Origin of the sequence: Acinetobacter sichuanensis (assembly GCF_003024515.2) — a bacterium.
Taxonomy (GTDB): domain Bacteria; phylum Pseudomonadota; class Gammaproteobacteria; order Pseudomonadales; family Moraxellaceae; genus Acinetobacter; species Acinetobacter sichuanensis.
Genome location: NZ_PYIX02000007.1, coordinates 57672 through 115342 on the forward strand (window position 1 = coordinate 57672; position 57671 = coordinate 115342).

Here is a 57671-nt window from a genome sequence, read left to right on the forward strand (position 1 = left end):
TCACCAACCAATCCTGTATTGCTTAGCGAAGCTCAGCCTGTACAAGCTGTAGCACCTCAAATTGCTAAACCGACTATAGTATCTAGTGTTGTTACAGATGAAACGGAAACTCGTATTTTAGGTTTAAAATATGCAGAAGGTGCTAAACCATTTGTTGTGTTTGCAGAAGCAGGAATTCTTGGTTTAGGTTTTGGTGCAGGTTTTTCAATTAATTCATATCTTGATCTGGTCGCAGGATATAATGGCGGAAAATACAAAGCTGATGCGCTAGATTTTGAATTAATGAGTGGAATGAAAGTCGATAAAGTGGATTTTGACAGTAAAGTTCAATATGTTGCTGCTAATATTCGACCATTCGCTGGTTCATTTCATTTAACATTAGGTTTATTTAATCAAGATATTAAATTTAAAGGACAATATTCTCCAAGTGACTTTTATCTTGATGAAGGAGAGCTTCCTGAATATACCTTTAACCATGCAACTTTTGATGCAAATCAAGTTGGAAATGTACACCTAGATGTTGATTTTAATCAGAAAGTATTGCCGTATGTGGGCATTGGTTGGAGTCCGAAAATTAGTCAACGTTGGGGTTTAGCAACACAGTTTGGCGCAATGTATGCAGGTAAACCTCAAGTCAGTTATTATCCTGAAAATGGAAATTTAACCATCCAAGATCAAGATAAAACCACAACATTGGGTGAAGCTTTAAAAGTAGAGGAAGATAATTTTAGCACATGGCTAAAATGGATCCCTGTTGCCAAAATTGGTCTTTGGGTACGTTTTTAATCTTTCAAATTTTGCTTGATTTCAGATATTCGCTACAATTTTTGTAGCGAATATCATCTGATTAAAATTTAAAAATAAAACTAAAAAGGAAGTTGCATTAACTGATTAAAAAAATGCGGAACAACACGTGGCTCAATAATAATTGTCATAATCACACCGTATGCTGCTCCCCATAGATGTGCACTGTGATTAATGTTTGAATTACCTTTTTTACCTGACCAAATACTGTAAGCGACATATAACACCGCAAAAATAATTGCAGGAACGGGAATAAAGAAAACAAAAATCAATTTCCATGGTTGAAATAAGATATATGCAAATAACACCGCAGAAACAGCACCAGATGCACCTAAACTTGCCCAACGTGTGTCATTTTTATGTTTTAGATAACTCGGTAAAATTGCAAAAATTAAACCACCCAAATAAAATAAGACAAAGCCTAAGTCATATAGATATTGACGATAAAAACTTTCGATAATGCTACCAAAGAAAAATAAGGTAAACATATTAAATAACAGATGCATACCATCAGCATGAATAAAACCATGAGTAATAAAACGGTCATATTGCGATTTTTGCTGAATTGCAGGTGGCCAAAAAATAAAACGATCAAGGACTTGCCGATTTGAAAAGGCGATAAGGGAGATAATCACCGTAATAAGGATGATCGTAATCGTATGATTAAAAGGTAAATGCAGCATAAGCGTTCACAAAAAAAGAAGAAGATCAATTTAACAGCAATCATGCCATTAAATTGTATGAAATCATGTTGTTTTTCATCAAATCCGACAATTTTAGTTGATTTTTATTCATTCAGCCTCATCTTCAGTTAAAATAACAACTTCAGCTTGAGGATAGAGTTATGTCGACTGAGAACACCAATACTGCAGTTGCAGAAGAAATTCCAAATTTATTGATTACTCCAAATGCGCAAGAGTATTTAAAGGATCTGTTGGATAAGCAAAATACTCCAGGAATTGGCGTTCGTGTGTTTGTAGAAAATGCAGGTACTCCACGTGCAGAATGCTGTATGGCATATAGCGCGCCTGAAGAGGTTGTACCAACAGATTACAAACAAGATTATGCAGATTTTCCTGCATTTATTGATGCATCATCCATTCCATATTTGAAAGATGCTGTGATTGACTACAATAAAGATCGTTTTGGTGGTCAACTCACTTTCCGTGCTCCAAACTCTAAAGTGCCACGTGTTGGACCAGATGCTTCTATTGAAGAGCGCATTACTTATGTACTTCAAGCAGAAATCAACCCAGGTCTTTCAGGTCATGGTGGTAACTGTGCTTTGGTTGAAGTTGTTGAAGATGCAGAGCATGGCTTAACGGCTGTATTGAAGTTTGGTGGTGGTTGCCAAGGTTGTTCAGCGATTGATGTGACTTTAAAACAAGGCGTTGAAACAACACTGAAAGAGCATGTGCCTGAGTTAGCACGTGTTGTTGACCAAACAGATCATAGCCAATCAGAAGGTGCATATTTCAAATAATTTTTGAAATTTTGTGCAAAAAAACCTCCATTTTTTTGGAGGTTTTTTTATGGGTCATTACTTCTATGTTTAAAATAAAAACAATATAAAACTTAAATTAAGCTTAATTTATTGAAATTATCGTGTGATAAATAATCAAAAAAGTGTAAATTCTTTAATTACTAATGATAATAGTTATCAATATCTATTGTAATTAGATTATCTTTTGTTACACTACGCAACGAAAACTGCATCTTTTATTCTTTTTCTATCATTTTTAGCCGCTCTGGAATACTTTTTATGCCAAACCGTATTATCCAATCTGTATTATCTCTTTCGGTATTATCATTGATGATGGGAAGTGCATACGCAAAAGATTCACAAGAAAATTCCCGTGAAGTTCAGGCTAAAAATTCAGAACCTGTACAATTAGAAACGGTGGTTTTAACAGCGTCTGGCTATAAACAAGATAAAACAAAAGCACCAGCCTCTATGACGGTGATTACACGTCAAGAATTAGAAAATCGACAATATAGTGATATTACAGATGTACTTAGAAATACCCCGGGTGTTGTAATTTCAGGTGCAGGTTCAGCGCAAACGGTCAGTATTCGTGGTATGGGCTCAAGTTATACATTATTTTTAGTCAACGGAAAGCGCCAATTTTCTAAAGATGTGAACCCAAATGGCGATGATAATGGTTTTGAAAAAAACATCTTACCGCCAGTTGCTGAAATTGAACGTATTGAAGTCATACGTGGTCCTGCATCTACTTTATATGGTACAGATGCCATGGGTGGTGTGGTAAATATCATTACCAAAAAGGTCAGTACAGATTGGTCAGGAACAGCAGAATTAGGTGCTGTGCTACAAGATCATCACCAATCTGGAGACATTAAAAACGGTTCTGCATATTTATCAGGTCCGCTTATTGCCAATAAATTAGGCATGCAATTGGGTGTAAGTAAGTCTAAACGTGATGAAGATCGTTATGTGGGTGGCTTTAGAAGTACTGATGTTGAAAGCTTAAATTCAAGATTTACATATTTACTCAATGATAATCATGATCTTGAATTTGAAGCAAATTTCATGAAACAAGAATCTGAGTCAACTGCGGGTAAGACCATTGTAAGTACAGGTGCAGATTCTTATGGACGTAATTATCGTCAAGTCTATGGCTTAACCCATAATGGTCATTATGGCGATAATTTAAGTAGTAATTCTTATATTCAATATGAAAATTCAAAAAATCCAGATCGTAGTAACAGTTCAACAGGTTTAAGTGGGATTGAACTGGAAACTTGGTTGGCAAATAGTCAGTGGCATTGGAAATTAAGTGATCATAACTTAATTGGTGGGCTATATTTTAAAAATGAATCTTTAGTCGATAAAGCAACCAATCAAAATGCCGACATGCCTGTAACAGAGTTAGAGCGTTGGGCATTTGCTGTATTTGCTGAAGATACCTGGGCGATTACTGACACATTTAATTTGACGACTGGATTACGTTATGATCATGATGAAAATTATGATGGTAATTTTTCGCCACGTTTATATGGTGTCTACACCCCTACAGATGCTTGGACATTTAAAGGTGGGGTATCAACAGGTTATAAACAACCTGATTTAAAACAGTCTTCAAGTGATGTGCATTCTGTTACAGGTAAAGGCAGTGCCTTTATTATGGGGAATGATAATTTAAAACCAGAAAAATCTGTCAGTTATGAGTTTGGTACAGCATGGCAAGGTGATCAATCTAAAGCCTCTGTGACCGCATTTTATACTGAATTTAAAGATAAAATTACTGAAATTCGTGAATGTTCTTCGCCAAATGGCAGCAATACAAATGCTGCGACTTGGGCATGTAAAGACCCATTTGGTCGTTTAGATGCTGTAACGGGTGATGTTCGTTTATGGAACTTCATTAGTTCACGTATCAATGTTGATGAAGCAACTATGCAAGGTGTAGAAGCAACTTTTGATACTGAACTTGCTGATGGTGTTAATTTAAGTACAAACTATACTTATACTGAAACAGAGCAAAAGTCTGGCGATTTAAAAGGGCAGCCTTTAAATCAAGTGCCTAAACATATGTTTAATGCGACAGTTGATTATACTATTAATGATGCTTTAGACATTTGGACACGTTTACATCATCGTAGTGAAACTTCATCATATTTAGGTCGAGCTTCTATGTCAGCACCGACACCAGCATATCAGTTTTTAGATGTTGGTTTTAACTATCAATTTACAGCAAACTTAAAAGGTAAATTTGGTGTTTATAATATTTTAGATGAAAAAGCTGAAGATGCTGATGGTGATCAAGTTCTTGATGGTCGTCGTTATGGGATTAGCTTTTTAGCAAAATTCTAATAATATGATGAAAAGAAAAAGGCGCTTAAGCGCCTTTTTCGATATTTAAAATCGCTAAAGTTTCATCAGCATAATAAAACTTTTCTAAATGAATACGCGCACGAGCTTTTAAATGCTCAGAAGAAATCATTTTTTGAATGATAGGTTCAAGTAATGCTTGTAGTTCATTTTGAATCAATGCTTCATCAATATTTAAATCACGCAGCAATAAATCAAAAGGGCGCTCTTCATTACGGACATACCAAGCAAAAACACCATCATGAACTTGTTGTTGTAAATATTCAGTTTGGCGAATATATTCCCAAATTTCGTGCCCTAAACCAACCGTTTGTGGTAAGTCCTCAATTTCAATATAGTTGCGTAAAGTGTTTAGAGGCACTTTTTTAATCTTATGCCAAAGATTTGCTTGGAAATGATAAAGCTTATGATCATCAAACTGTTGATTTAAAACTTGTTCGCTTAACTGACTAATCTTAATAATATTTTTTTGTAAATAATGCTTTACGGTATCATCCAAATTGGTATCAGTCACAGATTCCAAAACAGATTTTCCCATTTTCATAAAACGACCAACACCAGGCACTTTTTTATTCATGACTGAGTTATCAATGTAGTCTTGAATAGAATGATGAATGAGTTGAGTGAGCATCTGAGAAAATGAAGCATTATTGACAATACGTTTGATCAAAGCTTGGCGATGACTAGATTTACTTGCAACATATTGAGCTGCTTTATCAATCGTCGTAACAGGAATAATATCCTCAATTAAGGTTTGATCATTACTTGGATGAATGAGTGCAATACGAATATGTTCAGCAATTTGTTCAATTAAGAAGGAACTTGCTGGCGTTGCTAGAATTTGCTTTTGTAGCAAATCATTGATTTGTTGAAAAGTCCAAATATCTTTGAGATTTTGCTTTCTAAACCACTGATAAAATTCGGTAAATTCTATTTTAATGGTTTCAGATTGAGCAAACTCTTGATCTAAAAATGCCAATTGAGCATCAATCAATTGTTCAATCATGGGATGAGTCATGATAAATAAGCCTTAATTATAAAATTTTCTGTTCAAGTAACGGATTCTTTTGTGATTGAATCTTAGTGAGAAAAGAAAGATAAGCATCTACCACTTTATCAGGTGCTTCTAACAGCGGCATATGACCGATATGATCTAATATAATCGGTTTTTCACTGCGTTTGATCATTGATTTCAACTCTTGCGCAACTTCAACATTGACAATCTGATCTTGTTTACCCCATAAAATTAGCGTAGGTGCTTCAATATTTCTAACCATGGTGGCAAATGAAGTTGTGGTATATAACTTATTTAATGCATCAATTTGATCAATGACCTTTTTAGTATCTTGTGCTTTAAGAATTAATAATTTTTCACGTTCAGCATTGATAATGGCAGGTGTAAAAGGTGGATTATACATGACTTTTTTCAGTACAAAGTTCAGATCACCCGCTTGAGCAACAAGTAATTGTTTGAGATATACAGGATTTTTTAAATAATTGGTATTGTTACTTTTAAATACACCGCCTGAGCTGAGTAAAAATAAACTTTTTGTATCAAATGGATATTGCGAAGCATAAAACATCGCAATTGAACCACCTAAAGAATGTCCAACGACATTTAAGTTATTTTGAATATGTGCAGCCTCAATGAAGCGTCGCAATTGTTCAGTGACATTTGGAACAGAAATATCAAAATTTGTTGGAACCTGCGTTGTGCCTGCAAAAGGTAAATCAGGAATAATCACATGATAATGTTGTGTTAATTGATGAGCTACATCATTCCATGTATCGCGGCTACCACCTAAACCATGAATCAATAAAAGTGTAGGTTTACTGCGATCACCACCTTCACTATATGACCAAACAACATCACCTACACGTAAGGTTTTACTCGATAAACCTGCCCAAGCTCTTTCTTCTTGTAATACTTTTTGATAGTCAACAAATTCAGTTGTGGCATATGCATTTGTCAAACTTAGACCAGAAACTCCTATTGCCATACTACTAAAGATGAGCGCTGCTCTACAAAATTGGAGAAAAGTTTTTGAGGGCATTTGAGGCATTTAACGGGTTCCTTCTTAACAATCCACTATTATATAAAGCAAATGCAATTTATTGATGACCTAATTTCAGCAATCAATTGGCATCTTTTGCATAAAGTGTTATTTTTTATAAAGTACTGTCTGTTTAATAAGCGATTCTATAATCTAAAGTGTTAAATCATTCAAATTATGTGCTTATTATGTAGATTTGTTAAACAATTACCTTGTATTTGAATGAAAAAATAGCATTTAACTTAATTTGTAACAGAGTTTATTTTTAGTCAGTGACATTCAAATTTGACAGTATTAAAATTCAATATCATCTCCACACAATGGAACAATACACACATGCTAACCGCTCAAGAAGCTTTAGAACGATTGAAACAAGGCAATGAACGCTTTGCACATGGTGAAACAAATCATAATAAGTTTTTGACACACCAACAGCGAACAGAGATGGTTGGAAGTCAGGAGCCATTTGCAATTATTTTAGGATGTTCAGACTCGCGTGTACCTGCGGAGATGGTATTTGATCAAGGTTTTGGTGATTTATTTGTGATCCGTGTAGCAGGGAACATTGTCGCACCATCACAAGTGGGTAGTGTCGAGTTTGCAGCAGACAGTTTTGGCTGTCCGTTGGTTGTGGTGTTAGGGCATAGTCATTGTGGCGCGATTCATTCTACAATTGAAGCATTAAAAAACCCAAATACACCGCCTTCAGCAAACTTAATGTCAATTGTTAACCGTGTGCGTCCTTCAGTTGAAATTTTAATGCAAACTGAATTAAAAGATGATTTGGAAAAATTGTCTATGCATGCAGTAAAATCAAATGTATTTGCTTCGGTGAATCAGTTACGTCATGGTTCGGCTGTATTAGAAAGTTTAATTGCTAAAGGTCAGCTCAAAGTGGTTGGTGCAGAATACTCACTTGAAACAGGTGAAGTGTCATTTTATGACTTTTAAATCATCATTTAAACGTTAAAAAATAATTGTAAGCTTTGATAAAAAATCCCACATGATGTGGGATTTTTTTAGATATAAATTTTTAGAATTTATAACCGATTTTTAAACCATAAGCGATGGCATTGTTATCACTGAAGTCTGCAACATAATCGCTACCACCTGCTTGTGCGCCAGTTTGTGCTTTAGCATCACCTAACCAGAAGTATTTTACGCCACCTGCAATGAAGTAATTTGCAGCAGGGCTATATTGAACACCCAAGCCAACGTTCCAATAACCTTCTGTTGGACCTAATGTTGATACTGGATTACCTGCACCTGAGTCCCAACCAACAGAAACGTTACCTGCCCATTGGTCATTCAGTTTACGACCTACACCTGCGTTAACAGACCATTGATCATCAGAGTATTCAACAAGGTTAAAGCCATTTGGACGATTGACTAATCCACCAATTGCTTGTGAAACTTGTCCAAATTTATGTGGCTGAATCGAGAAATTAGACCAATCAACCCAACGAATATTAGCAAAGGCAACAGTATTTTCCATAATACCTGTTTGCAAATCTAAGTTAACTGATTGAGGTGTCGTAATCTTAGTTTTACCTGAGCTTTTCATTGCAGCGATTTGTGCTTCAGTAACACCTAAGCCTGCAAGAACAGCAGGATTACGATCTAATGCCGCTTCTACAGATAAACTTTCTGTAGCATCAACATCATGTTCAATTTCAGAACGATAAGTGACAGATGCTTTTAACGCAATTTCTGGAATTTGGTATGCAGCACCTGCTAACCAGCCTACATCACCTGTTTCTTTAATTTCAGCATCGTAGCCATTATATAGGCTATATGCTGTACCACGTAAACTTACACTTCCTTTAATCGTCTGATAAACACCGCCTGCATAGAAGTTTAAATTTTTAATGGGTTGAAAACCAAAAATCATAGAAAGATTTTGAGTATCAACTTCAACTTTAGTATTTCCTTGACCTAAGTTTGCATTTGCATCTGCTAAGCCTTTACCTAAAGCAACCAGAGGTTCGCTTGCTTTATTTAATACAGCTTTTGTTGCAGCTTCTTGGCTTAAACCTTGTTTCATTAAGCCACCAATAGCAGCAGCAGCTTCAGGAGATTTCATAAAAGCTTCAACTTTAGCTTTACCAGCAGCAGCAAGAGCATCTAGTTTTGCTTGTGGTAAAACAGTATCTGCTGCTGAAGAAACAAAAACATTTTCGCCATGGTATTTTGCATCAGCACCAAAAGGTTGGTCGTAAAGTAGACCAAATGATATTTTGTCAGTGAGCTGTAATTTAAGAGCTGCAGAAGGGAAGTAGTAGTCTTCACCCATGTCATCAATATTACGGCGAGTTTCACTTGTTCCTGCTTCACGTCCTTCTACAGTTGGATCTAGAACAGAAAGACCAGCCTCAAAATAGTTATCTGGTTGTAAAAATGCAGAAATCGATTGACCAGATCGATCTAATGCAGCAGCAAAAACAGGGGTTGCTGGTAAGGTTGCAAATAACATTGCAGTTGTTAACGCTTTTACTTTCATTTTCGCTTTTTCCCTAGACCGTAAAATGAATAACTTGAAGCATTTGTAAATAAAAAATTAGAATATTTATGATTTACAAATAATGTTCGAAATTTACTTCTTTTTACAAAATAACATATAAAAAATAAGAGTAAATACTCTAAGAATTGAAAATATAAAAAAAGTGTAAACGCTGTAGTTTATTATTTGTACTGGAATTATTTAATTTAAAATGAATCAAATGTTTAGATGTTTTTTATTGATTGAAAATTCAAATGAATGATTTAATGTCTATTGCATAAGAACTAGACTTTTAAATGCATTAGAAAACGTTAAAAATAAAAGATTAAACATAATGGAGAAAAGATTTTGTTGTGATGATTAATTTTTTGATAGGGGTTGTAATGGTACGCTCTGCGGGACTCGAACCCACGTCGGTCGCTTAGGAGGCAACTGCTCTATCCGGTTAAGCTAAGGGCGTCTAAAGTTCAGTGATTAATGTAATATAATTATATTTAAATATAAAGTTGAATTTTATATATAAATTAAGTATTAAATAAAATTTATTTTAAAAATAACTAACCTCTTTAAAGCATAATATAAATTAAAATAATCATACTGACTTTAAAGAGGTTTTAGATTATAAAAAATTAAAATTTATAACCAATTTTTAAACCATAAGCGATTGCATTATTATCACTAAAATCTGCTACATAATCATTGCCCGCATTTTGAGAGGATACTTGACCTTTTGCATCTCCAAGCCAAAAGTATTTTACTCCTCCAGCAATAAAGTAGTTCGGTGCTGGACTAAACTGTAAGCCCACGCCCACATTCCAATAACCTTCTGTTGGACCAAGTGCAGTGACAGGATTACCTGCACCAGAGTCCCATCCAGCAGAAACATTACCTGACCATTGTTCATTGAGTTTGCGACCAACACCGACAGTTGCATTCCATTGGTCTTTAGAGTATTGCAATAAATTAAAGCCACCTGGACGATTAATTGAAGGAAGTTGTCCTACAACCTCTGAAACCATGCCAAATTTAACAGGGCGCAGTTCAAAATCTTTCCAATTTACCCAACGAATATTTGCAAATGCGACAGTATCTTTCATCACACCTGATTGTAAGTCGATATTGACAGACTGTGGCGTACTAATTTTGGTATCGCCTGTTGCTGTAGCGATTTGTGTAGCGGCAGCAGCAGCTTGTTCACCGAGTAAACCGAGTGCGGATATAGTTGGTAAATTTTCTTGTGTTTCAATATCATGATCAACTTTGGAGCGATACGTCACAGATGCTTTTAGTGCAATTTCAGGAATCTGATATGCTGCACCAACGAGCCAACCATAACCATCTGTTTCTTTTAGGGTTGCATCATAACCATTATAAACGCTAGTCGCTTGCCCACGAAGGCTGACCTGTCCTTTAATCGTTTGGTAAACACCACCTGCATAAAAGTTTAAATTTTTATTGGGTTGAAAACCAAAAATCATAGCGAGGTTGTTAGAGTCAACTTCAGCACGAGTTGCACCTTGTCCTACTAGACCATTGACTTGGGCAATGCCTGCATCAACCTGCGCAGCAACATTGGCATCAATAAGATCTTTGGTATTGCCCAAAGGTGTTGGTGTATTATTGTTATACATGCCTTGTGCTTGAGCAACTGAAAAGCCTGCTTTTTGTGCAAATGCTTCAATAGCTAAGGGTGTACTACTCGCAATTTTGGAGCTACGTAGCGCACTCATTGTTGCTGAAGATAAAATAGTCGTGTTTGCATCTGTTACAAAAACATTACTGCCAGTGTATTGAACATCTGCACCAAAGGGCTGATCGTATAAAAGACCAAATGATATATGATCGGTGACTTGAAGCTTTAGGGCTGCTGAGGGAAAGTAATAGTCATTGCCCATATCCTCAATATTTCGATGCGTTTCACTTGTGCCAGCATCTCGTCCTTCAACGGTTGGGTCTAATACAGAAAGACCTGCTTCGAAATAATTATTGGGCTGTAAAAATGCTGAAATAGATTGTCCAGAGCGATCCATTGCGGCAGCAAATACACTGCTAGTCGGTAATAAACTGAGTAAAACAGCTGAGTAAAGAGCATTTATCTTCATCGACCTATTCCTTGATATTATTTTAAATTTCTTTTCTTTTGCTTTTTGTACAGGTCTTAATAGAATTGTTTTGATTAATCACTGCACTTTTTGAAGATAGCATGTTTCTAAATAAGCACAATATATTTTTTGGCAGAAGTGACAGGCTTATTTGTCAAAATAATCAATAAATTAAGTGAATGTGCATTTTTTAAAAATAATTGAAATAATAAGAAAAATGATATTTTTCATAATATTAGGTCATATTTTAATCAAAAAAAGAGATATTGGTCATGATCCAATATCTCTTTTTAGTCGGTCTATCAAGCTTTTGATATGAGTATTGTCTGTATTTTTGATTGATTATTACAGCAATATATTTTTTCCAAAACTTTGATTCAGTACCAATATTTTTCTATTGTTGTCGATTTAACATTTTATATAGCCCAAACATCAGTACAATCCATATAGGAATCATTAAAACTGATTCTTTAAAGCCTTGAGTCCACATAATGTAAAGCACAGTTGCAATAAAAATCAGCACCAGATAATTACTAATTGGTGCCCAAAGTGCAGGAAATTTAGTTTTTGTTCCTTCACGTTGCATTGCTTGTTTGAACTTTAAGTGCGTTAAGCTGATCATTGCCCAGTTTAAAACCAGTGCGCCTACAACAATATAAATTAAATGGCTAAGTGCTTCTTCAGGTGCTTTATAATTTAAAATCACACAACCAAAAATTAACAAAGCGGACATCAAAACCGCAGCAATTGGTACACCTTGCTTATTCACTTTCAATAAAAACTTAGGCGCATTACCTTGTAAGGCTAAACCGTAAAGCATACGACTGTTGGCATACATTCCGCTGTTATAAACTGAAAGTGCAGCAGATAAAATGATGAAATTAACAAGGTTTGCAGCCCAACCGATCCCGATCAGTGTAAAGACCATAACAAATGGGCTTTTATCTAAACTACCACCATCAAATAAATTCCAAGGCACCAACGACAATAAAATAATGATTGAACCAATATAGAAAATAAGAATACGTGGAATAATTTGGTTAATTGCTTTAGGAATTGTTTTTTCTGGATCTTTTGCTTCTGCTGCTGCCATACCAATTAATTCGATACCGCCAAAGGCAAACATAAGAAAGGCAAGCATATAAAATAAGCCTTCAAAACCATGTGGAAAAAATCCACCATGTTCCCAAAGATTACTAAAACTATAGCCTGCTGTTGGATCTGCGGTAAAAATCAAATAAATACCGAAAATAATCATCGCAATAATGGCTGTAACTTTAATAATAGAAAGCCAAAATTCTGATTCACCATAAAACTTAACATTTGCTAAGTTAATTGCAGTAATCGCAACGAAAAAGACTAAAACAGTGACCCACGCAGGAATGTGAGGCCACCAATAGTTAATATATTTTGCAGCAGCAGTTAACTCTGACATTGCCACCAAAATATATAAAATCCAATAATTCCAACCTGCTAAGAAACCTGCAAATTTACCCCAATATTTATTGGCAAAATGGCTAAAAGAACCCGCAACAGGTTCATGTACAATCATTTCACCTAATTGGCGCATGATTAAAAATGCAATTAAACCACCAATGGCATAACCTAAAATGATCGATGGTCCAGCAGATTGTATGACTTGAGCGGAACCTAAGAATAAGCCAGTACCAATTGCACCACCCATAGCGATGAGTTGGATATGACGGTTCTTTAAGCCACGCTGAAGGGTAGTTGACTCTTTATTCAAAATGATCAGCCCAACAATGGAGAAGAAAACAGATTGTAATTCATTGATTTGAGATATCCTAGTATCCCCAGTTCATCTCTGATTGTTTAGAATATGTATACTTTATTATTATTGTGAAAATTTATGTAAAATCAAAGAAATACTTTTTTGGGCTGATATGAAAAATTCTTATTTATTTTCTTTGGGTTATTATATTTTTAGACTTAAGTCATGTAATGAATGATTTTTATTGAAAAAACAGAGTAATATAAAATTGAACTACGATTCAATATTTGCAACAACAACGATAAGCTGAAGGAATAAGACCAATGAGTTTTGCACCGCAAATTAAAATACCTGCAACTTACATGCGTGGTGGTACGAGTAAAGGTGTTTTTTTTAAACTTGATGATTTACCTGAACGTGCACAAAGTGCAGGTCAAGCACGTGATCAATTGTTATTACGTGTGATTGGTAGCCCAGATCCGTATGCAAAACAAATTGATGGAATGGGTGGCGCAACTTCAAGTACCAGTAAAACAGTGATTTTGTCTAAAAGTCAGCAAGCAGAACATGATGTGGATTATCTGTTTGGACAAGTTTCAATTGATAAAGCATTTGTCGATTGGAGTGGTAATTGTGGCAACTTGACAGCAGCAGTAGGCTCTTTTGCAATTAGTAATGGTTTAGTCGAAGCATCACGTATTCCTGAAAATGGCATTTGTACTGTGCGTATTTGGCAAGCCAATATTCAAAAAACGATTATTGCTCATGTACCTATAAGCAATGGTCAAGTGCAAGAAACAGGAGATTTTGAACTTGATGGCGTCACTTTTCCTGCTGCTGAAGTTCAAATTGAATTTTTAGACCCTGCGGATGATGGCGAAGAGGGTGGCGCAATGTTTCCAACAGGAAATGTTGTAGATACTTTGGAAGTGCCTGAAGTTGGTACTTTTCAAGTTACTTTGATCAATGCAGGCATTCCAACAATCTTTTTAAATGCTGAAGAGATTGGTTATCAAGGTACAGAGCTGCAAGAAGCAATAAATAGTGATACAGCAGCGTTGGCACGTTTTGAGAAAATTCGTGCATATGGTGCAGTAAAAATGGGCTTAATCTCAGATGTAAGTGAAGCTGCAAATCGTCAGCATACACCTAAAGTGGCTTTTGTTGCTCAGCCAAAAACTTATACTTCTTCAAGTGGTAAGGTTGTTACAGAGGCAGATACAGATCTTTTGGTTCGTGCTTTATCAATGGGTAAGCTACATCATGCCATGATGGGAACCGCAGCCGTTGCAATTGGAACTGCGGCAGCAATTCCTGATACTTTAGTGAATTTAGCTGCTGGTGGTGGTGAGCGTGAAGCTGTACGCTTTGGGCATCCATCAGGAACTTTACGTGTCGGTGCACAAGCATTACAAGAAAATGGTCAATGGGTAGTAAAAAAAGCGATCATGAGTCGTAGTGCACGTGTGTTGATGGAAGGTTGGGTGCGTATCCCTGCTGATAGCTTCTAAATTTTAAAATCACTTTTAAATTATTTATCATGAATGAGATCTCTAATTGTTATCATGCAGTTAGGGATTTTTCATTTTAATATAAAAGATGATAGTGATTATTTTTTAATCTTTTCTTAAATTAGATATATTTTTAAAGTATAAAAAATTATAATGAGCCGCATTCAAAATCACATGACTTTTCAGAAAGATATTTAAAGCTATTTCTTACGCATTTTTTTGTGCTTTAAGTCAAGATCATAGAAGACCAATAGGCATGCAACGAAGTCTAATGTATTTGAATATAAATAGAGAATAGTTGGATGAATCCTCATACTGAAGGGGTAATGTATGGAACACGAACAACCACAGATTAATCAGATTTTGTCTGATATTGATTTTATACAAGCTTTAAAAAATCTAGAAAAATTGATTTAGTTTCGTTTATTTCAAGATTACCTTTACCGATCGCAATTTTAGAAATGGATTCGCGTTTAATTGGTGTAAATCAGCAATTTGCAGATATTTTCCAAAGTGATGCATTATATTTAAGTGGCAAATTGCTGAATAATTTTTCGAATATTATTTATTCGCATTTCATCGCGGCGATTGAAAAATTTCAAGATGGTGAAGAACAAGCAAATTTTGAGTTTTATTCTAAAGGACATTTTTATTTATCTTATTTTAAGATATTGCATGATATTGAACAAAATATTAATGCAGTGATTTTAATTTGTGCCGATGTCACGCGTTTAAAGCGCCGTGAAAAAGTTTTAATTTTAAATAATCAAAAGTTACATGATCATTTATTTATTGATGATCTTACAGGTTTGCCAAATAAAATGGCTTTTGATCGTTTTATTCAAGAAAAAGTTGTAAAAAATAAGCAAACTTTATATGCATTTATGAAAATTGATTTAGATCATTTTAAAAAGTTTAATCAAGTGCATAGTTATACCTATGGTGATGAAATTTTAACGGAAATTGGACGGTTATTAAATGATGAGTTAAACGCAGATTATGCACATATATTTCGTTTAAATTCAGCAAGTTTTGTAATCGTTGTACAGGGAATGACACCGTGGGCTGTATTAACTTTAGCAGAGCGTTTAAAAATTAAAATTATGCAGGAAAATATCGTTTTAGATACATTAAAAAACGAAATTTTAACAGCTTCAATCGGCATTTATCATCTGAGTGCTGAACAAGATCATGATATTTTACAACAGTTAGATCTTGCTGTGCGTCAGGCAAAAGCACAAGGTCAAAACTCGATTCATGTTTTAAGTACATAAGTGAAATAGGTTAACTAAAATAACCATAAATAGATTTGAAGATGATCAATCTAAAGCCTAAGAATGCGTTGCATCTTTATACGATAAAAGCGCAGAAACATAACAAGAGGAATTGTTTTGAAATAGATGTCTAGTCAGGCATTTCAGGGTAGAATGAGCAAGGCTAAAATATTGAGTTAAATGACTCACCATTTGAATTTCGAGGCAAAAGTGACCGCAATTTCTAATGTGAATGCAGATGTATTAAAGCAAGCGCAACAGCGTATTCAGCAGGATTTACAAACAGCATTAGAGGCTTTTTCTCTTCCTGAACCTTTAAAGTCGGCAGTACATCATGCTGTAATGTTAGGCGGGAAGCGTGTTCGTCCTGCTCTATGTTATGCAACTTCACAATTACAGGAAAATAATCCTAACTTTGCAGCAGTGCGCCGTGCGGCTATTGCGATTGAATTAATACATTGTTATTCGTTGGCACATGATGATTTGCCTTGTATGGATAATGATTTATTACGTCGAGGACAACCGACATGTCATGCTGCTTTTGGTGAGGATACCGCTTTATTGGCGGGTGATATTTTACAATCAATGGCTTTTGAGGTGTTGGGAAGCCGATTATTTGATCAGATTCAAGCAGTGGATGCTGAAATTGTATTAAAGCAAATGCAAATTTTAGCGACAGCATCTTCAAAAATGGTTTGTGGTCAAGTCCTTGATTTACAGGCTGAAGGTAAGCATGTAGATCAGGCTCAGCTAGAAAATATTCATCGTAATAAAACAGGTGCTTTAATTCAGGCAGCAATTATGATGGCTGCAGTTACTATTTTTAAAGGTACAGATCAGGCAATTCCTCAATTAAGACAATTTGGGCAAAGCATAGGTCTTGCATTTCAGGTGCAAGATGACATTTTGGACATCATTTCAGATACTGAGTCTTTAGGAAAAACAGCAGGTAAAGATGAACAAGTTGATAAATCAACATATCCTGCATTAATGGGTTTGGAACAAGCAAAAATCTATGCTCAGAGTCTGCATAATCAAGCCTTTGAAGCACTTTCTTATTTTGGTGAAAATGCCTTAGAGCTCAATCAAATTTCTCAATTTTTGCTTTCACGTAAAAGTTAAAGCTGAGTTTTAATTTAAAAAAGTTGAAATCTAAAACCGATTTAGATTTCAACTTTTATTTTTTCTAAGACTCGATTTATTTGTGATTTTCTATAAAACTCGTCAATGTTTGATAACATGATGCAGCATCTAAGTGTTTAACAGTCTGGACAATTTTTTGAATTTCTCCCTTTGTCCATTGTTCTTTTTTTGCAATAAAAACGAAAGAAGCAAGCCAAATAAAAGGTGGGTCTTGTGGTCTAAGATATAAATGTTTAAGTTTTTTCAATTTTATTTTCCAACGTATGTTTATGATTATATTTTAAGAAATTCAAGTTGTTTGAATTAAAAATAGGGCTCTTTTGAACCCTATTTTCAATAACTTATAGAATACGCTTTTATTTTGATTCTTGGTAGAGTTGATCTGCTTTTTCAAAACGCTCAATAATTGCAGTATTTGGTTTTTTACTCGCTAAACTCACCACAATAATGGCAATCATAGAAGCCATAAAGCCCGGAATAATCGAATAAAGATCTGTCTGAATGAGTTGAGGAACAGTGACCCAAAGAATCACAACCACAGCACCCACGACCATACCCGCAATTGCACCTGACAACGTCATACGTTTCCAGAACAAAGATAAAATAATCAGTGGACCAAACGCTGCACCAAAGCCTGCCCAAGCATTTGCAACTAAGCCCAAAACTTCTGAATCAGGATCATGTGCCAGTACAATCGCTAAAATTGCGATCAGTAAAACCATTAATCGACCGATCCAAACCAACTCTTTTTGTGAGGCATTTTTACGAATAAAAGCTTTATAAAAATCTTCAGTCAAAGTGCTTGAGCAGACCAACAACTGACAGCTTAATGTACTCATAACAGCAGCCAAAATTGCAGCAAGTACAATACCTGCAATCCATGGATTAAATAAAATCTTGGTTAATTCTATAAAAATCGTTTCATGATTTGCTGTTACATTGCTCGCTAATTCTGGATTTAAATAGAAGAATGCAATACCAAAGAAGCCTGCTGTAACTGCACCACCTAAACAGAGAATCATCCAACTCATTCCGATACGACGTGCATTTGGAATAGATTTTACTGAGTCAATTGCCATAAAGCGCACAAGAATATGCGGTTGACCAAAATAGCCTAAACCCCAAGCCAAAGATGACAACACAGCAACTGTACTTAAATTGGTAAATAAATCTAGAGCTTGTGGGCGAGCAGCTTCAAGTGCCATAGTGACATGTGATAAATCACCAATGCTCAAAATGGTAACGATAGGGGTCAGTAATAAAGCAAAAATCATCAAAGTTGCTTGAATGGTATCTGTCCAACTGACTGCTAAGAAGCCACCAATAAATACATAACTGATGGTCGCAATCGCACTAATCCAAAGGGCATTATTGTATGACATGTCAAACATACCTTCGAAAAGACGAGCACCTGCTACCATGCCAGAAGCACAATAAACTGCAAAGAAAATCAGAATGACCATTGCTGAAATGATACGTAAGACTTTTTTGCGATCATCAAAGCGATTTGAAAAATAATCAGGTAAGGTTAACGCATTGTTTTGTATTTCAGTATGTACACGTAAACGACCTGCCACCAACAGCCAGTTGAGCCATGCACCGATGATGAGACCAACAGCGATCCAGATTTTGGATAAACCAAATAAGTAAATCGCGCCTGGTAAGCCCATGAGTAACCAGCCACTCATATCAGATGCACCTGCCGATAAGGCAGTGACGAAACTTCCTAAACGACGTCCACCTAAAATATAGTCAGAAAAATCTTGAGTTGCTCGGTAAGCCATTAAGCCAATAACCAACATGGCGACTATATAAAAAATAAAGGTAATTAAGGTAGGGTCTAGGGAGCTCATACGCAATCCAAGTGTATGGTGGACAACAATTGAAATGATTAAATTTCAAAAATAACGTGAAATTTAAGCATAAATTCACAATTTTTGCTGACTATTTATTGTGCAAAATAAAAATAGGTCATTTGAAAATGACCTATTTATTTGAAAATTATATAAATTATTGATTTCGACCCATAACGCCACGAATCGTATTTAGGATATCAGCAGGCAAGACAACAGTTTTGGCATTGTTAGATTTTGCCATGTCTTGCATGGCTTTCACATATTGTTCACCCAATAAATATGCGACAGGAATTTCTTTATCTCCAACTGCACTGGTCACCATTTCGATGGCTTTTTGTGATGCTTCAGCTAAGACCACTTGGGCTTCTGCATCACGACGAGACGCTTCTAAGCGACCATCTGCCTCTAAAATAGCAGCTTGTTTTTCACCATCTGCTTTGGTCACTGTAGCACGGCGTTGGCGCTCGGCTGCGGCTTGTGCTTCCATTGCTGATTGCATGGTTGGTGAAGGCTGAATATCTTGAATTTCAACAGTTTTTAGCGTAATACCCCAGTCGGAAATGTCATCTGAAATCGCTGCTTTTAGCTTTGCTTTAATATGGTCACGTGAAGATAATGCATCATCTAAATCCATTTCTCCCACGATAGAACGTAGTGAGGTTTGTACAAGGTTTTGAATCGCCCATGTATAATTCTCAATACCATAAACTGCTTTTTCGGGAGTAGTAATATTAATATAGGCGACAGCATTCATTAAAAGTACAGCATTGTCACGTGTAATCACTTCTTGGGAGGGAATATCTAAGACTATATCTTTGGTGGTAATTTTATAAGCAACTTCATCCACATAAGGAATGATAAAATTGAGCCCAGGATTTAGAGTACTATCATATTTTCCTAAACGCTGCACAATCCATTTATAACCTTGGGGAACAATACGTACACCTTTAAAAATAGTGACACCAACAAAAACTAAGAGTGCTAATACAATAATTGAAGCAACTGACATTTTTTATTCCTCATTTTTAAAAATCATTATAAAGATGATGTGCTTTGATGGGGCTGAATGACTAAATCATTACCCAAAATATCAATGACACGAACCCGATCACCTACAGCAACAGGAGAAAGTGTTCGACAGTTCCATTCATCAGCACCTAAAACAGGCATAGGAAAACGAACTTTGACTTGATCATGTGCTAAGTTGATTTGAATCACCATGCCAACTTGACCAATTGTGGCTTCACGCGGTAAACCCGCTTTAGTTTTATCAATGGAAAGCGGTTTAATGAATTTAAACCAAAGTACGGTGCATGTGATTGAAAAAATAATCCAAAGAATGACTTGGGTTGAAAAAGATAAGGATGGAAAAAGCCAAGAAAATACGGCAACAAGCATAGCTGCAATACCAAATAACAGAGCAGCAAAAGAAGGTAAAATGAGCTCAGCAATCATGAGCAAAACGCCCAACACTAACCAGTGCCAAGGTTCTATAATAAAATTCATACATCTACTCGAATTGTGATCATTGATATAGATGACGGATCATCTATATCAATGTAACAGATCAAAACTAGATTGAGTATTAAAAAATCAGTTTATTTGAGTAGATGTATTACATCAAATTTTCAGCTTGAGCAAAATTAAATTGCTGCTTTGGGTGCAGGTTTAAAAGCTGCTGGAGATTTTTTGAAATTGTTAATCGCAGCTTGAATGGCAGTGATCTTCAATTGTGCTGCTTTTTCACCTTCTAAAATGGCTTGATTACTTGCTTTTAAATCTAAAGTACCTAAATGCCCAACTTTAGGTTGAATCACAATGTTGGCTTGTGAAAGTTCAGAGTTAATACTTTGTTGCCCCATAATATTGATGGTTTGGTCGAGTAAACCCCACATATTGATCGGTTGGCTGCCTGAAGGGCGTGCGGAAATATCAACAGCAATGACGATATCAGCCCCCATATTTTTGGCTGTTTGCACAGGAATAGGGCTGACTAAGCCACCATCTACATATTGAGTTTTACCAATGGTCGTAGGTACAAAAACATTGGGAATACTACAAGAAGCACGTACAGCTTGACCTGCATTACCTTTAATAAACTCAGCTTTTTTGCCGTTATCTAAACGTGTTGCAACCGCAGCAAAGCGGATTGGAAATTTTTCAATTGGTTTATTACTCACATTACTATTGACATAGTTTTGGAGTTTTTCACCTAATACAATCCCTTGTCTGTTTAAGGTTAAATCACGAAGATCTGACTCTTTAAGCTGTTGAGCAATTTGTTGCATTTGATAAGGTGTTTTACCGCTTGCATAAATACTACCAACAAAGCTGCCTGCACTTGTACCTGTCACAATTTTAGGTTTAATTCCATGCGATTCGAGCACTTTAATCACACCAATATGCGCAAAACCTTTAGCACCGCCGCCGCCAAGTGCAAGGGCAATGATAGGTTCACGTGCTTGAATTGTTGTAGAGGTTTTGGGTGGTGTTTGTGTCGTTTTATCACAACCAACAAGGGCTAAACCCATTAAACCAATCAGACCGAAATGTTTCACTTGCATGGTACTTGTCTATTCATCAATGAGGCAAAATATGGGCATCATCTGAACAGATTACGCCGCTATTTTCTAGCGCTTTTTAAACAGTTTTTGTAACGGTTTTGCCAGACGCTCAGGGTTTTTAGGTGAAAAATTACCTTCATAATACTGAAAAATACATGCTAAATCGGCTTCATAATCTCCGCTTGGGTGTAATACACCTAAACAACGAATCACTTTATGGTCATAATCTAAAGCAAACATTACAATTGGAATGTGTGCACCTACTGCGATGTGGTAAAAACCACTTTTTATTTTTTCAGCTTTGTTACGCGTGCCTTCAGGTGCTATTGCTATCCAAATTTTTTCAGTATGTTGTATCACCTTAACGATTTGCTCGGTGAGACCATGCGGCGAGTCACGTTGTACAGGAATGACACCAATCCATTTAAAAATACGGTCAAAAGGGGGCTTAAATAAGCTATCTTTTCCAAAAATAGTGACACGCAAGCCAATGCCAAGCATGGCTAAAAAAGCATATAAACCATCAAAGTTTGAGGTATGTGGTGACACAATCGCAACTGCTTTAGGCAAATTTGGAAATTCGCCCTCAAAGCGCCAACCTTGTGCAAGATATAGTTTTCTAAATAAAGCTCTACTTTTTTTGGTTCCTCGTTGGGGAACTTGATCGGGTAGTTCTGGAAAATGTAATGTCATTGTTTTTACATCAAGCTAAAACTATTTGTAAATATTAAACTTTCAAGTAAAAGATTACATGGATAAATTGTAATAATTGGTCAATATAAGCGTGTTGGAGCGCAGCTCAGGTGTATGAAAAGGTCAATCTTAATATAGCAAAAGCATCACATTTATATGTTTTGCTCTTTTCTTTGTATTGGGCACAAGGTTTACCTGTGGGTTTTATGACGCATGCACTGCCTGTGATTTTACGTGCGCAAGGCGTGTCATTAGCACATATCGGTGGCTTTGGTTTATTGATGGCACCTTGGGCAATCAAAGTTTTATGGGCATCTTGGGTTGACCGTTTTGGGGGATCAGCTTGGGGGCATTATCGAAGTTGGATTGTACCTAGCCAGCTTTTGATTGTGATGATCTTAATCATTTTGTCCTTTTTACCCATTCAAGCACTCAATCAGCCGATGTATTTGTTTGGGTTCTTTATTGCTTTGTTACTCATGAATGGCATTGGTGCCACACAAGATATTGCAACAGATGCTTTGGTAGTCAATATTTTAAAAGGAGAGCAACAACACTGGGGCAATATGTTTCAGGTTGTAGGTTCTCGACTGGGTTTTATTGTTGGTGGTGGGGCAATTTTATGGGCACTTGATCGTTTGACATGGCAAACGACATTTTGGGTTTTGGCAGGTATTGTATTACTGAATATTTTTCCTATTTTATTTTATAAAGAGCCTATTCATCAGATCAATTTTGAAAAAACCAGCAAAAATGACAAGCTCATTCCGCATGACGTATTACCCAAACTAAAAGCATATTTGCATTATTTTGTTCAAAGTAAAATGATGTTGTATTGGTTGATTGTGCTTTGCAGTATAAAAATTACAGATGGCTTAATGGGACCCATAACGAAACCTTTATTGGTTGACTTGGGGCTATCTTATGCACAAATAGGTATTTATATCACCATGCTTGGTGCTGTAGCTGCGTTAGGTGGTGCTGCTATAGCAAGTGTATTTTTACACTATTTTTCTCGTGCTCAGGCTTTAATTATCTTTTCACTTTTAAAGTTATTGAGTCTTTTCGGTTATGTCGCTTTGGCATATCAATTTGAATATCAACAGCAGATCAATACGCATTTGATTTATTTGATCAATGCCTTAGAAGACATGTTTTCTGCAATGCTATTGGTCGTTATTTTAACTTTAGTGATGCAATATAGTCGTAAAAGCCATGCAGGGACTGACTTTACATTTCAAGTATCAATCATGGCATTGGTGAGTGGGTTGTTATATAGCCTAAGTGGTATTTTGGGCGATGCTTTAGGTTATTTCCATTATTTAGTGGTAATTTTGGCGATCGGTTTGGTTAGTTTTATACCATTAATATTATGGTATCGTATTTTTTTAACTCAAGAAAAGATGAAAATTAAACCAATGTAATAAAATGGCATCTAGAAAAATTGATTTTTTTCATGGTATTAAAGTGTTTTCTTAAAGCCAATTCAGTTTAAATTAAGTGATTCTTAAGGTTCATTTTTTAAAGTAAAGCATCTTTTATGAGTTGATCAGACCGAGATGTTAGGCTTTATTCAGAAAATTACAGATAAAAAAAGAACAGTTTCTCTTACAGTATTTAGTTTATTAATGGCTGTGTGGCTGGGTGTATGTTTAAATTTTGCATTTTATCAACAAATTCATCGGTTAACGCCTTATCAAGGCTTTAAATCTTATGTTTTTTTAGCAGCAACAGCCTGTATTTTAGTTGCATTATATAACTTAATTTTACAAATTTTTGCATGGAAATGGACGCAGAAAGTCATCACGATAGTGTTGCTTTTTGTAGGCGGATTTAGTGCATATTTTGTGAATTCTTTAGGTGTAGTGATTTCACCTGATCAAGTCCAAAATATGATGCAAACGGATCCTGCTGAGGTTCGTGATTTGATCTCATTACGTTTTATATTATGGGTTTTTGCTTTTGTTGTTTTGCCAATCGCTTTTGTGTTGTGGATACAGATCGGTACAGAATCATGGTCTAAAGTTATCTTAAAAAAAGTGGCGAGTGCTTTTGCATCTATAGCTGTAATTGGTTGCTTTTTGTTTATTTATTATGTCGATTTTGCAGCTATTTTCCGCGAGCATCGTGATTTAAAAGGGATGATTTCTCCGCAAAATGTCTTTGCTGCAACCAGTTCTTATTTTCATAAAAGAGCACCTAAACAAAATTTACCTTTGATTCATTATGGTGAAGATGCTCATTTAGTTGAAGATACTTCAACACAACGCCATCCTAAACTTATGGTGTTGGTTGTGGGTGAAACGGCACGTGCTGAAAGTTTTTCTTTAAATGGTTACGCTAAAAATACCAATCCAAATTTATCAAAACAGACAGGAATTTTAAACTATAGCCAAGTGAGCTCATGTGGCACAGCGACAGCAGTTTCTGTCCCATGTATGTTCTCTGGTATGCCAAGAAAGGAATATGATGAGCAATTGGCAAGTCATCGTGAAGGTATGTTAGATATCGCGCAACGTGCAGGTTATAAAGTAACGTGGATTGATAATAATTCAGGGTGTAAGGGCACATGTAATCGTGTAGAGCAGTACAAAATTCCTGAAAACTTAAAACAAAAATGGTGTAAAGATGAGGAGTGTTTAGATGGTATTTTGGTTGATAGTTTAAAACAATATTTATCTGAAATTCCAAAAGATGATAAAACACCACGTTTAATTGTATTGCATCAAATGGGCAGTCATGGTCCTGCGTATTACAAACGAGCATCAGCGCAGTATCAAAAATTTAAGCCTACTTGTGATACAAATGCGATTCAAGGATGTACACGTGAAGAATTATTAAACAGTTATGATAATACGATTGTGTATACTGATGATGTACTGAATCAAGTGATTGAATTATTGAAAACCCAAACACAATATCGTACTGGTTTTTGGTATCTCTCTGATCATGGTGAGTCGACAGGTGAACACGGAATGTATTTACATGGCGCGCCCTATGCAATTGCACCAACACAGCAAACACATGTACCTATGATTCTTTGGTTTTCAGATGATTGGAAAAAATCTCATGCTCAACAAATTGAGTGTTTAGCGGCACAAAAAAATAAATCTCTAAGTCAGGATAATTTATTTCCAAGTGTCTTAAGTTTGTTAGATGTGAAAATCCAAGTGATTAACCAAAAGAACAATATGCTCAGTCAATGCGCTGTACGTAGCTAAAGGAAATCAAACATGACCAAAATCTTAATGATAGAAGATGATTTTATGATTGCTGAATCAACGCTGACATTGTTGCGTTTTCATCAATATGAAGTGGAATGGGTCAATAACGGTTTAGATGGCATCAAACAGTTAACTCAGCAACAATTTGATTTGATTTTACTTGATTTGGGTTTGCCTCTGATGGATGGCATGCAGGTGCTAAAACAAATCCGTCAACGTGTAACAACACCTGTATTAATTATTTCAGCGCGTGATCAGTTACAAAATCGTGTGGATGGTTTAAACCAAGGAGCAGATGATTATCTGATTAAACCGTACGAATTTGACGAGTTAATTGCACGTATTCAAGCCTTATTAAGACGTGCAAACCAAACTAAGTCTTTACAGGCAAATGCTGAAATTCTTAAAAATGGTGATCTTGTTTTAGATGTGGAACAGCATCTAGCCATATTCAAAGGCGAAGCTGTAGAGCTTTCTAAACGTGAATGGGCAATTCTTATTCCATTGATGACTCATCCAAACAAAATATTTTCCAAAGCCAATTTAGAAGATAAGTTATATGCTTTAGATAGTGAAATTAATAGTAATACCATAGAAGTTTATGTACATCACATTCGTTCAAAATTAGGTAAAGATTTTATTCGTACAATTCGTGGTTTGGGATATCGACTAGGGCAAAGCGTAGCTTAGTATATGAAAGAAAATCAGCACTATTCCCTTCGAAAGCGTTTAATCGCTTATGTTTCTTTATTTAGTGTCATCTTAGGATGCGTGCTTATTTTCACTGCATATAAAATTTCTTTACATGAAACGACTGAAATTTTAGATGCACAAATGGTGTATTTGGCTGAACGTTTGGAGAAAAATGTTCGTCCTTTAGAAAGTCAATTTAGTCATCAAAAACGTTATCATGAAGAAGACTTATTTGTTGATGTTTGGGCATATTCTGAACGTAAAGATTTAACCCATGAAAATCATTATCTGATTGAACCTAAAACTAAAGCAGGATTTTATACCCAAGAAACTGAACATGGTACATGGATCGCTTATGTGCTGCCTACTGAACAATATCAGATTCAAATTAGCCAACAATTTAAAGTCAGAGAACACCTCGCTTTTGAATTAGCAGGGACGATGTTTTTGCCCTACTTAGTGATTATGCCACTGGCTTTATTGGGTTTGATTTTAATTATTCGCCGAAGTTTAAGACCTTTGGATACGTTTAAGTCTGAATTATCACGACGTGATCCGAACTCTTTATCTTCTATTCAAAATAATGATTATCCTCAAGAATTAATCCCTACGATCAATGAAATGAATCATTTATTTGAACGAATTTCGTTATCGCAACAAGAACAGCGTCAATTTGTAGCAGATGCGGCACACGAACTCAGGACACCAATAACAGCTTTAAATTTACAAACTAAAATTTTAATGAGTCAGTTTCCTGAAGACCCTAACTTATTAAATTTAAGTAAAGGTTTAGCCCGCATGCAGCACTTAGTTACACAACTTTTAGCACTTGCAAAACAAGATTCATCTTTAAGACATGAACGCATCGCAACTCATTTTCAGTTAAATGATGTGGCATTAAATTGTGTTGAGCAATTGGTTAACTTAGCCATGCAAAAGGACATTGATTTAGGTTTTTTAAGAAATGATACTGTGCAAATGTATAGTATTGAACAAAGTGTTCATTCGATTATTTTTAACTTAATTGATAACGCAATTAAATATACGCCTAATACAGGTATTATTAACATCTCAGTTTTTGAAGATCTACATGGCTTTGCATGGATCAAGATAGAAGACAGTGGAGCAGGCATAGACGCTGACTTATATGACAAAGTGCTGAAACGTTTCTATCGTGTGCATCATCACTTAGAAGTTGGAAGTGGTTTGGGTCTATCAATTGTAGATAAAGCAGTACAGCATTTACATGGTGAGTTACAGCTTTTACGCAGTGAAGAGTTGGGTGGGCTTGAGGTTTTAGTAAAGTTACCTACACAGTTGATTGAAAAGTAATGAAAAATTGATCAATTTTGTATTTACAATTTGATAGTGATATTTTTCTATGAGATGAGGTAAAAGGGCTCAAACTGAACCTTTTTACCTATCATGACGTTTGATCTAACTTTTGAGTATAAGGGTAATTAATCATAATATTTTTCAAATTACTGATATTTAAAAGAATGGTGGTTTTTCCTAGTAATCATTAAATTATGCTGCTTTAAATTTTTTATAGAAAATAAGATATAAGAATGCATTGATCGCAAAAATAACCCAAGCAGTCCAAAGGTTATGGCTGAGAAAATGTGCACCTCGCATCATTTGTCCCCAACCCATCACAAAACCTAAAATGAGCCCTAAACCAAGAAAAATATAAGCACGTCGAGCTGAAGCCAAACGATAAACGAAATACCCTGTCATTAAGGCAAAACCTGAACAAGCATGTCCCCCCGGAAAGCAATGTCCTTGTGTTGCAGAAAAATCCCAATTAAATCCAGAGCTTGTCGTTTGAATCATATTCCATGGGCATGCATGGCGAGATTGTGATTTTAATAGACCAATCACAGCCATTGAAAATAAACTCACCCAAAACATATAACCATAAAGCCAGCGAGAAGGTTTTAGTTTTTCTAATTTAAAAGAGGCAAGCCATAAAGATAGAAAACTCACATAAACAATAATGAGTAGATATTTTAAATACTTATGGTTCCATTGTACTAAATAGTAATTATCACGATACAAAAAATGTCCAGATTGATCCATCCAAGGATGAATAAGATATTGATCTATTGCACCACCAATAGGAAAAAAGAACCATAATATTGCAAAAGTGATTAGGCTAATAAATATATAGGTTAATGCTATTTTATTAAATTTTGATAGAAGCATATCGAATTAAATGTAAAAGATAGATGGAAATATAGTTGATCATTTAAACAGTTTAAACTTAAATGAGGATTAATCTATCTGTGCATTTTGAATAGAAAATGCTGTTTTATTTTGATGAATGATTATGAATATTCAAGCGGTAATTTTTGATTTAGATAATACTTTAACGCATAGAGATCAAAGCATAGTGCGTTATGCCCAAAATTTTTTACAATATTATTCTTCTTGTTTAGTCGAGCAGGTAGCTCCATCAGTAAGCTTATTAGAGCAAACTGTACATATTATTCGACGGATTGATCAGGGAGGATATCCTAAAAAAGAGTTTTTAACTCATCCGAGTATTGCCGCATCCGTTGGTTATGCGCTCACTCAAGAATTACTTTGGTCAAAAACACCTCATCTTGAAGAATTAACACATTATTGGTTTCAACAGTTTGGTTTAGCAGCAGTTGCCATGCAAGGTGCTGTAGAATTATTGCAATATTTACAAGGGCAACAGTATAAATTGGCTGTAATTTCTAATGGTGGTCATGCAACACGTTTAAAAATTTTAGAAGGTTTAGCATTTAGTCATTATTTTGATGAAATTATCAGTTCTGAATTGGTTGGCGTAAGTAAGCCTAAACCTGAAATTTTTTTGCAAACTTGTCAGCGTTTACAGGTTCAGCCAGCACAAAGTTTATATATTGGTGATCATCCTATCAATGATTATGCAGGTGCAACAGGTGCGGGTTTGAATGCAATATTGTTAAATGGTTTTCATCAAGATGTTGAGCATATTCCTCATCGCATTGATTCATTACAACAGGTTTTAGATTATTTATAAATAAAAACAGCAACATCCATTGTTGCTGTTAAATATAGAAAGTCATTGCTAGAAAATAGCATCTTCAGAGTTTGCTGAAATTTTGTGAATGGAAAGGTCTGCACCACGAAATTCATCTTCTTGGCTGAGGCGAATACCCATTGTGACTTTTAAAATACCATAGACAGTAAATGCGCCAGCTAAAGCAATAATAATCGCAAAAATAGTCCCTAAAATTTGTGACATCATTGCAACGCCACCTAAACCACCTAACCATTTTTGCCCGAATAAGCCCACAGCGATGCCACCAAAAGCACCACACACACCATGTAATGGCCATACACCAAGTACATCGTCAACTTTTAGTTTATTTTGTGTATAAGTAAAGAGTTTGACAAAAAAGAATCCTGCACACATACCAATCAACAATGCACCGATAGGATGCACAATATCTGAGCCTGCACAAATTGCAACTAAACCTGCTAATGGACCGTTATGTAAAAACCCAGGGTCTTCCTTACCAAAAAAGTTAGCAGAAATCGTGCCGCCGACCATTGCCATGAGTGAGTTGATGGCAACTAAACCTGAAATTGCATCTAAGCGTTGTGCGCTCATGACATTAAAGCCAAACCAGCCTACGATTAAAATCCAAGAGCCAAGTGCTAAAAAAGGAATAGAAGAAGGTGGATGTGCACTGACACGACCATCTTTCTTATAACGACCATGACGAGCACCCAATAAAATGACAGCAGCTAATGCCATCCAACCACCTACAGCATGTACGACCACGGAACCTGCAAAGTCATGAAAAGATGCACCAAATGTATTTTTTAGCCATTCTTGTAATCCAAAATTACCATTCCAAGCAATTCCTTCAAAAAAAGGATAAACCAAAGCCACTAAAAATAATGTTGCAATGGCTTGTGTTCGCATTTTGGCGCGTTCAGCGATTCCACCTGAAATAATGGCAGGAATTGCAGCAGCAAAAGTCAGTAAAAAGAAACAGCGCATGAGGTTATAGCCATGTTCAGCAGAAAGTTGCGCACCTGAATGGAAAAAATGCTGACCATAAGCAATATAATAACCTACAAAAAAATAGGCGATTGCGGAAATAGAGAAATCAGTCAAAATTTTACTGAGCGCATTCACCTGATTTTTATGGCGAACCGTGCCAAGTTCTAAAAAAGCAAATCCTGCATGCATTGCAAGTACAAGAATTGCACCGAGAAGAAGAAATAGAAGGTCGATATTTTGCATAGGGTACTTATTTGGTGCTATATGTCACAGTTTGGTTCAAGTATAACGAGCTATTTTGAGTCGTGAAGAGGCGAAGATAAGGGAAAAATTGATCAAAAATCGAGAAGACAAGCCAAGACTCGATATAAAGCAAAGCGTTGCACCAAGTCGGATTTTATGCACTATAATGGTGCATTTTTGTGATATGATTTTTAACTTAAACTATTGAAAAATAATCAATAATTTTTTTTCATAATATTGAATATCACATTTTATGTTTTATGAAAGTGGAAGTATCAGTCAAAACTTCGATAAGTGGTGCGTGATTTTTGATCATATTTACTAGAAATGATGCATAAACGGCAGAAGTTATAGGTGAATAGATTTCATTTTGTGCATTTAGGACTTTAGCCAGAATATGATTTTGGGTGATATAAGATCAGTCTAAATGTTGAAAAATTTATATATGCCCACAAAAGTATTGAAATAGTTGAATTTCTAAAAAATCACTTATTTTCTGGTGCTCTAAAATAGATGGTGCTGCAAATATGAAAAAGGTGTCTAAATAACAAAATTCATCCATAAAATAGAAAATAGTATTTTGAAATTCACTACTTTCGAGTAATAGGCATGAACTCATACCTGAAAAATATAAAATGATCTGTCGATGTTGTAGTACACGAAAATTGGCTTGTTCTATAAGTTGTTGCGTGATTTGAGCGTCAATTGGAGTAAAGAACGGAAATTCTATTTTTTGAACAGGTGTAGTCGAGCAGAGTTCCCAATCAATTTTGCTTGTTGAACCACGCCAAAAAGGTGTTAAAGAGTGGTTAATATACTCAGTGATTTCAAAATCTAAGCTTTGATATGAAATCGAAAAACGCTCTAAAAAAGTACATATATCAGATAGAAGTTGTGTTTGATGATGAGACATTTTATTTTTCTGATTTGAAAGGGTGAGTGTTTTTCATAAAAAAGCTCACCGAAGTGAGCTGATTTAAATATAAAAATTATTTAGCTTGTCCAGATTGTTGTTTAATCTCAGCAGTAGAAGGCTGTACAACAATTTGGTCAGATGTATTGGCTTTTACACCACCACCTAAGGTTTTGTATAACTCAACTTGGTTATTTAAGTTTGCTTGTTCAAGCAATAACAAACCTTGTTCCGATGAGTATGAAGAGCGTTGAGCATCTAATACTGTTAAGAAGCTATCAATACCAGCACGGAAGCGAGCATTTGAAAGCTTATAAGTTGTATTGGTTGCATCAACTAAACGGCGTTGTGCTGCAAGACGCTCGCCGATATTTTGACGAGTTGCTAGAGCATCGTTTACTTCACGGAAAGCCACTTGAATTGATTTTTCATAATCAGATAAAGCAATTTCTTGATCGGTTTCTGAAATTTTTACATTGGCTTTACGTGTGCCCCAGTCCCAAAGTGGAATATCAAGACTTGGACCTAAAGACCATACAAATGCACCTGATTTAAATAAGTCACTTAAATCAGTAGAAGCATAACCTGCCGAACCTGTTAGGCTAATGGTTGGAAATAAACGTGCTTTTGCTGCACCGATATTTGCACCCATTGCTGAAAGTTTATATTCAGCAGCGCGTACATCAGGACGATGTGTTAATAAATCACTTGGTAAACCAGCCGCTAAAGCGGAGTTATTGGTGATTTTATTAACACGTTGAGTTGGCAATAAGTTTGCAGGAACAGTTTGTCCTACTAACAAATTAAGCAAGTTTTGCGCTTGAGCAATTTGCGTTTTGTAGTTAGCCACATCATTACGCGCAGTTTCTACAGAAATTTGTGCCTGACGTACAGGAACTTCACTATCAATACCTACATCAAAACGTTTTTTGTTGAGGTTATAAGAGTCAAGTTGTGCTTTTAGCGTTTGATCTGCAAGTTTCAATTGAGCATTCGCAAATGAATAATTAAGCCAAGCTTGTGCCACTTGACCAATTAAAGAAATTTGCGTTGCATCACGTGCACTTGCTGTTGCCAAATAACTATCTAAGGCATTGTCTTTTAAGCTACGAACACGACCCCAAAAGTCTAATTCATATGCAGTCACACCTAAGCCAACATTATAACGTGTTTGTGCACCAACGCCTTGATCTTGGCGTAATACACTACCACTTGCGCCAATCGTTGGCAGTTGGTTGTTTTCAGTAATTTGATACTGTTGTTGTGCACGTTGAATATTTAGCGTTGCTGTACGTAAATCACGGTTATTGGTTAATGCAAGATCAATGACTTGGAGCAAGCGTTGATCTGCAAAAAATTCTTTATAACCTTGTTCAGCAATAGACGTACCCGATGCACTTTCAAGATAATTAGTCGGAATATTGGCTTGTGCTACGGGTTCTGGGCCACGCATGCTTTGACATGCAGTCAAAGCAAGCGCAAGTGCAGATACCGCAATGCCACGACCTGAAATAGACCATAGATTTTGCATCACGATTTTTGCTCCTGGAGATTTTGATTCTTAGGTTTGTATTTAAAGATACTACGGATCCATACGAAGAATACAGGAATAAAGAAAATACCGAGTAATGTTGAGCTAATTACCCCACCCAATACACCATAACCCACAGAGTGTTGGCTACCTGCACCAGCACCACTTGCTAAAGCCAATGGAAGTACACCAAAACCAAATGCTAAAGTTGTCATGATAATTGGACGTAAACGCATTTTTGCTGCATGAAGTGTTGCTTCAAACAGTTCTTCACCTTTTTCTTGTAACTCTTTGGCAAATTCTACAATCAAGATCGCATTTTTTGCAGATAAACCGATGACTGCAATAATTGCAACTTGGAAATAGATGTTATTTGAAAGATTTGGATCGCCTGAAAGCACCATACCTAACCAAGTTAAGCCCATCGCACCCACAATACCAAGTGGAACAACCAGTAATACTGAGAATGGAATTGACCAGCTTTCATAAAGTGCAGCAAGACATAAGAATACAATGAGTAATGAAAGCGCATATAAGAATGGTGCTTGGTCGCCAGACTCACGTTCTTCTAACGATAAACCTGTCCATTCATAGTCAAAACCTTGTAAGCCCATAGATGGAAGTTTTGCAACAATTTCTTCCATTGCGAGCATTGCATCACCCGAACTTACACCAGGAGCAGGTGAACCTTGGATGTTCATTGAAGCGATACCGTTATAACGCTCTAAACGAGGTGAGCCATAAGTCCATTGTCCAGTTGCGAAACTAGAGAAAGGAATCATTTCACCTTTATTATTACGTACATACCACTTGTTTAAGTCTTCAGGCATCATACGTGCATTTGCATCGCCTTGAACATAAACCTTTTTCACACGACCACGATCAATAAAGTCGTTAATGTATGAACCACCCCAAGCCATGCTCATGGTTGAGTTAATGTCTGCAATACTTACGCCCATTGCACCAGCTTGTGCTTGATCAATATTAATTTGATATTGAGGTGTATCTTCTTGACCATTTGGACGAACACCTGTTAAGCGTTTGTCTTGTGATGCCATTCCTAAGATAGCATTACGTGCTGCAAGAAGTTGCTCATGGCTTTGACCACCAGCCGCTTTTAACTGGAAGTTAAAGCCTGCAGTAACACCTAATTCAGGCATTGCTGGTAACTGTAAAGGCATAACATATGACGCGTCTTTGGCAATCATATTGAGTGCCATACCACGTTTAATGATTTCACCAATTTGTTGTTCAGGTGTTGTACGATCTTTCCAATCTTTCAACTGAATAAATGCTAAACCAGCGTTTTGACCTACACCTGTAAATGAGAAACCTGAAACACTAAATACAGACTCTACAGATTTTTTCTCATTTTCCATAAAGTATTTAGTCATCGTATCGATCACTTTGTCAGTACGGTCTAAAGTTGCATTTGGTGGCAATTGCACCAAAGTCATGACCACACCTTGGTCTTCTTCGGGAAGGAACGAAGATGGTAACATTTTGAACAATACAACTAATACTGCAATCACACCTGCATAAATAATTCCTGAGAATATTTTATGGTGTGTCATGAAGTTTACACCACCTTTGTACTTTTCAGCAGTACGATCAAAGGCATCATTGAACCATCTAAAGAAACGCGCAAAGATGTTATTGCTTGGTTTTTTATGTGGATCATGCTGTTTTAAAATCGTAGCACAAAGCGCAGGAGTAAAGGTGAGGGCAACGATCAAGGATAAAACCATTGCAGTTACAAGTGTAATAGAGAACTGACGGTAAATTACCCCAGTTGTTCCACCAAAGAATGCCATTGGAACGAATACAGCAGTCAATACAGATGTGATACCAATCAATGCACCAGAGATCTGTTTCATTGAAAGTTCTGTTGCTTCTACAGGGTCAAGATGATCTTCCACCATGACACGTTCAACGTTCTCAACAACAACAATCGCATCATCGACTAATAGACCGATTGCAAGCACCATGGCAAACATGGTCAAGGTATTGATTGAGAAACCAAAAACATTAATAACCGCAAATGTACCCAATACAACAACAGGTACAGCCATTGTTGGAATAATGGTTGCACGCCAGTTTTGTAAGAATAAGAACATCACCAAGAAAACCAAAATAATGGCTTCAATTAAGGTATGTACTACACTTTCAATGGATAATTTAATAAATGGCGTTGTATCAAATGCCAATTTATCTTTCATACCCGCAGGATAGTTTTTACGTAACTCGACCATGCGTGCTTCAACAGCTTTTGCTGTATCTAAAGCATTCGCACCTGTAGCAAGTTTAATTGCCACACCACCTGCAGGTTTACCATCAAATTTAGAGTCAAATTGATAGTTATCAGCACCGAGTTCAACACGTGCAACATCACCTAAACGTACTTGAGCACCATCAGCCGTATTTTTCAAGAAAATATTCTTGAACTGCTCAGGTGTTGTAAGCATGCTTTGTGCATTGACTGTGGCATTGAGAACTTGCCCTTGAATTGATGGTGCACCACCTAATTGACCCACAGCAACTTGTGAGTTTTGCGCACGGATTGCTCCTGCAACATCACTTGGTGTAATGCCTAAACTTGTCAATTTTGCAGGATCAAGCCAAATACGCATCGCATAAGAGCCACCAAATACTTGAACTTCACCTACACCCGCAACGCGGCTTAAAGGTTCAGAAATATTTGAGTTTACATAGTCTTTAATATCGTTTGCTGACAGACTATCTGACTCAGAGTAGAACGCTAAAACTTGTAAGAAACTTGCACCAGACTTCGTTACTCGTACACCTTGACGTTGTACATCTTCAGGTAAGAGTGCAGTTGCAGATTGCAATTTATTTTGTACTTGAACTTGCGCGATATCAGGATCGACACCTTGTTCAAAGTTTAAAGAAATAGAGGCTTGACCATTACCCGCACTATTAGATGAGATGTAACGTAAACCATCCAAACCATTCATTTGTTGTTCAATGATCTGTGTCACTGTATTTTCAACAGTTGCAGCAGATGCACCAGGATAAGTCGCAGAAATTGTGACTGTTGGTGGCGCAATCGTTGGGTATTGCGCAATCGGCATTTTTGTTAGCGTGAGAACACCCGCCAACATAATGACTAACGCAATCACCCATGCAAAGATTGGGCGATGAATAAAAAATTGAGCCATTGAGTCTACCCCTTATGCTGAAGTAGCTTTTTGTTCAGTTGTATTATTTTGCTGAGCTGGTTGTGCTTTTTCATCTGCTTTTGGTTGACCCGCTTTAGGATTTGCTCCTTGTGGTGTAGCAGCTTGAGGTTGATAAGGCTTAGCAACAACTTGTTGTTCAGCTTTGACTTTAGCAATACCATCAACAATCACTTTATCGCCTGTGCTTAATCCTTCCGTCACAATCCAATTTTGACCTTGTATTCCAGAAGTCGTTACAGGACGAGATTCAACTTGACCTTTTGCATTGACAAGCATAGCCATAGCTTGACCTGTAGGCGTACGTGTAATCGCAGCTTGAGGGATCAAATAGGCATTTGGAATCACACCTTGTACGATTTGCGCATTAGCAAACATACCAGGAAGTAATAAGTGATTTGGATTTGAGAACACAGCACGTAATGTCACAGAACCTGTATCAGGGTTTACACTCGCATCAGAAAATGCAAGATTTCCTTCCACAGGGTAGATACTGCCATCTTCAAGCTTTAAGCGAACTTTCGTATTATTACTGCGGTCAATACTGCCTTGAGCAAGTTGTTGACGTAAACGAAGTAGTTCAGCACTTGATTGATTAATATCTACATAAATTGGATCAAGCTGTTGAATCGTGACGAGAGCATTTGCTTGACTCGCAGTCACTAAAGCACCAGCAGTCACACTAGAACGTCCAGATTGACCTGAAATAGGCGAACGAACAGTAGAATAGCCAAGATTGACTTCAGCACTACGCAGTTCAGCTTGTGTTGCATTGATATCTGCTTGTGTACCAGCAAAATCAGCTTTACTTGCTGCTAGATCAGCTTCTGCTAATTTTACTTGTGCAACAGCATCGTCATATTCTTGTTTAGAAATCGCATTTGAGCTAACCAATTGACGATAACGACCTTCTTTCACACGCAACACGCCTAAATTGGCTTGTTGACGAGCGATGGTTGCTTCTTGGCGTCCTAAATTTGCTTGTTGACGTGTTAAATTTGCACGAGCACTTTCAACAGATGCACGATTGATACGTGAATCAATCTCATAAAGTGGTTGACCCTCACGGACAAAACTACCTTCTGAGAATAGACGTTTTAAAATTACACCACTCGCTTGTGGACGAACTTCAGAAATTTGGTATGCTGCTGTACGCCCAGAGAGCTCTACAGTTTGTTCAACGCTTTGTGGTTGAGCAACAATGACACCAACTTCTGTCGGTGGCATTTTTTGAGCAGCAGCGCTACCTTGTTGTGCATCTTTTGGATCTTTGCTACAACCCACAAGTGCAAGACTTGTTGCTAGAGCACAAGCAGTAAGAGCAGGCGCCCAAAGCTTTGCCGACATCATTATTCCACCTCGTTTAGATTCTTATCTAAAAATAATTTGTTCATACTTAATATTTGTTTCGAAAGCAAAAGCCAGATCAAAGAAATCCAGATAAACCCGATACTCCAACCCGCAAGTACATCAGTTGGAAAATGAGCACCTACATATACCCTCGAAAATCCCATACTTAGGCACCACAAACTAGCAAATATGATTAAAATTTTTGCTTTAGCATGCCGATAAAATATAAAAATGATTAAACAAGCAAGTACAGCGGCATATATGCTATGAGCACTTGGAAATGATGCACCATAGGTTTGCACCATTTGATAAGCTGCCTCAGGGCGTGGACGCTGAATAGAATATTTTAATATCCAACCTACAGCGGAAGCACCTAAAAGGCTAAAACTAATCAACACAACATTTGCATATTTTTTGACATAGGCTTGTTGTAAGCACCATATCCCACAAACCAACAACATGGCAGGTAAACCACCTAAATAAGACAAACCTACAGCGATATGATTTAAAAAATCAGAACGATGTAAACTCATCCAGATGATAGAAGAACTATCAAGTTGTTGTATATACAAAATGTTGAGTCCAATACAACTTATACTTAATCCAATACAGCCAATAATGAAGAAAAAGATATAAGGCATATGAGATGACCTTGCTTTGGTTAATCACATGGTTGAGATTAATTAATGTGCTGAAGTGTACTAGCCAGTACACTTTTTTTCAAGTCACTATAAATGAGTAATTTATAGTAAGTTCTTTTTTTTCAAGTTGTAATCATTTGCACAAAATGATAACAATTTAACTAATGACCATTCTTATGCGTTAAAGAGGAATGTTCCTCTACTTGCAAAGGTTGTTTTGGAGGCCAAAAAAAGTCGAGTGGTCTTGTAAAAAAATGAGTAAATACCAATTTTGCCAAAGGTTTCCATTGTTCAAAACGAACTTGTCTTGCTTTGAGTGCGACAATAATCGTCAGGCTAAAACTAACAAATAAGTTTGTCATCCCAATCAATAAAACACCTAAAAATGAAATGACGATCAATCCAATATCAGGTGAGCCATTGACACACATTAAGCCTTGAATAAAGTTGGCTGACGCAAAAGCGATATGACGAATATCTAAAGGTAAACCTAATATAAAACCAATGGTTCCCATGCTACCTAGCATAATACCAAACAGAAAATTACCTGCTAAAGCACCTAAATTTCGCTCCATATAGTCTGCAAATTTATTTAGCCTGTTTTGACCCATTAAATTTTTCAATTTGACATGTGCTTTCAAGCGTGGACTGACCTTACGATAGACTGCCATATTGTCAAAATAGCCTGCGATTAAGCCAGATAAAAATAAACAAACACCCGCGATTGCAGCATGTGGCACAGCCAAAGATGTAAAAGGATTTAAACTATGCAAAACGACATTGGCTTTGGCATGCGAGAGTAACGGTTCATGCATCGCTATTTGCCAAAAATAAGTAATCAAGGCTGCCGTAGGAATAGCGATAGAAATATTGCCCAAGATCGCAATAAACTGGGTGCGAATAATATTGATAATTAAGGCAGCGAGTTCTGCAATCTGAGCTGTTTTAGAGCCTTTTCGATGTTGTACAGTTGAAGCAAGTGCTGCTGCTGTCATTGCAGGTTGTTTGGTTGCAACAGTAAAATGCAAGACATGAATAAACATAAAACCTAATGAATAATTCATGCTGAATAAAAAAGCTTGCATGAGTGGGGCAAGTGTTAAACGCGCTGTTAATATCTTTAACGTTGCCATTGTAGCAATAATAACGCCTGCACCCGCAGCCGCTTTATACATACCCAAAAATCCTTTTTTATCGGTACTTACATAATGCTCACCCGTTTTACTGGCATTTTCTGTTACTTGTAGCGCAATCAACTCACTATTGGTTTTGAGCAAATGTCGAACACTGGTTTCATTGTAGTGAGCATGTACAAGATCAATGATCAAATCACCACAAGAAACAGCACGTACTTTATCTTCTTCAACAATTAAATTGAGTAAAATTTCTACTCGATCAAGACATTGCTCAAGTAAAGATAATAAATACGTTAAACTTAAACTGACACCAATACGTTTGGTTGCACGACGAATTTTAAGTACGACATCACGACATTGTTCAATCATGACAAGAGCTTGGTCAGCATCTGGAGGAGCAAGCACCGCGATTTCATTGATATCTCGATGCTGTTTTTTATAAGCCTCAATAAACTCAATAATTTCACGGTTTTGAACTAAGAAAGGTGATTCATATTCACTGAGTTCAGGATAAGCATTAATAAATTCAGGATATAAGCCAATCCCACTGATTCGATAAGACAATACTGTAATGGCTGTGATCAATTCACGTTTGACATTGAGTTCAGCTTTTAGAAAATGACCTTGTGTCAAAATATGGAAAAGCTGATTCCATTGCGCGTCTTTAATATGTTCGAGCCAGTATTTATCGGTACGTTGATGAAATACATTGCCCACCAAATCACGTAAATCTGTTTCATCTTTCAATAAAGGTAAGAAATAAGCACCCAAGCGCTGTGAAAGCTGACTCCAAAAGCCATCAAGTGACAAAATGCCGCTATCTGCATATAAACTTGCTTGTTTATGTTGGTTAATAATTTTAAGTAAATAGCCTTGAACATTTAAAGCAGCGGTAGGCGTAATGAGTAAGGCTTGAATAAAAGCTTGTACATGTTGCTGTGTAAGTTCAGCATTTTGACTATGGGCTGGTCGAATACGATTGACCAACTCAATAAGGAGAGATTCATCAGGAATAGCTTGAGGAGACTCAAGCTGTTCCTGCATTTTTAAAAAGATATCATTAAATTTTATATGCATAGGCAAAAATGTAGCTTAAGTTTATTGAATTCTATGTAAAGCAAGTTGTGCCAAATTGAACAAGGCTTGGCGATAAATACTGTCAGGCAAATGTTCTAAAGCACGTATTGCGGCTTGAGTTTCTTCGGTAGCGCGTTGGCTGCAATATTCTAAAGCCCCTGAACTGTGAACAATTTCAATCACACGTGTTAAGTCAGAAGTGCCACCTGTTGCAATGCTTTTACGAATAATTTCATGATCATCGCCTGTTGTATTTCTTAAAGCTGAGATTAAAGGTAAAGTTGGTTTACCTTCCATCAAATCATCACCGATATTTTTACCTAATGTTTCTGCATCAGAGGTGTAATCTAAAATATCGTCAATAATCTGGAATGCATTACCAAAATGACCTGCAAATAAACGTAATGGTTCACGGTACTCAGGTTTACCCGCTAAAATTGCAGCACCTTCGGTTGCAAGTTCAAAGAGGCGAGAAGTCTTACCATGGATAATATCAAGATAGGTTTGTTCTGTGGTTTCAGGTTGATGCTGTGCTTGAAGTTGTAAAACTTCGCCTTCCGCAATTTCACATGTTCCTGTAGAAAAATCTTTCAGTAAAACCATATTATCAAGGTCAACCAAAAGGTCAAAGGCACGAGAAATCAGGAAATCACCCACTAATACCGCAGTTTGGTTATTCCATGTTGCATTGGCAGTCGGGCGACCACGGCGTAAACCAGATTCATCTACAACATCATCATGAACCAACGTTGCTGTATGCAACATTTCAATAATGGCAGCAAGTTTACGATACGGTTCCATATCTGTTGCACCACAAGCCTTTGCTGCAAGTAAGCACATGATTGGGCGCATACGTTTACCGCCAGCTTCAACAACATGTTTACTTACAGCCATCACGAGTGCGACTTTAGACGTAATCCCTTCATTAATAAACTGATCCATTGCAGCAAAGTCAGTGGCAACAGGCGCGAGAATATCTTGCTTAAAGTCAATGGTCATGTGAAGGAAGCCTCATACAAATGCATTTTTAAGTTGCTAGTGTAACAATTAACATCAATGAATGTTGCTTATGAAAACAGTCATCGTACTGAATCTTAATGATATGTTCTTAATTTGTCCAAAAACTGACGGAATTAGAGCTGTTCTGTAAGTCATTCTTTTGAGCTACATAGTAGCGAATTTAACTGAAAAATCTATTTTAATTTATGTAAAAATAGAAAAAATAGAGTTATTTCAAATATTAATAAAAAATACTGTATAAAATATCTGAATAAAGAATAAACAAATAGAATATTTAACTAAAATGGCTTGTTGTTTAATTCATTATCACTTAAAATCTTTGCCCTTGTATAACCCCCAGTGGCGTTCGTTTTAAGATCGGAATATTCCTTTTTCGGCACGACGACACGGGCAAGTTGGAGTACATTATGTACGCAGTAATCCAAAGCGGTGGTAAACAGCACCGTGTTGTTGAGGGTGAAACCCTTAAAGTTGAATTGTTGAAAGCTGAAACTGGCGCAACTATTACATTTGATGATGTATTAATGGTTGTGAATGGCGAAAGCATTCAAATCGGTGCTCCAGTTGTTGCTGGCGCAAAAGTAACTGCAGAAGTGGTTGGTCATGGTCGTCACGACAAAATCCGTATTGTTAAAATGCGTCGTCGTAAACATTACCGTAAACAACAAGGTCACCGTCAATGGTTTACTGAGTTGAAAATTACTAGTATTGCAGGCTAATCACGAGGAGTAATAGACATGGCTCACAAAAAAGCCGGTGGTTCGACACGAAATGGTCGTGATTCAAACCCTAAAATGTTAGGTGTTAAAATGTACGGTGGTCAAGCTGTGACTGCTGGTAACATTATCGTTCGTCAACGTGGTACAGAGTTCCACGCTGGTGCAAACGTAGGTATGGGTCGTGACCATACTTTATTTGCTACTGCTGATGGCGTAATCAAGTTCGAAGTAAAAGGTCAATTTGGCCGTCGTTATGTAACTGTTGAAACTGCATAAGTTTTAAACGTTCATAGCAATGCCAGTCAGTTGAAAAATTGACTGGCATTTTTTATATCTGAATAAAAATTATTTTAAATCTAAAAATGAAAATAGACCCACAATTACTCGAATTCGCCAAAATTATGCGCACAAATGCCACTGAGGCAGAGCATTTAATGTGGCAACTTTTACGTAATAAGCAATTTATGAATTTGAAGTTCCGCCGTCAGCATGTAATTAAACCCTATATTGTAGATTTTTACTGTCATGAAATTGGTTTAGTGATTGAGTTGGATGGAAGCCAACACAATACGGATGATGGAAAAGAATATGATGTTGAACGGACAAAGTTTTTAGAGGCTTTGGGTTTGAAAGTTGTAAGGTCTTGGAATCATGATGTGTTGGGGGAGACGGATGTGGTTTTAGAGCATTTATGGTCAATATGTACTGAATTAAAAAGCACCTCTCCCTAACCCTCTCCTAGAAGGAGAGGGAACTCCAGTGCGAAACTCATGCAGGTCTTAAATCAAATAACGCTCCCTCTCCTTATGGGAGAGGGTTGGGGTGAGGGAAATTAGTTATCTTGAGTAGTTAGTTCAGTTATATCTTTGGCTTACGTGGACTGAATGGCTTCAGCTTTTTTTATTAGCTACTCCAAAAGGAATATGTACAGAAGCTATGCTATCTGCAGTTTTTTCTAAATGTCCAACTTGATCATCGAAGAAAATATGTGGTTGTAATATCTCTAATACTTTACGTTTTTCAATTCCACCCAAGAAAAAAGCTTCATTTATAGTTTCGATACCCCAAGAACGTAAAGAGTTGATTACACGTTTATGTGCAGGTGCATTGCGTGCAGTCACGATAGAAATTCTCAAACGACTTTCATAATCTGAATGTTGCGATTGATATTTAAGCTCTTCTTTTTGTAAAGTGGATAATTCTTTCAAAAGTTTATGTAGTGGGCCTTCATTAGCGGGTTGATCTGCTAAGTTTTTTTCATTCTCTATGAAAGCATCCAAATCCTTTTCTTTATATATTTTTTCAGAAGCATCATCAGCTATTACACCATCAAAGTCGAATGCTATACGTAATTCTTCATCATGAGCGACATCAAATATATGACCTTTTAATATTAAACCAGCAGGATATCCTGCAATAATTGCTTGATTAACATCAGTTTCATTGGCTGAAAGGAATAAGCTAATATTAAAAGCATCAATGTATTTGTGCGGTGTGCGACCTTGTAAAAAGATAGCCCTTTTAATACCTAATCCATAATGCTCTATGGAATTCATTACACGTAAACCTGTATTTGGATCGTTACGTGAAAGTAGAATGACTTCAACGAATGGCTTATCTTTAGGAAAAATACTATTTAGACTAAGAAGCCGTTGAATAAATGGAAAAGCCACACCTTGATCTAATAGAGTATTTTCATGTTCATGCTGGTATTCACGATATGCTAGTTCTCCTTGAGTTCTAAAAATTTCATCTGATTCTTCAAGATTGAACAAAGCACTTGAAGCTAAACCTATAACTAGTTTTTGTTCTAAATCATATCCGCTCATAATTTACTTATCCTTAATATTTAATTTCTTTATTTCATCAGGATCATCGAAGCCATCTTGTCTGTTTGGAATAGCTTGATTTCTGATATCAATGTTAGTTATAGACTTTCCTGGTAAACCATTAATGATACCTGTGCCTTTCAAGTACTCATAACTATTGGCACCCCATTTAGTGGTTGTAAATAAAGTTATAAGCCAAATACATAGTAAAAATCTTCCAACTTGAATAGGAATTTTACTTACTGATGGTTTTGTGAGAATACGATTTCTCGTATAAGTAAAAGGGTTATAAGTTCGAAAAAATTTATATGGATTTGTGGAATAATATTTTGACCAAAATAGGCTAAACTTATTAATTTTTTTGCTGTGTAATTTTTCATATACTTCTTTTTGAACTATTTCTGTTTTTTTGTCAAAAAGTTGATGAAATTCTTTACCCTGATTTTCATAAAATTGCTTTAAATTTTTCTCTGATTTATTAACTTCTATTTCCCAGTATTCTTGCCAAAATTTAGCGCCTGAGGCAGCTTGCATTTGGTAAAAGGAAATGCCAATACCAACTAAACAGATTAAAGTGTGTATCAGAGGAACAGTATTATTGGAGTTGATGATACAAGCGATTAATACACCTTGAAATATCATAAAAAAATTATTGCGGTGTACTAACTGAGTTATTTCAAAATTTCTAGTTTCAATTGCAACTTCATAGATACGCTTTAAACGGCGCTCTTGTTCAGAGAGTGCTTTATGTTGAAATCTATTTTGTAAGATAGATTTTGATTCAATACTTTTGCGCAGGATTGAAGAGAAAAAATTTGGCATAATTATAAAGGGCTGAATAATCAGCCCTTTATACTACAAATTAGATTAAATAACAGCATCAAAGAGCCGCAATCTGCTCCATATTCGCTTTAATCTTCGCTAACTGATCCGCAAACTCAGCAAGTTTAACTTTCTCACCTTCAACCACAGCAGCAGGTGCTTTCGCCACAAAACCTTCATTGCCAAGTTTAGTCGCAATTTGGTCATGCTGCTTTTGAACCTTATCGAAGTCTTTTTGTAGACGACCGAGTTCCGCTTTAGGGTCAATCAAACCTTTCATAGGAACGAATACAGATACATGACCGACTACAGAAGACGATGACAATGGCGGTTGCTCGCTATCCGCAAGGAACGTAATGCTTTCAACTTTCGCCAAAGCTTTAAACAAAGGTTCAATACGAGCAATCTGTGCTTTTTCAGCTTCAGTGGTATTTTGTAGAAGTACAGGTAACAAACGTGCATTACCTAAGCCCATCTCACCACGAATATTACGCACCGCACCAATCAAACCTTGAAGCCATTGCATATCTGCTTCAGCTTGTTCATTGATCTTCGCTTCATCGGCAACAGGGTATTGTGCCAACATGATGCTTTCGCCTTGCAGACCAATCATTGGTGCAAGAGTCTGCCAGATTTCTTCAGTCAAGAACGGCATGATTGGATGTGCAAGACGTAAAGATGCTTCCATTACTACAAGAAGAACACGACGAACTTCTGCCTTACGTTCAACCGATACGTTTTCATCATTCAGTACAGGTTTAGTCAGCTCTACATACCAATCACAGTATTCATTCCAAATGAACTCGTAAATCGCTTGTGCAGCCAAGTCCAAACGATACGTCGCAAAGGCTTGCTGAACCGCTTGTTCCGCTTTTTGTAGACGGCTTACGATCCATTGTTCAGGCAGTTCCCAAAGGTCTTGACGAACTTCTTGACCAATGGTTTGACCTTCAACATTCATCAGAACGAAACGGGTTGCATTCCAAATCTTGTTGGCAAAGTTACGGTAACCTTCAACACGTTTCATGTCGAACTTGATGTCACGACCTGTATTGGCAAGCGCACAGAACGTGAAACGAACCGCATCTGTACCATAAGCCTGAATACCTTCAGGGAATTCTTTACGAGTGGCTTTTTCAATTTTTGGCGCAGTTTTCGGGTTCATCAAACCTGTCGTACGTTTTTGTACCAAAGTTTCAAGGTCAACACCGTCAATCAAGTCTAATGGGTCAAGGACGTTACCCTTAGACTTCGACATTTTTTGACCTTCGCCATCACGGACTAAACCATGCACATACACGGTTTTAAACGGAACTTGTGGCGTACCATCTTCATTTTTCATGAAGTGCAACGTAAACATAATCATACGTGCAACCCAGAAGAAAATGATGTCAAAACCAGTCACAAGAACATCAGTCGGGTGGAAAGTATTTAAGAAATAGTTTTCTTTATCTTTCTCAGCATCGCCTGTCCAACCAAGTGTTGAGAATGTCCAAAGCGCAGAAGAGAACCATGTATCAAGTACATCTTCATCTTGGCTCAGTGCAAGATCAGCAGGCAGATTGTGTTTTGCACGAACTTCGGCTTCATCACGACCGACATAGATGTTGCCATCAACATCATACCAAGCAGGGATACGGTGACCCCACCACAATTGACGAGAAATACACCAATCTTGAATGTTGTTCATCCATGCCATATACATGTTGCTGTATTGCTCAGGCACAAATTTAATGTCACCGTCTTTAACCGCTTTAATCGCAGGCTCAGCAAGTGGTGCAATTTTCACATACCATTGGTCTGTCAAAAGTGGCTCAACGATCACGCCTGAACGGTCACCGCGAGGTGGTTTCAGCGTATAAGGTTGAATTTGATCTAACCAGCCTTCAGCTTCAGCTTGTTCAACCAATTTTTTACGTGCAGCAAAACGTTCCAAACCTACATATTCTGCAGGCGCAGGAATAGTTTTAGAAATTTGTTCGCCCGCTTTCGCGATATATTCAAACTCAGCCAATACTTCCGCATTTTTGTTGAAGATGTTGATGATGGCGAGTTCACAACGTTTACCCACCTCATAGTCATTGAAGTCATGCGCAGGGGTGATTTTTACACAGCCTGTACCAAATTCTTTATCGACATATTCATCTTTAACAATCGCAACAGCACGACCTGTAATAGGGAGGATAATGTTTTTACCCACAAGGTGTGCATAACGCTCATCATCAGGTGCAACAGCAACTGCTGTATCACCAAGTAATGTTTCAGGACGAGTGGTCGCCACCACGATGTAATCTTTACCATCATGAGTGCGTAGCGATTTATCTTCAAAGAAATATTTGAAGTGCCACAATGAACCTTGTTCTTCTTTATCAGACTCAACTTCTAAGTCAGACAATGCAGTTTGTAGTTTTGGATCCCAGTTCACCAAACGTTTACCACGGTAGATTAAACCGTCTTCGTGTAGTTTTACGAAAACTTCTTTGACTGCATTAGATAAACCTTCATCCATGGTGAAGCGTTCACGTGACCAGTCTACTGATGAACCCAGACGACGAATTTGACGAGTAATATTACCGCCTGATTGTTCTTTCCATTCCCAGACTTTTTCAATGAACTTTTCACGACCTAAGTCATGACGGCTAATGTCTTGAGCGCCAAGTTGACGTTCAACCACCATTTGCGTTGCAATACCCGCATGGTCTGTACCCGGTTGCCATAAGGTATTTTTACCAGACATACGGTTATAACGTGTCAAGGCATCCATGATGGCATTGTTAAAACCATGACCCATGTGCAAGTTGCCTGTGACGTTTGGTGGCGGAATCATGATACAGAATGAGTCGCCTTTACGAGAAGGTTGGAAATAACCATTCTCTTCCCAAGTCTTGTACCATTTTTTCTCGATCTCAGTCGGATCGTAGGTTGTAGCAATATTTTGCGCTGAATCAGTCATAGTAAAAACAGATCAAAAGTGAGTGAAAAATTAGATTCATTGTAGCAAATAAATTTCCTAAGTGGGGGATTCTCATCAAGCGTATAGAACGCTCTGGTTGGGGAGTAAACTTCACTGAGCGAGTATCAAAGTTTGAGCAAGAAAATTTTATTGATGAATAGAATCATCACAACATTCATTAAAGTCAAAAAATAAGATAAAAGGTTGGTCAGTATTGCAATAAATATTTTAAAAAAATAAATGAATCAGTGGCTTAATATATTTTTAAAATGTAAAAAGAATCAAGAAAAGACAATGCATATAATGATAAGCTTTGCTAATATTTTGTCACCATTGATTGACCCATAATATTAACAAAAAGGCTGATTTGTATGACTTATAAAATTAACTTAGCAATTGACACTTCAACTTATCAAGCACTGCAAAATGTCACTGAACGTTTAAATCAGGGGGATAAAGAAAATCTATCTAAACAATTAGGCACGATTTTTACAGATATGTCTTGTCAGGTTTTAGATCAGGTTTTTGGACGTTTGATCGAAGAAAAACGAGGAAAAGACTTAGATGCCAAAGGACAAAAAAGTTTAAAAGAAGCCGAACAGATTTTTGAGCAAATTGAAAGCGCATTACGAAAATATATGCCTTGGTCGATTTCCTTTTTTGGGAATGATCGTTTAAAGCCCGTGGCAAATCATATTTTACAAAAATTTGACCCATCTAATCCTGAACAAATTTATATGTACTATGTGTTAGACCGTCATTTAGGTGAGCAAGCGAGTCAAAATATTCAGCAGGTTTTAGAGGGGAATATTCAAGCATTACCAGCCACCTTAAAAAATTTAGTTAAAATCATTGATTTGGGCATTTCTGAGTTTATTCGAGATCCAAAAACCTTATTAAAATTTAATTTTGTAGTCGATAAAACTTTAAATGGTGTCATTAATATGATTACCAGTACAGGTTATAAACGCCTAGAAAAGGTAGGAGATGACTATAAAGCAGGTGATGCAGAAAAAGCACAGCATTATGCAAAACATTTTAATCATTTTTTAGTGCGTAGTTAATTTCTGGGTACTTTGCATGAAATATTTTTCATGGCATATTTAAAATCAATTATTTAGGAAGATAGTTCATGGACATGAAGGTTGTTTGGATTACAGGAGCTTCATCAGGTTTAGGTAAGGCTTTGGCAAAAGAGTGTGCTTTACAAGGTGCACAAGTGGTACTGAGTGCACGCCGTTTAGACGAGTTGGAAAATGTTCGTGTAAGTTTGCTCAATCCAGATCGTCATATTTCGGTTGCAATGGACATCACCAATGAATCACAAGTTCGTCATGCTTATGAGCAAGTGCTCAAAGAAAAAGGTCGAATTGATTGGTTGATTAATAATGCGGGTCTCAGTCAACGTGCATTGATTGCAGATACGACCATGCAAACAGAACGTGCCATTATGGAAATCGATTATTTTTCACAAGTTTTTTTAACGAAAACCGTATTGCCTACATTCTTAAAACAGAAATCAGGTCGAATTGCCTATGTATCAAGTATTGCAGGTTTGCTGGGTACGCAATATCGTGCGTCATATTCGGCAGCAAAAGCCGCGATTCATATGTGGGCAAATAGTTTACGTGCTGAAGTTGCCAAAGACGGTGTGAATGTTTCGGTGATTTTTCCAGGTTTTGTCAAAACCAATGTATCTTTTAATGCATTGAATGGTGAAGGTAAGCCCCAAGGTCATCAGGATGAAGCCATTGAAAATGGTTTAGATGCAGATGAGTTTGCACAACAAACGATAGAAGCTTTACAAAAAGGTGAGGAGTTTATTGTAGTTGGAGGACGAAAAGAAAAACTGGGTGTATTGGTATCACGTATTTCACCAAAAATTTTATATAAAATGATTCGGAAAATGAAAGTGAAATAAGTTCATTGATAAAAACAGGGCAGGAGAGATTTACATGAATATTATTTTAAAAATAATATGTGGATTTCTCTCTGATGTTTTTCATCGCAACAAAAAATGATCCTAAAGTTTGATGGTCAGCAGTATCAAGTACTTGCATTATATAAACACGATTATGTTTATTAGATATAATTTATAATAGTTAGAGCTTTGTATTGTAAAGTTATTTTTATATGAAAAAATTGAATCAAGTGAAAAGTAGTAATATGTTAAATAACGAAATGACTTTAGAACAAATTAATCAATTTTTAGCAAGTAAAGCGCAGCATATTCAAACGGCATTTAAAAATCGTGATTATTTGAGTGCTAATCAACAACTTTTAGAACTGATTCAAGTCGTTCCTTCACATCAAAATGTGCTCTGTGATTTAGCGATCACAGAAATGCGTTTAGAAAATTATCAGGTTGCATATGATTATTTGCAACAAGCGATACAATATCATCCTCATGCTGTAGAAATTAATACTTATGATGCAATGAGTGAAGTATGTTATTTTTTAAATGACAGAAAAAAACAAAAACATTATGGGCGTTTAGCGAATCAAGCAAAAAAAGATGCAGTGCAACATGAAAAAAATTAAGCCTTCCTCAGACTGTACCTCCTAAATTTAATCCACAAGCACCCTCTGAAAATATTATTAGTTATTCTTTATATGGTGATTTACCACGTTATTGTGAAGGGGCAGTATTAAATACGCAATTTGCAAAGGAAATTTTTCCTGAATGGACATGTCGTTTCTATATTGATGAAAGTGTACCACGCAAAATTGTAGAACGATTAAAAGCATTAGGCGCACAGATCATTTATGTGAATGAACAGCAAAGACAGCTTTCAGGTTTATATTGGCGCTTTTTTGTCATGCATGATCCACAGGTAAAACGTTTTTTAGTTCGTGATGCTGACTCATTTTTATCTTATAAAGAGCGTGCGGCGGTTCAAGCATGGATTGATTCAGATTGTTATTTTCATTGTATGCATGATTCTTATGATCATGTAGAGTTATTATTAGCAGGAATGTTTGCAGGTTGTTCAGGTATTTTCCCTGATATTGAGCAAGATATACGCCAATTTTTAGCTCGGGATCGACATCTGATTGAACGGGTAATGGATCAGCACTATCTACGATATTGTATTTGGCCTACAGCCGCACAAAGTATTTTGATCCATGATAGTCAAGGTTATGATGCTACAGCCTTAGATTTTCCATTAAACATAAATGAATATGATGAAAATTTTCATATTGGTCGTATTGAAGCGAGATGGAATGTGCAAGTAGAACATACATTTGAGCCAAATACATGGTTAATTTGGTCTTTAAAAGATCAGACTCAACGCACAATTTGTGAATATGATATTTATGTGGAAAGTCAGCGATTTAATATCATGCTTCCTAAAGTTTATACAGACCATTTACAGCGTGGTGAATGGTATATTGAAACTCGACCTAAATTTTCATCTATGAATTAGATGACGTGAAACATCACAATAATATGGATGATCTGTTTTAAATCAGCTCCATTTTTACATGCACATTAAAGTTTTTTCCACTGTATATTTTCATTGCTAAACTGGAGTAAAAACGAAAAACCAGATTCATCTGCCACCAAGTAAGAAGATGGATTGACCATCAGCACTTTTAATAAAATACCCGCTTCTATCGTAATGGGTTGTAATTGATCTTTCGTTAAAGTTACAGGTTGAATTAATTCAACAATCTCCATCTTTAATCCTAACTCATTATTTTGCAGTAAATATCATATAAATTATGACATATTTATTGTATTTTTTATGAGTTTAAACTGAGCGTTTAAGTGGAATAAATGAATATTTTGATTGAATTTTATACTAAAATGTAAAAATACCTGTCTTGATATAATGAAATAAAAACAGTGTATTTTTACATGAATTTAAAAGCTTATAAATGAACTGTTGCACCTAAAGCTTGAATGAATTGTGCCATCCATGCAGGGTGTGCAGGCCATGCAGGTGCGGTGATTAAATGCCCATCCGTTACAGCTTCTGTTACAGCAATCTCCGCATATTGACCGCCTGCAAGTTTGACTTCAGCAGCACAAGCAGGGTAAGCCGAGCATAAGCGACCTTGAAGAATATCAGCCGCAGCAAGAATTTGAGCACCATGACAAACCGCAGCAATTGGCTTTTGTGCAGTATCAAATTCACGTACAATTTCAAGGATTCTTTCATTCATACGTAGATATTCTGGAGCACGTCCACCAGGAATCACTAAGCCGACATAATTTGCTGTATTGACCTCGGAAAAATTATAGTTGATCGCAAAGTTATGCCCACGCTTTTCACTGTAGGTTTGTTCACCCTCAAAGTCATGAATTGCGGTAGCAATGTGATCACCTGACTTTTTGTCAGGACAAACCGCATGTACTGTATAGCCTAAGCCAACTAAAAATTGGAAGGGTACCATTGTTTCATAATCTTCAGCATAATCGCCAACGAGCATTAAAATTTGTTTAGACATTATTTAGCCCTCTTTTATCCATTTGTTAAAATTATCTATTGAAACATAACATAGCCGATTGACAGAATTAAGGCAGACCGACACATCTTTAGTCGTAAATTTTATAAAATAAGCAAATTTCTATTTTGTTAGTGTCAAGTAATAAAAAAATATAATGACAAGTTACTAAAATACATAAAAATTATTGTGATTTCTTATTCTTAATTAAGCTTTTAGGATTAATATCAGGTCACTTAGAAAAAATATTAAGGATATCAAGCATCAATGTTTAAATCTTTTTTTCCAAATCCAAAATGGTTTTTTGGTTCATTGCTGATTTGGTTCATCATTAACTTAGTGCTGTGGTATAGCGGTGGTAAATCTTGGGGAGAGTTCATTGGTTTTCCTCAAGCTTATGCGACAACAGAGTTACCCATTAATGTGACACGTTTTTGGTCAGCACAGTTTCTTTGGTTTTACCTCTGGTTTTTTGTTTCAACTGCACTATTTGCGGCATTTTGGAAATGGAAATCGAATAATAAATGGCAAGCGTGGTCAGTATGGGGCTCAGCTTTTATTTTGTTTAATGTTTGGTTTGGAGTGCAAGTTGATGTTGTCATTAATGCTTGGTACAACCCATTTTACAATTTAATTCAAAAAATGGTTTCTAGTGGAGGAGGTGATTTAAACCAACTATATTTTGAAATGCTAACATTTATTTATATTGCGATGATTTATGTGACTATAGCTGTTTTTAATTTATTTTTTGTTAGCCATTATATTTTCCGTTGGCGTACTGCAATGAATGAATATTATACAGCACATTGGGATAAATTACGCCATGTAGAAGGTGCTTCACAACGTATTCAAGAAGATACTATGCGTTTTGCTAAAACAACTGAGGATCTTGGAGTTACTTTGATAGAAGCAATTATGACGCTAATTGCATTTTTACCAATCCTATTGCAGCTATCATCACATGTTAAAGAACTCCCAATTATTGGTGAAATTCCTCATGCTTTAGTTATCGCAGCTTTAGGATGGGCTATTTTAGGTACATTTGTGCTTATAGTTGTAGGTGCTAAATTGCCTGGATTAGAGTTTAATAATCAAAAAGTCGAAGCAGCTTATCGTAAAGAATTAGTTTATGGTGAAGATCACCTAAATCGTGCAGATCCGCTAACATTAAAAGAGCTTTTTTCTAAAGTCCGTTTAAACTATTTTCGACTTTACTTTCATTATGCATATTTTAACTTAGTTCGTATTTGGTATTTACAACTAGATAATTTATTTGGCGTTTTTATTTTAGCACCATCAATAGCAGCAGGAACCATTACGCTTGGTATTATGATGCAAACATTAAATGTTTTCGGTCAGGTAATAAAGTCATTTCAATATCTAATAAAATCTTGGCCAACGATTATAGAACTATTATCTATTCATAAGCGTTTAAAAGCTTTTGAATCTGTTTTAGATGAAAAATAATGATTTCATAACAAAAAAGAGAGCATCCCAAAAAGCTCTCTTTTTTTATCTAGGCATCAATAACATAGCAATGAATTAAGGCATTTTGCAACAGAGCAGCAAAGCTTTCGACTTCAATATTTTCTAAGACTGCAAAACAAATACTGTCATGATCTGTACTGATATAAAGCAGGCTTTTATGATGTGGTTTGAGATAATGTGCCAAAGACTCCATACCATCTTGCATAGATTCATCACCATCCATACGCGACCATTGCCAACCAGTAAACTCATCAAAATCAGCCAAATGATATAAACTTTCAGTATCTTTATAATCAAAATGATAAAGTTTTGGAGCCGCAACGTTTAAATATTGCCAATATAAGGTATAGATATTTTGACTTTCACAATAGACTAAAACATCCTCTTGAGAGATTTCAAATTCTTCGATAATAAAAGCATTCGTTGAATGAATCAGTTCAGTTGCTTGTTCTTGGTCTTGCTCACAAAGTAACAATGATATGTCATGCAACCATGCACTTGCTGTCACTTGCTCAAGCCATGCATTTATTTTAATTTCAAATTGTGCCTCGGTACTGCGACCTAGTAGTGCATCATGCAGGGCAGTAAAATAATCTGCGCGAGTCATTTCTTCGTTAACAATAAACTCAAAGCTATGAATATCAAAATAGCCACATTGCGCTTCGTCATTTAAACCATCAAAACATAAAATTTTATCGTGTTGTACATGCAAATAAGGCAGGGAATAGTAGTCGCTATGAATAAGCAATGTCCCTTTTTTATTGAAAATATTAATTTTTAGATCATGGTCAATGGCGACAATTTTTCCACCTTTGAAAATTTTAGGCGGTGAGTCTTGAAAGCCACGTTCAATATTTTGATATTCACAAGGAATGATCATTTCGCCATGTTTATTGATCACACCATAATTTTCACGCTGATCATCAGATTTAAATTGACGTAATGTTGCTAGACCATGCTTAGCGTTGATTTTCCCTAAAATGGCATGATCCAGTTGGAAAACCAAATCGCCTTGTGGTGTATAAACATTGAGTTTTTGATCACAACCTTCTGCACGAATAAATCCATCTTCATAACGACCATAATCAATAAATTTAAGATTATCTTGTAGTAAGCTTAAGCTTGGAAAATGTAGTAATTGTTGAATAATTTCTCCATCTTCTTTCAAAATACTGTGACTGATTAATGCATTGCTATAAACTTCAATGTTATTGAAACCTTTGGAAAATGGCAGAATTTCATTACCATTCAAGTCATAAAGAGCACTCGGATGTAATAAATCTTTTACAGCTTTAGATGCAACAATAAACCCTCCTTGCACAAATGCCATCTTAATTTCTAAACTCAGTGGTAAAATTTCACGACCATAGGGCGTAACTAGGGCTGAAAAAGCATGATCTACTGTAGGCTTTTTAGAGGATAGTTTTTTATTTTTAGGGTAAACGGTAAAAGCGTCAATCGCATCTTGGAAAAAGCGAGTTTCAGTGAGCGCCCATTGTTTAGAAAAATCTTCATTCCACCAAAAATCTTCAAAGTCAGCCTGAATATCCCAAATGCGTGCGATACATTTTCGATCCCACCAACCTAACTCAAATTGTGGGCGTTGTATGATTTGATTGGCAGTTGAGTGTTTAAACTCAAAAATATTATTTAAATTAAACTGTTTAGACAGCTCCGAAATTTGCTCTAATTGTTTTAAAAATTTCTTTGAGCCAAAAGTAGCATCGTTAAACAGGGTACAGTCCAACATTAACCATGTTTTATGTGTCGTTTGAATGGTCTGATCAATATGTTGCCATTTTTCAGCAATATCGAGAGGGAAATTTTGAATATCTTGTTGAAAGTGTAAATTTAAAAAATTCCAACGTTGTTTGACTTGAGAAATTGGCGTAATCAACGTAGATAGACTTTGTGTATCTACATAGGTATTGCTGGCAACTTTCTCAGGTAAATGCTCAAGATCTCCCATTAAATATGAAAATAATAGCGGAATATGAGAGAACCATTCAGCCCAAGCCTCAATTTGAGGATTATCAAAATGCCATTCTATGCTATTTGGTAAACAATCAATTGCAAATAAAGTACATGATTTTGCCATTTTTATAAGATTAAAAAGTGATATTGAGTCAATGAAGCTTAAATTTTATTCATTTATTTTTAAAGGGATTTCAAGTTGTTAATGTGTAGCATGATAAAAATTTAAAATCGGACGCATTAATTGCTGGTTATTTGGATTCAATGTCACATGAATATTGCGAAAATTAAAATCACCATCATTGCTATATTTTGCGACACCATGCGTTTTAGTCTTTTGCTTTGCAATTTGATAACTAAAAAATGCAGTATTTTTATTGGGATAAACCAAAGTTAACTTTTTATGAGAGTCTTGCATACCACCATATTCATATTCAATACTTTGTTTAAGCAATTGTGGGAAATATAAACTTGCTGAAGGATAACCACAACCTGCACAAACTGAAGAATCATAAAGTGTAATGGCTTCTTGATGATCTGGACTCATGAGCAAACTTGAACCTGTTCCATTTGCTCCAGCGTCTGTTTGGATGTCTTGCCAATGTCGAGGAACAAGAACGACACCAAGCTCAGGTAAACTTAGAAGCTTGAGTTGCTTAGCTAAATTTGTGTCTAAGTTAAAATTAAAATGACAAGACTGAGCATCACATTTTTTAATTCGAGCAATATAACCATCATCGACAGGATTCAGTGCGGTGACACCATAAAAGGGAATGCTGACATTGTTTTGAAATGTTGCATGCCCTAAAAAGTATTGCTGATTATTGATTTTTCTCGTTTTTTCATTATTTGAAAATTGAGGGAATTGTGGCTGAAAAGTTTTGATTTCAGCACGTACGGTGTTTGCCAATAATAATAGAAAAACAGGAATGGCTATTTTAAACATGATGGTTTTGTCCTGATGTAATCTTTGCTCAAGTTAGATTTAAATAAGCAGTCATCTTTAGGCATCAAAAATTCTAAAAATAAGCATAAAGAATCCTCGAATGAGAAACCAAATCAACTGTAGAATTCCCATGAAAATCATTTCAAAGAGAACTTCAATAAGAAATTTTATAATTGCTTTGATGATGCGTTTTAATTGTTGAAATGGAAAATAAAAAATCCCTAAACAAAATTGCTTGATTGGAGAGAGTGTATTGCCCAAAAATGTAGTTGGAAAATTATTCTCATTGGCATAAATCAGTGCAAATAACCACATGATTATAAAATAAGCCAAAATCATCAAAAAAATATAGCTCAGCATGATATTTACCTAAAGATTTTTAACTTTTAAGCATCACAATTTCCTGCGTTATCAAGTGCAGAAAAATACCATTTTCCATTAATTTTGCTGAAAAATAGAAGCATATCATCACCAATATCTTTACTCTTGCCTACATACTGTAACTCAACTAATTGTTTTTCAAAGGGTAAGATTTTTTTAAGTTCCAGATCGAGTTCTTGCTGAGACATTTCAATAATATCTTGATTATTCTTACTTAACTCTGAAAATGGCTTACGGTTATTTGTGGTATAAAATAAACCTGATTTATTCCAAGAGGTACAGTCCATTGTGGGTAGTTGTGTGCTTTTGATCAGTTTTTGATTGGCTTTAGGTGCTTGATAAAACCACATATTTGAGCCATTCGCTTCGTATTGAGGAAATGAAAATTCTGAACGCGTATAAAAACTTTGATTGATTGGTACCCCAATTTTATTCCAATAAATATAACCATATTGTGGGTGAATATATTGTCGAATCGTTTGAACATCTTGGACGTTAAAAGCGTAGCTCACCGTTTGGATGACGTGCTCAAGTTCCGTATCAATAGCAGCAAAAGAGACAGAAATTTCTAATAGATAAATGATAAGACTATATTTTAAAAATTGAATTTTAGACATGTTTTTGTACCTTCATATTTTAATCTTTTCTTTATTTATAGTGAGGAATAGTAGTAAAAAATGAGCGCTTTCAATGCATGAAATTTGTAATCTATTCAAAATTATTATGATGTTTGTGAAAAAAAGCAGGTCGATAAACAACCTGCATGGGGTGTTCTACTGAATATTTAACGCAATTTATTTATGTGTACTGACCTGCGTCATACGTGGAATTTTAGGTAAATCTTCTAGAGCTGGATCAATTTCATCTTCTTGGGCATGTACCAGAAAGTCTACACGTTTACGTAAATTTTTAAACTCAGTTGTTGTCATTAATTCTGGATGACGAGGACGTGGTAAATTCACTTCAATAATT

Annotated in this window: 50 protein-coding genes and 1 tRNA gene (2 of these 51 cut by a window edge); 20 read left to right on the forward strand and 31 right to left on the reverse strand. The window is 36.1% G+C overall.

Annotation, left to right across the window (positions count from 1 at the left end; all coding sequences use genetic code 11):
- Positions 1-786: the 3' portion of a hypothetical protein gene (locus tag C9E89_RS06630; RefSeq protein ID WP_107007470.1), read on the forward strand. Its footprint begins 111 nt before the window's first position; the window shows 786 of its 897 coding nt (coding positions 112-897); the start codon falls outside the window, past its left edge; the stop codon is at positions 784-786.
- 80 nt (positions 787-866) lie between these two features.
- Here the strand turns inward: C9E89_RS06630 and C9E89_RS06635 are convergent, their stop codons facing one another.
- Positions 867-1487, reverse strand: coding sequence for a rhomboid family intramembrane serine protease (locus tag C9E89_RS06635; RefSeq protein WP_107007471.1), 621 nt, complete (start codon positions 1485-1487; stop codon positions 867-869).
- 161 nt (positions 1488-1648) lie between these two features.
- Here C9E89_RS06635 and nfuA point away from each other — a divergent pair, with 161 nt between their 5' ends.
- Together nfuA and C9E89_RS06645 are read left to right on the forward strand one after the other, a co-directional pair.
- Positions 1649-2287 carry a Fe-S biogenesis protein NfuA gene (nfuA, locus tag C9E89_RS06640; protein ID WP_107007472.1) on the forward strand — a complete coding sequence of 213 codons (639 nt, stop codon included), beginning with the start codon at positions 1649-1651 and terminating at the stop codon, positions 2285-2287.
- A 279-nt stretch (positions 2288-2566) separates the two neighbouring features.
- Positions 2567-4639 (forward strand): TonB-dependent receptor domain-containing protein, encoded by a 2073-nt coding sequence (locus C9E89_RS06645; protein ID WP_107007473.1) that lies wholly within the window; start codon positions 2567-2569, stop codon positions 4637-4639.
- Positions 4640-4664: 25 nt separating this feature from the next.
- Here C9E89_RS06645 and C9E89_RS06650 read toward each other — a convergent pair whose 3' ends face one another.
- Positions 4665-5675 carry a hypothetical protein gene (locus C9E89_RS06650; protein ID WP_107007474.1) on the reverse strand — a complete coding sequence of 337 codons (1011 nt, stop codon included), beginning with the start codon at positions 5673-5675 and terminating at the stop codon, positions 4665-4667.
- 16 nt (positions 5676-5691) lie between these two features.
- On the reverse strand, positions 5692-6720 hold the full coding sequence (locus C9E89_RS06655) for an alpha/beta fold hydrolase (RefSeq protein ID WP_107007475.1): 1029 nt from the start codon (positions 6718-6720) through the stop codon (positions 5692-5694).
- 327 nt (positions 6721-7047) lie between these two features.
- On the opposite strand from C9E89_RS06655, the gene C9E89_RS06660 reads away from it, so the two are divergent.
- Positions 7048-7662, forward strand: coding sequence for a carbonic anhydrase (locus C9E89_RS06660; protein ID WP_107007476.1), 615 nt, complete (start codon positions 7048-7050; stop codon positions 7660-7662).
- A gap of 82 nt (positions 7663-7744) precedes the next feature.
- Here C9E89_RS06660 and C9E89_RS06665 read toward each other — a convergent pair whose 3' ends face one another.
- From C9E89_RS06665 to C9E89_RS06680, 4 genes are all read right to left on the reverse strand, one after another.
- Positions 7745-9211, reverse strand: a complete 1467-nt coding sequence (locus C9E89_RS06665; protein WP_107007477.1) for an outer membrane protein transport protein — start codon at positions 9209-9211, stop codon at positions 7745-7747.
- A gap of 384 nt (positions 9212-9595) precedes the next feature.
- Positions 9596-9671, reverse strand: a tRNA-Arg gene (locus tag C9E89_RS06670).
- 169 nt (positions 9672-9840) lie between these two features.
- A complete protein-coding gene (locus tag C9E89_RS06675) occupies positions 9841-11313 on the reverse strand; it encodes an outer membrane protein transport protein (RefSeq protein WP_107007478.1) in 1473 nt (490 codons plus the stop codon).
- Positions 11314-11707: 394 nt separating this feature from the next.
- Positions 11708-13060, reverse strand: coding sequence for an amino acid permease (locus tag C9E89_RS06680; RefSeq protein WP_107007479.1), 1353 nt, complete (start codon positions 13058-13060; stop codon positions 11708-11710).
- 308 nt (positions 13061-13368) lie between these two features.
- On the opposite strand from C9E89_RS06680, the gene prpF reads away from it, so the two are divergent.
- The 3 genes from prpF (at position 13369) to C9E89_RS06695 (ending at position 16952) form a co-directional block, all read left to right on the forward strand.
- On the forward strand, positions 13369-14556 hold the full coding sequence (gene prpF, locus C9E89_RS06685; RefSeq protein ID WP_107007480.1) for a 2-methylaconitate cis-trans isomerase PrpF: 1188 nt from the start codon (positions 13369-13371) through the stop codon (positions 14554-14556).
- A gap of 461 nt (positions 14557-15017) precedes the next feature.
- Positions 15018-15830: a GGDEF domain-containing protein gene (locus tag C9E89_RS06690; protein ID WP_265935920.1), complete on the forward strand. Its 813-nt coding sequence runs from the start codon at positions 15018-15020 to the stop codon at positions 15828-15830.
- A 180-nt stretch (positions 15831-16010) separates the two neighbouring features.
- Entirely contained in the window at positions 16011-16952 is a 942-nt protein-coding gene (locus C9E89_RS06695; RefSeq protein WP_407641418.1) for a polyprenyl synthetase family protein, read from the forward strand.
- Between the two features lie 76 nt (positions 16953-17028).
- Here C9E89_RS06695 and C9E89_RS06700 read toward each other — a convergent pair whose 3' ends face one another.
- From C9E89_RS06700 to C9E89_RS06725, 6 genes are all read right to left on the reverse strand, one after another.
- Positions 17029-17220 carry a hypothetical protein gene (locus tag C9E89_RS06700; protein ID WP_107007481.1) on the reverse strand — a complete coding sequence of 64 codons (192 nt, stop codon included), beginning with the start codon at positions 17218-17220 and terminating at the stop codon, positions 17029-17031.
- 109 nt (positions 17221-17329) lie between these two features.
- Positions 17330-18826, reverse strand: coding sequence for a sodium/proline symporter PutP (gene putP / locus C9E89_RS06705; protein ID WP_107007482.1), 1497 nt, complete (start codon positions 18824-18826; stop codon positions 17330-17332).
- 157 nt (positions 18827-18983) lie between these two features.
- A complete protein-coding gene (locus C9E89_RS06710; protein WP_107007483.1) occupies positions 18984-19838 on the reverse strand; it encodes an SPFH domain-containing protein in 855 nt (284 codons plus the stop codon).
- A 26-nt stretch (positions 19839-19864) separates the two neighbouring features.
- Positions 19865-20335 (reverse strand): NfeD family protein, encoded by a 471-nt coding sequence (locus tag C9E89_RS06715; RefSeq protein ID WP_107007484.1) that lies wholly within the window; start codon positions 20333-20335, stop codon positions 19865-19867.
- 137 nt (positions 20336-20472) lie between these two features.
- A complete protein-coding gene (locus C9E89_RS06720; RefSeq protein WP_107007485.1) occupies positions 20473-21393 on the reverse strand; it encodes a patatin-like phospholipase family protein in 921 nt (306 codons plus the stop codon).
- 66 nt (positions 21394-21459) lie between these two features.
- The gene (locus C9E89_RS06725; protein WP_107007486.1) at positions 21460-22086 is read right to left on the reverse strand and encodes a lysophospholipid acyltransferase family protein; all 627 of its coding nucleotides are present in this window, start codon (positions 22084-22086) and stop codon (positions 21460-21462) included.
- A 134-nt stretch (positions 22087-22220) separates the two neighbouring features.
- Between C9E89_RS06725 and C9E89_RS06730 the strand changes: the two genes are divergently transcribed.
- From C9E89_RS06730 to C9E89_RS06745, 4 genes are all read left to right on the forward strand, one after another.
- A complete protein-coding gene (locus C9E89_RS06730) occupies positions 22221-23510 on the forward strand; it encodes an MFS transporter (protein WP_107007525.1) in 1290 nt (429 codons plus the stop codon).
- Positions 23511-23645: 135 nt separating this feature from the next.
- Positions 23646-25307 (forward strand): phosphoethanolamine transferase, encoded by a 1662-nt coding sequence (locus C9E89_RS06735; RefSeq protein ID WP_107007487.1) that lies wholly within the window; start codon positions 23646-23648, stop codon positions 25305-25307.
- Positions 25308-25319: 12 nt separating this feature from the next.
- On the forward strand, positions 25320-26000 hold the full coding sequence (locus C9E89_RS06740) for a response regulator transcription factor (RefSeq protein ID WP_107007488.1): 681 nt from the start codon (positions 25320-25322) through the stop codon (positions 25998-26000).
- Positions 26001-26003: 3 nt separating this feature from the next.
- A complete protein-coding gene (locus tag C9E89_RS06745) occupies positions 26004-27335 on the forward strand; it encodes an ATP-binding protein (protein ID WP_107007489.1) in 1332 nt (443 codons plus the stop codon).
- A 195-nt stretch (positions 27336-27530) separates the two neighbouring features.
- On the opposite strand, the gene C9E89_RS06750 is transcribed toward C9E89_RS06745, so the two are convergent.
- Positions 27531-28208: a phosphatase PAP2 family protein gene (locus C9E89_RS06750; protein WP_107007490.1), complete on the reverse strand. Its 678-nt coding sequence runs from the start codon at positions 28206-28208 to the stop codon at positions 27531-27533.
- A gap of 124 nt (positions 28209-28332) precedes the next feature.
- Between C9E89_RS06750 and C9E89_RS06755 the strand changes: the two genes are divergently transcribed.
- Complete coding sequence (locus C9E89_RS06755; protein WP_107007491.1) at positions 28333-29034, forward strand: HAD family hydrolase; 702 nt, start codon at positions 28333-28335, stop codon at positions 29032-29034.
- Between the two features lie 48 nt (positions 29035-29082).
- On the opposite strand, the gene C9E89_RS06760 is transcribed toward C9E89_RS06755, so the two are convergent.
- From C9E89_RS06760 to sdsA, 8 genes are all read right to left on the reverse strand, one after another.
- Positions 29083-30270 (reverse strand): ammonium transporter, encoded by a 1188-nt coding sequence (locus tag C9E89_RS06760; RefSeq protein WP_107007492.1) that lies wholly within the window; start codon positions 30268-30270, stop codon positions 29083-29085.
- A gap of 439 nt (positions 30271-30709) precedes the next feature.
- Entirely contained in the window at positions 30710-31183 is a 474-nt protein-coding gene (locus tag C9E89_RS06765) for a hypothetical protein (RefSeq protein WP_107007493.1), read from the reverse strand.
- A gap of 76 nt (positions 31184-31259) precedes the next feature.
- Positions 31260-32714: a multidrug efflux RND transporter AdeIJK outer membrane channel subunit AdeK gene (adeK, locus tag C9E89_RS06770; protein WP_107007494.1), complete on the reverse strand. Its 1455-nt coding sequence runs from the start codon at positions 32712-32714 to the stop codon at positions 31260-31262.
- Positions 32714-35893, reverse strand: coding sequence for a multidrug efflux RND transporter permease subunit AdeJ (gene adeJ, locus C9E89_RS06775; RefSeq protein WP_107007495.1), 3180 nt, complete (start codon positions 35891-35893; stop codon positions 32714-32716). The genes adeK and adeJ overlap by 1 nt, the downstream gene beginning before the upstream one ends.
- Before the next feature lie 12 nt (positions 35894-35905).
- Complete coding sequence (locus C9E89_RS06780) at positions 35906-37261, reverse strand: efflux RND transporter periplasmic adaptor subunit (protein WP_107007496.1); 1356 nt, start codon at positions 37259-37261, stop codon at positions 35906-35908.
- On the reverse strand, positions 37261-37902 hold the full coding sequence (locus tag C9E89_RS06785) for a phosphatase PAP2 family protein (protein WP_107007497.1): 642 nt from the start codon (positions 37900-37902) through the stop codon (positions 37261-37263). The genes C9E89_RS06780 and C9E89_RS06785 overlap by 1 nt, the downstream gene beginning before the upstream one ends.
- A 161-nt stretch (positions 37903-38063) precedes the next feature.
- A complete protein-coding gene (locus C9E89_RS06790; protein WP_107007498.1) occupies positions 38064-40115 on the reverse strand; it encodes a site-specific recombinase in 2052 nt (683 codons plus the stop codon).
- A gap of 21 nt (positions 40116-40136) precedes the next feature.
- Complete coding sequence (gene sdsA, locus C9E89_RS06795; protein WP_107007499.1) at positions 40137-41114, reverse strand: All-trans-nonaprenyl-diphosphate synthase; 978 nt, start codon at positions 41112-41114, stop codon at positions 40137-40139.
- A gap of 428 nt (positions 41115-41542) precedes the next feature.
- On the opposite strand from sdsA, the gene rplU reads away from it, so the two are divergent.
- The 3 genes from rplU (at position 41543) to C9E89_RS06810 (ending at position 42585) form a co-directional block, all read left to right on the forward strand.
- A complete protein-coding gene (gene rplU, locus C9E89_RS06800) occupies positions 41543-41854 on the forward strand; it encodes a 50S ribosomal protein L21 (RefSeq protein ID WP_107007500.1) in 312 nt (103 codons plus the stop codon).
- Positions 41855-41872: 18 nt separating this feature from the next.
- A complete protein-coding gene (rpmA, locus tag C9E89_RS06805) occupies positions 41873-42130 on the forward strand; it encodes a 50S ribosomal protein L27 (protein WP_092615635.1) in 258 nt (85 codons plus the stop codon).
- Positions 42131-42216: 86 nt separating this feature from the next.
- Positions 42217-42585, forward strand: coding sequence for an endonuclease domain-containing protein (locus C9E89_RS06810; RefSeq protein WP_107007501.1), 369 nt, complete (start codon positions 42217-42219; stop codon positions 42583-42585).
- A 159-nt stretch (positions 42586-42744) separates the two neighbouring features.
- On the opposite strand, the gene C9E89_RS06815 is transcribed toward C9E89_RS06810, so the two are convergent.
- The 3 genes from C9E89_RS06815 to C9E89_RS06825 are packed head-to-tail and all read right to left on the reverse strand — an operon-like array spanning position 42745 to position 47458.
- The gene (locus tag C9E89_RS06815; protein WP_107007502.1) at positions 42745-43683 is read right to left on the reverse strand and encodes a 5'-nucleotidase; all 939 of its coding nucleotides are present in this window, start codon (positions 43681-43683) and stop codon (positions 42745-42747) included.
- Between the two features lie 3 nt (positions 43684-43686).
- Positions 43687-44505, reverse strand: a complete 819-nt coding sequence (locus tag C9E89_RS06820) for a RipA family octameric membrane protein (protein ID WP_107007503.1) — start codon at positions 44503-44505, stop codon at positions 43687-43689.
- 58 nt (positions 44506-44563) lie between these two features.
- The gene (locus C9E89_RS06825) at positions 44564-47458 is read right to left on the reverse strand and encodes a valine--tRNA ligase (RefSeq protein WP_107007504.1); all 2895 of its coding nucleotides are present in this window, start codon (positions 47456-47458) and stop codon (positions 44564-44566) included.
- A 371-nt stretch (positions 47459-47829) separates the two neighbouring features.
- Between C9E89_RS06825 and C9E89_RS06830 the strand changes: the two genes are divergently transcribed.
- The 4 genes from C9E89_RS06830 to C9E89_RS06845 all read left to right on the forward strand — a co-directional run bounded on the left by C9E89_RS06830 (position 47830) and on the right by C9E89_RS06845 (position 50886).
- Positions 47830-48522: a hypothetical protein gene (locus tag C9E89_RS06830; protein ID WP_107007505.1), complete on the forward strand. Its 693-nt coding sequence runs from the start codon at positions 47830-47832 to the stop codon at positions 48520-48522.
- 68 nt (positions 48523-48590) lie between these two features.
- Positions 48591-49379, forward strand: coding sequence for an SDR family NAD(P)-dependent oxidoreductase (locus tag C9E89_RS06835; protein WP_107007506.1), 789 nt, complete (start codon positions 48591-48593; stop codon positions 49377-49379).
- A gap of 212 nt (positions 49380-49591) precedes the next feature.
- Positions 49592-49999, forward strand: coding sequence for a hypothetical protein (locus C9E89_RS06840; protein WP_107007507.1), 408 nt, complete (start codon positions 49592-49594; stop codon positions 49997-49999).
- Between the two features lie 227 nt (positions 50000-50226).
- Positions 50227-50886: a hypothetical protein gene (locus tag C9E89_RS06845; RefSeq protein ID WP_107007508.1), complete on the forward strand. Its 660-nt coding sequence runs from the start codon at positions 50227-50229 to the stop codon at positions 50884-50886.
- 65 nt (positions 50887-50951) lie between these two features.
- On the opposite strand, the gene C9E89_RS06850 is transcribed toward C9E89_RS06845, so the two are convergent.
- Together C9E89_RS06850 and C9E89_RS06855 are read right to left on the reverse strand one after the other, a co-directional pair.
- The gene (locus C9E89_RS06850) at positions 50952-51140 is read right to left on the reverse strand and encodes a hypothetical protein (protein WP_107007509.1); all 189 of its coding nucleotides are present in this window, start codon (positions 51138-51140) and stop codon (positions 50952-50954) included.
- A 194-nt stretch (positions 51141-51334) separates the two neighbouring features.
- Positions 51335-51913, reverse strand: a complete 579-nt coding sequence (locus C9E89_RS06855; RefSeq protein ID WP_107007510.1) for a DJ-1/PfpI family protein — start codon at positions 51911-51913, stop codon at positions 51335-51337.
- Between the two features lie 264 nt (positions 51914-52177).
- Here C9E89_RS06855 and sbmA point away from each other — a divergent pair, with 264 nt between their 5' ends.
- Positions 52178-53377, forward strand: a complete 1200-nt coding sequence (gene sbmA, locus C9E89_RS06860) for a peptide antibiotic transporter SbmA (RefSeq protein WP_107007511.1) — start codon at positions 52178-52180, stop codon at positions 53375-53377.
- Between the two features lie 49 nt (positions 53378-53426).
- Here sbmA and C9E89_RS06865 read toward each other — a convergent pair whose 3' ends face one another.
- The 4 genes from C9E89_RS06865 to C9E89_RS06885 all read right to left on the reverse strand — a co-directional run.
- On the reverse strand, positions 53427-55496 hold the full coding sequence (locus C9E89_RS06865; protein ID WP_107007512.1) for a WG repeat-containing protein: 2070 nt from the start codon (positions 55494-55496) through the stop codon (positions 53427-53429).
- 78 nt (positions 55497-55574) lie between these two features.
- Positions 55575-56318 (reverse strand): DUF4850 domain-containing protein, encoded by a 744-nt coding sequence (locus C9E89_RS06870; RefSeq protein WP_107007513.1) that lies wholly within the window; start codon positions 56316-56318, stop codon positions 55575-55577.
- A 386-nt stretch (positions 56319-56704) separates the two neighbouring features.
- Entirely contained in the window at positions 56705-57316 is a 612-nt protein-coding gene (locus C9E89_RS06880; protein ID WP_107007515.1) for a hypothetical protein, read from the reverse strand.
- Between the two features lie 177 nt (positions 57317-57493).
- A protein-coding gene (locus tag C9E89_RS06885) for an ABC transporter ATP-binding protein (RefSeq protein ID WP_107007516.1) crosses the window boundary here: on the reverse strand, positions 57494-57671 show its 3' end. Its footprint extends 719 nt past the window's final position; 178 of the gene's 897 nt are visible here — the last part of the coding sequence; its start codon lies off the right edge, out of view — the gene reads right to left on this strand; its stop codon occupies positions 57494-57496.

What these genes read in the sequence shown, in the direction of transcription:
- C9E89_RS06635 (WP_107007471.1), bottom strand. Translation starts at nt 1,487, where the DNA reads ATGCTGCATTTACCTTTTAATCATACGATTACGATCATCCTTATTACG.
- nfuA (WP_107007472.1), top strand. Translation starts at nt 1,649, where the DNA reads ATGTCGACTGAGAACACCAATACTGCAGTTGCAGAAGAAATTCCAAAT.
- C9E89_RS06645 (WP_107007473.1), top strand. Translation starts at nt 2,567, where the DNA reads ATGCCAAACCGTATTATCCAATCTGTATTATCTCTTTCGGTATTATCA.
- C9E89_RS06650 (WP_107007474.1), bottom strand. Translation starts at nt 5,675, where the DNA reads ATGACTCATCCCATGATTGAACAATTGATTGATGCTCAATTGGCATTT.
- C9E89_RS06655 (WP_107007475.1), bottom strand. Translation starts at nt 6,720, where the DNA reads ATGCCTCAAATGCCCTCAAAAACTTTTCTCCAATTTTGTAGAGCAGCG.
- C9E89_RS06660 (WP_107007476.1), top strand. Translation starts at nt 7,048, where the DNA reads ATGCTAACCGCTCAAGAAGCTTTAGAACGATTGAAACAAGGCAATGAA.
- C9E89_RS06665 (WP_107007477.1), bottom strand. Translation starts at nt 9,211, where the DNA reads ATGAAAGTAAAAGCGTTAACAACTGCAATGTTATTTGCAACCTTACCA.
- C9E89_RS06675 (WP_107007478.1), bottom strand. Translation starts at nt 11,313, where the DNA reads ATGAAGATAAATGCTCTTTACTCAGCTGTTTTACTCAGTTTATTACCG.
- prpF (WP_107007480.1), top strand. Translation starts at nt 13,369, where the DNA reads ATGAGTTTTGCACCGCAAATTAAAATACCTGCAACTTACATGCGTGGT.
- C9E89_RS06690 (WP_265935920.1), top strand. Translation starts at nt 15,018, where the DNA reads ATGGATTCGCGTTTAATTGGTGTAAATCAGCAATTTGCAGATATTTTC.
- C9E89_RS06695 (WP_407641418.1), top strand. Translation starts at nt 16,011, where the DNA reads ATGACTCACCATTTGAATTTCGAGGCAAAAGTGACCGCAATTTCTAAT.
- putP (WP_107007482.1), bottom strand. Translation starts at nt 18,826, where the DNA reads ATGAGCTCCCTAGACCCTACCTTAATTACCTTTATTTTTTATATAGTC.
- C9E89_RS06710 (WP_107007483.1), bottom strand. Translation starts at nt 19,838, where the DNA reads ATGTCAGTTGCTTCAATTATTGTATTAGCACTCTTAGTTTTTGTTGGT.
- C9E89_RS06715 (WP_107007484.1), bottom strand. Translation starts at nt 20,335, where the DNA reads ATGAATTTTATTATAGAACCTTGGCACTGGTTAGTGTTGGGCGTTTTG.
- C9E89_RS06720 (WP_107007485.1), bottom strand. Translation starts at nt 21,393, where the DNA reads ATGCAAGTGAAACATTTCGGTCTGATTGGTTTAATGGGTTTAGCCCTT.
- C9E89_RS06725 (WP_107007486.1), bottom strand. Translation starts at nt 22,086, where the DNA reads ATGACATTACATTTTCCAGAACTACCCGATCAAGTTCCCCAACGAGGA.
- C9E89_RS06735 (WP_107007487.1), top strand. Translation starts at nt 23,646, where the DNA reads ATGTTAGGCTTTATTCAGAAAATTACAGATAAAAAAAGAACAGTTTCT.
- C9E89_RS06740 (WP_107007488.1), top strand. Translation starts at nt 25,320, where the DNA reads ATGACCAAAATCTTAATGATAGAAGATGATTTTATGATTGCTGAATCA.
- C9E89_RS06745 (WP_107007489.1), top strand. Translation starts at nt 26,004, where the DNA reads ATGAAAGAAAATCAGCACTATTCCCTTCGAAAGCGTTTAATCGCTTAT.
- C9E89_RS06750 (WP_107007490.1), bottom strand. Translation starts at nt 28,208, where the DNA reads ATGCTTCTATCAAAATTTAATAAAATAGCATTAACCTATATATTTATT.
- C9E89_RS06755 (WP_107007491.1), top strand. Translation starts at nt 28,333, where the DNA reads ATGAATATTCAAGCGGTAATTTTTGATTTAGATAATACTTTAACGCAT.
- C9E89_RS06760 (WP_107007492.1), bottom strand. Translation starts at nt 30,270, where the DNA reads ATGCAAAATATCGACCTTCTATTTCTTCTTCTCGGTGCAATTCTTGTA.
- C9E89_RS06765 (WP_107007493.1), bottom strand. Translation starts at nt 31,183, where the DNA reads ATGTCTCATCATCAAACACAACTTCTATCTGATATATGTACTTTTTTA.
- adeK (WP_107007494.1), bottom strand. Translation starts at nt 32,714, where the DNA reads ATGCAAAATCTATGGTCTATTTCAGGTCGTGGCATTGCGGTATCTGCA.
- adeJ (WP_107007495.1), bottom strand. Translation starts at nt 35,893, where the DNA reads ATGGCTCAATTTTTTATTCATCGCCCAATCTTTGCATGGGTGATTGCG.
- C9E89_RS06780 (WP_107007496.1), bottom strand. Translation starts at nt 37,261, where the DNA reads ATGATGTCGGCAAAGCTTTGGGCGCCTGCTCTTACTGCTTGTGCTCTA.
- C9E89_RS06785 (WP_107007497.1), bottom strand. Translation starts at nt 37,902, where the DNA reads ATGCCTTATATCTTTTTCTTCATTATTGGCTGTATTGGATTAAGTATA.
- C9E89_RS06790 (WP_107007498.1), bottom strand. Translation starts at nt 40,115, where the DNA reads ATGCATATAAAATTTAATGATATCTTTTTAAAAATGCAGGAACAGCTT.
- sdsA (WP_107007499.1), bottom strand. Translation starts at nt 41,114, where the DNA reads ATGACCATTGACTTTAAGCAAGATATTCTCGCGCCTGTTGCCACTGAC.
- rplU (WP_107007500.1), top strand. Translation starts at nt 41,543, where the DNA reads ATGTACGCAGTAATCCAAAGCGGTGGTAAACAGCACCGTGTTGTTGAG.
- rpmA (WP_092615635.1), top strand. Translation starts at nt 41,873, where the DNA reads ATGGCTCACAAAAAAGCCGGTGGTTCGACACGAAATGGTCGTGATTCA.
- C9E89_RS06810 (WP_107007501.1), top strand. Translation starts at nt 42,217, where the DNA reads ATGAAAATAGACCCACAATTACTCGAATTCGCCAAAATTATGCGCACA.
- C9E89_RS06815 (WP_107007502.1), bottom strand. Translation starts at nt 43,683, where the DNA reads ATGAGCGGATATGATTTAGAACAAAAACTAGTTATAGGTTTAGCTTCA.
- C9E89_RS06820 (WP_107007503.1), bottom strand. Translation starts at nt 44,505, where the DNA reads ATGCCAAATTTTTTCTCTTCAATCCTGCGCAAAAGTATTGAATCAAAA.
- C9E89_RS06825 (WP_107007504.1), bottom strand. Translation starts at nt 47,458, where the DNA reads ATGACTGATTCAGCGCAAAATATTGCTACAACCTACGATCCGACTGAG.
- C9E89_RS06830 (WP_107007505.1), top strand. Translation starts at nt 47,830, where the DNA reads ATGACTTATAAAATTAACTTAGCAATTGACACTTCAACTTATCAAGCA.
- C9E89_RS06835 (WP_107007506.1), top strand. Translation starts at nt 48,591, where the DNA reads ATGGACATGAAGGTTGTTTGGATTACAGGAGCTTCATCAGGTTTAGGT.
- C9E89_RS06840 (WP_107007507.1), top strand. Translation starts at nt 49,592, where the DNA reads ATGAAAAAATTGAATCAAGTGAAAAGTAGTAATATGTTAAATAACGAA.
- C9E89_RS06850 (WP_107007509.1), bottom strand. Translation starts at nt 51,140, where the DNA reads ATGGAGATTGTTGAATTAATTCAACCTGTAACTTTAACGAAAGATCAA.
- C9E89_RS06855 (WP_107007510.1), bottom strand. Translation starts at nt 51,913, where the DNA reads ATGTCTAAACAAATTTTAATGCTCGTTGGCGATTATGCTGAAGATTAT.
- sbmA (WP_107007511.1), top strand. Translation starts at nt 52,178, where the DNA reads ATGTTTAAATCTTTTTTTCCAAATCCAAAATGGTTTTTTGGTTCATTG.
- C9E89_RS06865 (WP_107007512.1), bottom strand. Translation starts at nt 55,496, where the DNA reads ATGGCAAAATCATGTACTTTATTTGCAATTGATTGTTTACCAAATAGC.
- C9E89_RS06870 (WP_107007513.1), bottom strand. Translation starts at nt 56,318, where the DNA reads ATGTTTAAAATAGCCATTCCTGTTTTTCTATTATTATTGGCAAACACC.
- C9E89_RS06880 (WP_107007515.1), bottom strand. Translation starts at nt 57,316, where the DNA reads ATGTCTAAAATTCAATTTTTAAAATATAGTCTTATCATTTATCTATTA.